The sequence below is a fragment of the Collinsella sp. TF11-5AC genome (assembly GCF_003436775.1).
Taxonomy (GTDB): Bacteria; Actinomycetota; Coriobacteriia; order Coriobacteriales; family Coriobacteriaceae; genus Collinsella.
Genome location: NZ_QSQO01000015.1, coordinates 356 through 46,329, shown reverse-complemented (window position 1 = coordinate 46,329; position 45,974 = coordinate 356). Strand labels below are relative to the sequence as shown.

Sequence of the window (45,974 nt, the reverse complement as noted above, 5' to 3'; positions counted from 1 at the left end):
CGTTAGGGTGCCACCCTTACACCAACATTTTCGACGCGATCACGGAAGACTTACTCCCCGGCCACGACAGCGAGCGGGCTCCGGGTGCCCCAGGTTGCCGCGAAAGAGGAGGGAAGCGTACTTTATGTACGCGACCGACGATTGAGGGGCAAGATGGGGTGCCCGGGGCCCGCGCAGCGTCAACAAAAAACGCGGTTCGTTAGAACCGCGTAAGATAGTTGGAGCGGACAACGGGGCTCGAACCCGCGACCCCAACCTTGGCAAGGTTGTGCTCTACCAACTGAGCCATGTCCGCATATGTAAAACAAAACGGGCGCCGGAGCGCCCGGATGTTGCCTGGAGGCGAAGCCCGGATTCGAACCGGGGGTAAAGGCTTTGCAGGCCTCTGCCTTACCACTTGGCCACTTCGCCGAAAAAGGACCGCCTAAACGGTCCGGAAATGCAATGGAGCGGACAACGGGGCTCGAACCCGCGACCCCAACCTTGGCAAGGTTGTGCTCTACCAACTGAGCCATGTCCGCTTGCGGGTTATTAATTTACGCGAGTTGTCCAAAAGACGCAAGTACTTTTTTCAAAAAACTTGTCTGCCGCATGTTCTTAGTAGCTAAACGCGCTAAAGCGATTGGCTAGGCACACGATTCCAGCGCTCCGCTAAACAGCTTCACCATCTGCACGCGCGTGCCGGCGCCGTCCGTACGATGAGCAACCTCCACGTTATCGACGAGCATACGCATAAGCTTGATACCACGGCCGCGCTCCTCAGATGCGACCGGTTCGCTCGTTTCATCGATAGAATAGCCGGCACCTCGATCAAGCACCTCAACCACAACGCGATCGCCATAGGCCTGAACCGTCAGGACGCACCCGATACCGCCCGCATGGTCATAGGCATTACCCAGCGCCTCCCCCGACGCCAATGCGACATCGTAGCGCTCGTCACGGCGCAACGGAAGCGATTCAAGGAGTTCGGCGATGCGATGTCGGTAGTATGGAAGATTCTCGATACCCTGACGGACCTCGACGCTCTTACTCCAGCGAGGCAGCTCCCCCACCGGAATGGCGGGAACAGACTCCCGTGCCGGCCCCGCGACATGAAGGATATCGACAAGCCGAGCAATCTCCAAAAAGCGAACAACTTCACCCGATGCATTGACGAGCGAAAGCAGGCCTTCTCGCCTCATGAGCTCACGAGCGCGCGTAAGCAGGAATGCCAAGCCCGTCGAATCGATAAAGCTAACAGCCTGACAGTTGATGACGACACGACGCACGCCGCGGCCAATCAAAGCATCCAACCGCCGACGCAGCGCAGGCACCGTGGCGATGTCGATATCGCCTGGTGGCGTCAAAACCGCTATGTCATTCCACTCATTCATACGACCATGATTCCCCAAAAAAGCCCACTCGATGCATTCGTTTCCCCAACCGTACGGATTCAGCCCGCCCAGCGTCGTCTATGAACGACCCCGTAAAAACTCAAGGGACACCAATGCAATGTCATCGTCCAGCGCCGATTCGGTAAATCGGTCAAGCTCGCCCAAGACCTTGCCGCAAATGCCCGACACGCCCTCACCCGAGACAGAGAGCAGAAGGTCGCGAAGGCGCTGCTCGCCAAAGAAAGCACCCGAGCGGTCACGCGCTTCGATTGTTCCGTCGGTGTACATAAATAGCATGTCACCAGGAGCGAACGTAAACACGCCTGTCTCGTATACCATGCTCTCAAAGGCACCGATTACCCCCGATTGGCATCCAAGCAGCTCGACCTCCCCCCCACGGGCCTCGCCGCCACCCAGCGGCATCGACTCTGGCCTGATGACCATGGTCGGAGGATGGCCCGCCGAACAATACGTTGCGCGTCCGGCTTTAAGGTCAATCTTGGCGATAAAGGCCGTCACGAACGTCTCGACCCTCGAAAAGCCCATGAGCATGCTGTTAAGGGAGCGTGCCATGCGGGCCGGTCCAGCGCCCTCCCAGGCATATGCCGTCAGGGCCGTCTTGACGAGCGCGGACATCGATGCAGCCTCAATGCCTTTGCCAGACACATCGCCCAGAATCATGACGGCGCAATCGTCGGGAAGACGGATGAGCGTATAGAAATCGCCGCCGACCAACGCCGAGTTCGTGGCCGACAGGTACACCGAATCGGCGGCGATTCCCGGAACATCCCCCAGTGAATTTCTCATGCCAATCTGGAGGGTCTGAGCGATATGGCGCTCCTCACGCTTTTGAGATTCGCCTTCATAGATCAGTTCAAAGTCATGAGCCAAGTGCACCAAGTAATCATATTCAAGGTCATCAATCGGCTCTTGGCTACCATCACGAAGCAGCAGCGCGCGCGTCGTCGGGCCCTTCGCAACAGAAGCAGGAACGATCGCGTCGTTACTGTGCTTGCCATCGCCCTCAGAGCGCGGGCGCCCCGCCTCGATGCCGGCGTCGACGTAGAGACCCTGGCAAGGCAGGCCATGCGCTCTAAGCCAGCCTCCCATAGGCATCGATTCGTCAACGCGAGTTATACGGACGTGTTTAAGGTCCTCGGCACTCGTGCCGCCCAAAACAGATGCCTCAAAGCCATCAGGGGCAGCCCCCAAACGTGCCGCTGGCGCCGTCGTGGAAAAGAAAAGCTTCTCGGGATCGTCCGGCAAAGCAACGCGACTGCCGCCTTCAAAATCTATGACGTAGGAATCCAGACTGGCGTCATACTCAATAGGGCAAAAATGGCAGTTGAGCATATTGCAGATCTCGGACGATACCGCCTGGGTAGCCGCGGCGGAATCGTCTAGAAAGGTAAACAACTCATCCCGCAAGACATTGAGCGAGCGGCCAAGCTCGGCCGTGCGACGGGAGCGAAGGCTCGATGCCATGCCGACCAGCTGGATAGACAGGTAATCGCAAATGACCTCGAGCACATTAACGTCATAGGCGAGCGGTGCCTGGGGGCGTTTCCAACCAACTTCCAGCACGCCAAGGATCTGCGTACCGTAAAAAACGGGAAGACAGATTTCACTGCGGTACGGAGGCATATCCTGCATGCGCAACAGGTGCTTAGAACGATTATCCAGGTCCATGAACATACCGGAGGCGGCCTTATCGCCCTCAAGGTCCTGTTGAATCGACAAGCGACAAGCACGCGACTCGCGAAGAACATACGTCGGAATGCCAGCGCCATACGGCAAAAACTCGGGCAGGTAGCTGTCGAGCAGCTCCTTGGAAACACCGCGAAGCTTAAAGCCGCCGCTCTCAGAAAAATAGATAGCGGCACCCGAAGCATCGAGCGTTCCTACAAGCTGGTTCAAAACGGTATCAAGCAGGCTGGGTAACTCATCGGAGCCCACAGTGCTCATAATGACCGAGAGCGTGCCAGAGAGACGCTTGTTCGCCACTCTAAGCTCCGATAACGCACGCTTGAGTTGCCGGTCGTGAGAATACTGTTCCTCGATACTGTGAAGCGCCACCAGGACACGTGGTGCGCGGCGCCCAAAGATGCGTGGAGGCGTTACGGAGCCCGCACGAACCAAGACGGGAATAAAAGAGCCGTCACTCAGTTTGAGCATCAGTTCGTTCTCGGAGCCATCAGTTTCAAATGGCAGACGATGTTCCGTCGCACGTTCAAAAGAGGACGAGTACAGGACGTCTTTAACATCTCCACCGATGACGTCGGCGCGTTCCTCGCACATCAAACCAAGTAAGCGATTATTCACATGCAGAATGGTTCCGTCGAGCTCGCAGATGATGACAGCATCGCTCGTGATCTCGACTAGTTGGGCAACGTCTGCCCACTCGTTGCGTTCAAGCGTTTCCATCGTGGACCCCACCGTCTATCGGTAACAAAAAAGCCTCCGAAGAGGCTTCTTAAATGCGATGGTGTCGGAGGCGGGACTTGAACCCGCATGACCAAAAAGCGGTCACTAGCACCTCAAGCTAGCGCGTCTGCCAATTCCGCCACTCCGACATGCTATGTTGTTGATTCGCGGTTCGTTTTTGTTGGACCCGCGCGTTCAACGAGGAAGATAATAACCTATGATTCGAGAACTGTGCAAGCACTTTTTTCAAAAAAGTTTACGAATTTGTAATTGCGCAGGTAGATCCGCATGTCCGGCCCCGAATCGGTGCTGCCTCCCGGCGCGTCCTCGGGCATGAGCGATATTTTGCTGCGCACTTCGTGCTGCAAAATATCGCTCCCCCTGCGGAATGCGCCGGGAGGCAGCACCGATTCGGGGCCTACCAACACATACTCCAAGCACAGTTCTCAAACATGTTCTGGGGCTGATGCAAATTTGGTGGCTCGGCAAAGCCGAGCCCTTATATGGGGAGGCCGGAGCTAAAGCTCCGGCCTCGCTCAATTTCCTATTAGATTAAGTGAGCGATCAAGGAATCTCACCCCTCTACAGTGGTAACACAGGGCCCGTGCTGGACTTAGTTTTCAGAACATTCCGCAGACCAGGAAACCCCCTTATCCACAGCTCCGAAGGAGCAGGATAAGGGGGTTTCCATGGTCGAGGACGTTCTGAAAACTAAGTCCAGCACGGGCCCGGACAAACAGCCGACTACAGGTCGATGTGCGATTCCTTGATCGGGAACGGCTCGGCGAAGTGGCAGGCACAGCAGTGGCCCGGGGCAACTTCCTTAAACTCAGGAAGCTTCTCTGAGCAGATGCCCTGCGCGATCGGGCAACGCGTGTGGAAACGGCAGCCGGTCGGCGGATCCAGCGGCGACGGCGGATCGCCGGCGAGGATGATACGCTTGCGGGTCTTCTGGATATCCGGATCGGGCACCGGCACAGCAGATAGCAGCGACTGCGTGTACGGATGGTGAGGCTCGCTATAGAGCGTCTTCCAGTCCGAAACCTCGACCATCTTGCCCAGATACATAACGGCAACGCGATCGGAGATGTGCTGCACGACGGACAGGTCGTGGGCGATAAACAGATACGCCGTACCAAACTTGTCCTGAAGTTCCTTGAGCAGGTTCAGAACCTGGGCCTGAATGGAAACATCCAGAGCGGAAACGGGCTCGTCGCAGATGATCAGCTTGGGCTTCAAAGCGAAGGCGCGGGCGATGCCGACACGCTGACGCTGACCGCCCGAGAACTCGTGCGGATAGCGGTTGATGTGCTCGGGGTTCAGTCCAACGACGTCGAGAAGCTCGCGAACACGCTCGATACGCTCCTCCTTGGTGCCCACGCCGTGAATAGTCATGGGCTCGGAGACGATCTCGCCGATGGTCATACGGGGGTTCAGCGAAGCATAGGGGTCCTGGAAGATGAATTGCATCTCGCGACGCATGTCCTTGATCTCATGCTTGCTCATCTCGGCAACATCTTTGCCCTGGAAGAACACCTTGCCGGCAGTCGGCTGGGTCAGGCGCATAATCGTGCGGCCCGTGGTGGACTTACCGCAACCAGACTCGCCAACCAGACCAAAGGTCTCGCCAGGATAAATCTCAAACGAGATGTCGTTCACAGCAGAGACGACGCGCTTGGAAAAGCGCTTGGCGAACATGCCGGACTCGGCGGGGAATTCCTTAGAGAGGTGCTCGACCTTCAGCAGCGGAGTGCGCTCGTTCTTATCTGCCATTTACGCCTCGCCTCCCTTCTCGGAATCCTTGCGCGTACGGGACGTCGCAGGAGCATTCTTGAGGAACTCGGGGTCGCCGGAGTAGTGGCACGCGGAATAATGGCCAGACTCAGTGACAACACGCTCAGGACGCTGCTTGCGGCACTTATCGGTTGCATAGGGGCAACGAGGCGAGAACACGCAACCCTCGGGCAGGTTCATGAGCGAGGGCGGGTTGCCGTGAATCGGCGTCAGCGGCTTCTTCTCATCGATAGCCTGCTCCGGGATGGAGCGGATAAGGCCCCAGGTGTAGGGATGACGGCTCTCGTAGAAGATCTCTTCGGCAGTACCGAACTCGACGGGACGGCCGGCGTACATAACCATGATCTTATCGGCCATATCGGCGACAACGCCAAGGTCGTGGGTGATCATGATAATGGCGTTGCCGTTCTTCTCCTGCATTTCCTGCATCAGCTCAATAATCTGAGCCTGGATGGTAACGTCCAGAGCAGTCGTGGGCTCATCGGCAATCAGGATATCGGGATCGCAGGCAAGCGCCATGGCAATCATGACGCGCTGACGCATACCGCCGGAGAACTGGTGCGGATACTCGTTGACGCGCTTCTCAGGCTCGGGAATGCCAACGAGGTCCAAAAGCTCGGTGGCGCGCTTGAGCGCCTCCTGCTTGGAGTAGCCACGGTGCAGACGAAGTCCCTCGCCCACCTGCTTGCCGATCTTATAGACCGGGTTCAGGGAGGTCATAGGATCCTGGAAGATCATCGCGATATCGTTGCCGCGAATATGCTGCATTTCTTCCTCGGTCATCTCGAGGATCGAACGACCGCGGTAGCGAACGTCGCCGCCCTCAATCTTTCCCGGAGGCATCGAGATGAGGCCCATGATGGTCATGGCGGTCACGGACTTACCAGAGCCGGACTCACCGACGACACCCAGGGTCTCACCGCGATCGAGCGTGTAGGACACGCCATCGACAGCGCGAACGACGCCATCCTCGGTGTGGAAATACATCTTAAGGTCATCGACCTCGAGCAGATGCTGGCCCTCGGGAACCGGCTGGTCCTTCAGGTCCACATAGTTCTTGTTCTTCTTCATCCTTATGCGTCCTTCATCTTGACGTCGAGGGCGTCGCGCAGACCGTCACCCAGCAGGGTGAAGGCGAGCACCGTCGAGAGAATTGCCAAACCGGGCATGATCATCATCCAGGGAGCAGTCAGAAGATACTGCTGACCGTCCTGAATCATGGAGCCCCACGAAGGCGTAGGCGGAATAACGCCCATGCCGAGGAAGGACAGAGCGGACTCGGTCAGAATGGCGCCACCGATGTTCATGGTCGCGTAGACCACGATAGAAGCAACGGAGTTCGGGAAGATATGGCGCATCACGATACGCGCATCGGATGCACCCATAGCGCGAGCGGCGTCAACATAGTCGTTCTCTTTGACCGTCAGGATCGCAGATCGGAAGACACGCGCAATCGAGGGCCAGCCGAGAATGCCGATGGCGATAAAGACATTCTGAAGACCACGACCGATAACGGCAATCATGGCGACAACGAACAGCACGTACGGGAACGCCAGGAAGATATCCGCACAGCGCATGATGATCGTATCCCAGATGCCGCCATAGAAACCGGCGAGGGCGCCCATGACCAGACCGATCACCGTGGAGATGGCGGTGGCCATAATACCGACGGAAAGCGAAACGCGTGCACCGTAGATAACACGGACGAGAATGTCACGACCAAGAGAGTCGGTGCCAAACGGGTGCTCGGCACACGGAGCCAGCAGCGAAGTCTCGGCCATGGTAGTCGAGTCGGAAGCCGTAGGAGAGCCGAGCCAGGGCTTAGCCCACAGATCGGCGGTCAGGGCGACCACAACAACGATGATGATCCAGCAGACACCGATAACGGCGAGCTTGTTCTTACGAAGACGCTTAAAAGCGTCGCCCCACAGCGTGCGGGACTTGGCGGGAGCAGATGCGGCCTTGGTGGCGGTAGCCTGCTCCTGAGACTGAGAATCAGTTTCCTGCATGAGACGTACCTCCCTTAGGCCTTATCCGACGGACCGCCAAGGCGGATGCGCGGGTCGAGGAATGCATAGCTAATGTCGACGAGCAGGTTGATCACCATAACGACGACAACAATGAGCGTAACGCCGCCCATAACGATGGGCCAGTCGCGCATGCTAATGGCGCGGTAGACCTCGAAGCCGATGCCGGGCCAGTTAAAGACCGTCTCGGTCAGGATGGCGCCCGAAAGCATGCCGCCGAAGTCGACACCAATATAGGTAACGACGGGGATGAGTGCATTCTTAAGCGCATGCTTGATGATGATCGCGCGATTGGAGAGACCCTTGGCCTTTGCCGTGCGGATGTAATCCTGGTTCATGACGTCGAGCAGCTGCGAGCGCATGATGCGGGCAGCATAGGCGGTCGAAACCGAAGCCAGCGTAATGGTCGGAAGCACATAGTGCATCCAATCCTGATACTGGGAGCTGGAGCCGCCGGCACCCGAGATCGGCATGGAGAATGCGCCGCCGGTGGCATCCTTAAGGATGACGCCAAAGAACAGCTGCAGCAGCATACCGAGCCAGAAGGCAGGAACAGCAACGAGGATCGACGTGGTCAGCGTTACCAAAATATCCCAGAAGGAATAACGCTTGACCGCCGAAATAATACCCGCACCGATACCCATGATTGCCTCGAGCACGATAGCGCACGCGGCAAGTTTGACCGTATACGGATACTTCTGGGCAAAGATTTCCGTAACCGGCAGCTTGCGCTGGTACGAATTGCCCAGATCGCCATGAAGCAGACCGTTCATGTAATACAAATAACGGTCCACGAGCGACGTTTGAACGGGATCGCCGTTCTCGTCAAGGATCGCGTTGCCGTCCTCGTCCGACTGGACCAGGTGATAGCGCACGCGAAGCTGAAGCTCCACCTCGGGGGACAGAGCCTTGTCTCCACCGATCAGCTTGATCGGGTCTCCCGGCACGATATTCTGGAGGGCGAACAGAATCAGCGTAACGCCCAAAAATACCGGGATGAACTGAAGCACACGTTTAACGATGTACTTACCCATACCACTCCCCTATCTAGGGATTAACCTAAATGGGATGCCGATCGCCAGACCGGCATCCCAAAATTACCATCAGCCAGTTTACCCCAGGTTAGGGAGAACTGTATGTTTCCCATGAGGTCTACGTAAATACTTGACCCTCACGGAAGCTGCAAAACCCTTAGGCGAGCTCGGCGGTGCCCAGATCGGCGTGCTTCTGCGGATCGACATAGAGATGCTTGACGCGGTCAGAGCCAGCGATGGTGTGCGTGTAGAACATCACCGGGATAACCGGGCAGTCAGCAGCGACCATGGCGTCGGCCTCCCGCATCTTGGCGATGCGCTCCTCGTCATCAACCGTGGTGCGGGCCTCGTCGACCTTGGCATCGAACTCGGGGTTGTTGTAACCAGAGCGGTTGTCGCCACCGAGGGAGTCGGAGTGGAACAGCGGGTACAGGAAGTTGTCCATAATCGGGTAATCGGCGATCCAGCCCAGACGGCCGAACTGATAGTTGAAGTTCTGATACTGCTCGAGCAGGGCAGACCACTCGGGAGTATCGGAGACGGCGGTGACGCCCACCTTGGCGAGGTCGCCGATGATGGACTCCATGATCTCCTTGTGGCCACCGTCCTGGTTGTAGGACAGGGTCACATTGATGCCACGATCGCCGTTAGCGCCAGCGGGAGCGACCTTGTCGAGGTACTCGTTAGCCTTGTCGACGTCATAGGCGCAGAACTCCCATGCGCCCTCCTTGTAGCCGGCGATTCCCGGAGGAACAATACCGTCGGCGGGGGTACGGGTACCCTTGAAGATGGTCTTGCAGATGGCCTCACGGTTGATGGCCAGGGAGATGCCCCTGCGCAGGTCGGCGTTATTGAACGGCTCGGCCGTATTGTTGCAGGTCAGATAGTACGTGGAAGGCTCGGCACCGAGCAGCATATGCTCGCCGTCACCCATGGTGTAGCCGTCCTTGGACTCGCCGCGGTCCTTCTTGGCGGCGTCGATCTGAGCAACGGGAACGTCGCAGACATCAAGGTTACCGGCCTGGAACTCCTTGTAAGCGGTCTCCATGTCCTTGATGACCTGGAAGTGGATGGCGTCGATCTTGGCCTTGTCGCCATAGTAATCATCGAACTTCTTGAGGTTGATCTCCTGGCCATCCTCCCACTTGCCGTCCATCATGAACGGGCCGTTACCGACCGGGGCAAGGTAGAAGCTCTTGACATCGGACTCGGCGCACTCGGGAACCGGGGACAGAGCCGGGTGAGAGGCGACGAAGGGGAAGTCGGCGTAAGCGGAAGACAGCTTGACGACGAGGGTCTCATCGTCGGGGCAAGTAACACCGCTGAGCTCGGTAGCGTTGCCGGCAAGCAGATCGTCATAGCCCTCAACCATGGAAAGGTGATAGGAGACCTCGGAAGGACCATACTCGGTGGCGATGGCCGACTTGGTGTTGACCAGGCGCTCCCAACCGAGCTTGAAGGACTTGGAGGTAACGTCGTCACCGTTGTGGAACTTAGCCTTCTTGATCTTGAAGGTGAACTCGGTGGCGTCGTCGTTAGCCTTAAAGGACTCGCAAGCCAGCGGAACGATCTCGCCCTTCTCGGGGTCGTACTCCGTCAGAGCGTCGAAGAGCTGGTACTCGACCTGAGTGCCCTGATCCTCCTGGACGTTGTAGGGGTCGATGCAGACCGGGTTGTTGATGTAGAAGTTCAGCGTCGAACCGGACTCAGAACCGGAAGCGTCGCCGCCCTTCTTGCCGCATGCGGCAAGAAAAGCCATGGAGCTCGCAGCGAGGGTGCCGCCAACAAAGGCGCGACGACCCATAACGGGCTGGTGGAACATAGAATCAGCCATGCCATCCTCCTTATGAGATAGGACAAAGTGAATTCGGCCGGGCAACGTCGAGGCAGCCCAATCGAACCAATCAAACGCGGTCCGCTGTTATGGCTGGTTATGCAATGCGGGCCAACGTTTTGCAATACAGTAGCGCATTTTATGCACAATTTGGCGCTGATTCCGGTTAACGGTCGAGAATTTCTTTAGTTGGGCGAAGTATGTGGGGATATTTTGGCTCTGTTACAAGTCTGTAAACAAAAAGGGCCCCGCACATGCGGGACCCTTTACAAACGTATATACGCCGATGCTTAGTAGCCGACGATGCCCTGCGGGAAGAAGAACATGCACAGAACGACACACACGGCAAAAACGACGGCCATAATTACCGTCAGGCGATCGAGGTTCTGCTCCATGACGCCCGTGGCAGAGCTGGAGTTATACAGCGAGCTAGCGATCATATCCGAAACGCCGGTGCCCTTACCGGAATGCATCAGAACGAGAATCGTCAGCGCCACGGCAGAAACAGCCCAAACGACAAACAGAAGAATCTGAAACGGACCCATAGATAAGCTCCTTAATAGAACAATTCAAACTCCAGTACTGTACCACAACCTCCAACACTCCCCCACCTGCCATTTAGGGACGGGGTAGAAATGGCAGAAATACCAAAAAGGGGGTCGTCCGGTTGTGGACAACCCCCTTACTAGAAAACGGTATTTGTTTTCTATTAGGCCTCGGTGGCGAGCACGCGACCCGTCATCTCGGCGGAAGGCTCAAGACCAGCCATGGTGAGCATAGTCGGAGCGATATCGGAGAGACGACCGTCCTCGATACCGGTAAGCTGTGCCTTCTCATCAACGATGATAAACGGCACACGGTTGGTGGTGTGAGCCGTAAACGGATGCTTGGAACCGTCGGAAGCAACGTCAAACATGTGATCGGCGTTGCCGTGGTCGGCGGTAATCAGCGCAAAGCCGCCCTTAGCGAGAATCGCCGGGACAACCTTGGACAGGGCATCGTCAACAGCCTCGACGGCCTTAACGGCGGCGTCGAAGACACCGGTGTGACCAACCATGTCGCAATTTGCGAAGTTCACGATGTAGAAATCAGCGCGATCCTCGTTGATAGCGGCGACAAGCTTCTCGGTAACCTCGGGAGCGCTCATCTCGGGCTGCAGATCGTAGGTAGCGACCTTGGGGGAAGCGACGAGCACGCGCTCCTCGCCCTCCTTGGGCTCCTCGATGCCGCCGTTGAGGAAGAACGTCACGTGAGCGTACTTCTCGGTCTCGGCGGTGTGCAGCTGCTTCAGGCCATTGGCGGCGATAACGTCGGCCAGAACGTTCTCGGGGAACGTCTTGGGGAAGGCGACCTCGACGTCAAACGTCGGATCGTACTCGGTCATCGTCACAAAGTGCGAAAGCTTAATCTGCTCGCGCTCAAAGCCGTCGAACTCCTTGTCCGTGAACACGCGAGTCATCTGACGAGCGCGGTCGGGACGGAAGTTGAAGAAGATGGCCGCGTCGCCCTCGTGAATGCCCTCGTTGTGGGCAGCGAAGGGCTCGACGAACTCGTCGCCGCGCGGATCCTTCTCGTAGTAGGCCTTGATACCGGCAACGGGGTCGGTATCGGCATCGGACGCGTTGACCATGACGTCGTAGGCACGCTGGATGCGCTCCCAGCGGTTGTCGCGGTCCATGGCCCAATAGCGGCCCGAAACGGTGGCAACGCGAGCGTCGCAACCGGTCTCCTCGGAGATCTTAGCCAGGAAAGCGCAGAACTCGCTCATGTAGCCGGCACCGGACTGCGGGTCGACGTCGCGGCCATCCATGAAGGCGTGGACGCGAACGGTCTTGACGCCATGCTGGGCAGCCATCTTGACCAGAGCCTCGACGTGGTTCATGTGAGAATGAACACCGCCAGGGCTCATAAGGCCCATGAGATGCAGGGTCTTGCCTTCGGCCTTGACGTCGTCCATAGCCTTGACGAAGACCTCGTTCTTGGCGATGGAGCCGTCCTTGATGGCGTTGTTGATGCGCGAAAGCTCCTGGAACACGATGCGGCCGGCACCGATGTTGAGGTGGCCTACCTCGGAGTTGCCCATCTGACCGTCGGGAAGGCCCACGTCCTCGCCCGAAGCACCGAGCGTGGTGTGAGGATACTTCTCGTACAGGCTATCAAGGAAGGGCGTCTTGGCAGCGGCGACGGCGTTCTCGCCATCGGCCGGAGCAAGGCCGCAGCCATCCATGATGATCAGGAGTGCAGGAAGATGACGCTGTGCCATATGTCCTACTCGCCTGCCTTGACGACCATAGAGGCGAAGTCGGCAGCCTTGAGCGAAGCGCCGCCCACGAGGGCGCCGTCAACGTCGGGCTTGGCGACGAGCTCGGCGATGTTGCCGGGCTTGGCAGAGCCACCATAGAGAACGCGGATGCCGTTAGCGAGCTCCTCGCCAAACATCTCCTTGAGGGTCTCACGGATAGCGCCGCAGACCTCCTGGGCGTCCTCAGCGGTAGCGGTCTTGCCGGTGCCGATGGCCCAGATGGGCTCGTAGGCGACGACGACCTGCTTGGGGCAGGTGATCTCAAGACCGGCAAGGCCAGCCTTGACCTGGTTCACGACGTGCTCGACATAGGTGCCAGCCTCGCGGACCTCGAGGGACTCGCCGCAGCAGAAGACGGGAACAAGACCGGCGGCAACGAGGGCCTTGGCCTTCTTGTTCTGATCCTCGTCGGTCTCGTGGAAGTAGTCGCGACGCTCGGAGTGACCGATGATGCAGTAGGTGCAGCCAGCGGACTTGAGCATGTCGCAAGAGGACTCACCGGTGAAGGCACCCTTGGCCTCCCAGTACACGTTCTGTGCACCGAGGGCGATGGGGGCAGCCTGAATGCGGTCATGAACCGTGGTGATGTCAATGGTCGGAGGGCAGACGAGCACCTCGACGCCAGCCGGAACCTCGGGCAGAGCCTGAGCCAGCTCGTCGGCGAGCTTGGCGGCCTCGGCGACGTCGTTGTTCATCTTCCAGTTACCAGCGATAAGAAGGGTGCGATTAGGCATCGAGAAGCGCCTCCACTCCGGGCAGGGCCTTACCCTCGACGAGCTCCATGGAAGCGCCACCACCGGTGGAGATCCAGCTCATCTTGTCGGCCAGGTTGAACTTGTTGACAGCCGCGACAGAGTCACCACCGCCGATGATCGAGGTGCAGTCGGCCTCGGCGACGGCCTCGGCGATAGCCTGGGTGCCGTGAGCGAAGTTGTCGAACTCGAAGACGCCCATGGGGCCGTTCCAGAACACGGTCTTGGCGCCCTTGACGGCCTCGGCGTAGAGCTCCTCGGTCTTGGGGCCGATGTCCATGCCCTCACGATCGTCGGGGATAGCGTCGGAAGCGACAACCTCGGGGACAGCGTCCTCGCCAAAGTGATCGGCAACGCGGTTGTCGATGGGGAGCAGGATCTTGACGCCCTTCTCCTCGGCCTTCTTGAGCATCTCGCCGGCGCGCTCGACCCAGTCCTCTTCCTTGAGGGACTGACCGACGGTCAGGCCCTGAGCCAGGAAGAAGGTGTAGGCCATGCCGCCACCGATGATCAGGGTATCAGCGGAGTCGATGAGGTGATCGAGAACGCCGATCTTGGAGGAAACCTTGGAACCGCCGACGATAGCGACGAAGGGGCGCTCGGGCTCGGCGAAGATGCCGGTCAGCGTGTCGACCTCCTTCTCGAGCAGGAAGCCGGCGACGGCAGGCAGGTAAGCGGCGGGGCCCACGACGGAACCCTGGGCGCGGTGAGCGGTACCGAAGGCATCGAGAACGAAGACGTCACCATAGGAAGCGAGCTTCTTGGCGATCTCGGGATCGTTCTTCTTCTCACGCTTGTCAAAACGGACGTTCTCGAGAACGAGGACCTTGCCCGGCTCGACGGCGGCAACAGCCTCAGCAGCCTTCTCGCCGTAGGTGTCGGCGACAAAGGCAACATCGAGACCAGAGAGCTCAGCGAGCTTCTTGGCGACAGGCTCAAGGGAGAGCTCGGGCTGGAAGCCGGTGCCATCGGGACGGCCGAGGTGGCTCATGAGGATGACGCGAGCGTTGTGCTCAACGAGGTAGTTGATGGTGGGCAGGGCAGCCTTGATGCGGGTGGTGTCGCCAACGACGCCATCCTTGATAGGCACGTTGAAGTCAACGCGGACGAGAACGCGCTTGCCGTCGACATCGATGTCGCGGACGGTCTTCTTGGTAAAGGCCATGTTTGCTTCTACCTTTCGTACGTGTCTGCCTCCCATTACGGCAGACGATTTCCTATAAAAAGGGCGCGACCCTAGGGTGTAAGCCCTATGAGGCCGCGCCCTTCTTTAGACGCTCAACGAGCTATTCGCTAAAAGCTAAATTAAGCAACGAACTTCTCGAAGTACTTGATGGTGCGGACCATCTGAGAGGTGTAGGAGTTCTCGTTGTCGTACCAAGAGGTGACCTGAACGAGGGTCTGGCCGTTGCCGAGGTCAGAGCACATGGTCTGAGTGGCGTCGAAGATGGAGCCGTGGGTCTCGCCGATGATGTCGGTGGAGACGATATCGTCCTCGTTGTAACCGAAGGTCTCGGAGATGGTGGAAGCGTAGGCCTTCATAGCGGCGTTGACCTCGTCGACGGTGACCTTCTTGTCAACGACAGCGTAGAGGTTGGTGATGGAGCCGGTCGGCGTCGGGACGCGCTGGGCGGCACCGATGAGCTTACCGTTGAGCTCGGGGAGAACCAGGCCGATAGCCTTGGCAGCACCGGTGGTGTTGGGGACGATGTTGACGGCGCAGGCGCGGCTACGACGCTTGTTGCCCTTGCGCTGCGGGCCGTCGAGCGGCATCTGGTCGCCGGTCCAGGCGTGAATGGTGGTCATGATGCCGGACACGATGGGAGCGAAGTCGTTCAGACCCTTGGCCATCGGGGCGAGGCAGTTGGTGGTGCAGGAAGCAGCGGAGATGATGTTGTCCTCAGCGGTCAGCGTCTCGTGGTTGACGTTGTACACGATGGTGGGCAGATCGCTGCCGGCCGGAGCGGAGATGACGACCTTCTTGGCGCCAGCGTTGATGTGGGCCTGAGCCTTAGCCTTGCTGGTGTAGAAGCCGGTGCACTCGAGAACGACGTCGACGTCGAGGTCGCCCCAAGGCAGGTTGTTGGCGTCGGCCTCCTTGTAGATCTTGATCTCCTTGCCGTCAACGGTGATGGAATCCTCGCCAGCAACGACCTCGTGATCGCGAGCGTAGTTGCCCTGCGTGGAGTCGTACTTCAGCAGGTAAGCGAGCATATCGGGAGAGGTGAGGTCGTTGATAGCGACGATCTCGGAGCCCTCATGACCGAACATCTGACGGAAAGCCAGACGACCGATGCGACCGAAGCCGTTAATAGCAACCTTTACTGCCATTGTGTCTCCTTTCGTAAGGCCCCCGCAAGCTACAGCGCCCGCCGTTGAGGCCCACAAACTAACCACTCGCCTAATATACCTTTTTTTTGACTTGAATTTCACGAGAATAGTCGAAATTGAAAATCAAATTTACGTTAAAACGTTTTAAAGAATAAAATAGCAGCTAAATCCGTATATAAGTCGATACTATAAACTACCTGTTTGCTTCAATGAGCTTTTCAAGCCTCAAAACTCGATGGTAGAGGGCCGACTTCGACAAGGGAGGGTCAGCCATCTCCCCTAAATCACGCAGCGACAGATCGGGATAGCGCTCGCGCAGGTCGCAAAAGACCGCCAAGGCATCCGGAAGCGCATCGCGAAGGCCGCGCTGCTCGAGCTCATCGATAAGCGCAAGCTGATGCTGGGCAGCACCGGCGCTTCTGGTCTGGTTGGCGAGCTCGGCGTTCACGCGACGGTTCACATCGTTCTTAACCAACTTGACCGCGCGCGCCTCCTCAATCTCGGCAACGCTGCGCTTGGCACCAATCAGCTTTAATAGATGCTCGATTTCCTCGGCGCTCTTAATGTACACGGCATATGACCCCCGCCGCGCATTAACACGAGCATGGACCCCAATCTGCCCCAACAGGTCGCAAAGCCCCTTGGCATATTGCTCACCCTGCACCGCGATCTCCAAATGGAAATCGCCGCGTGGATCGGCCACGAAGCCGCCCGCGATGAGCGCGCCGCGGATGTAGGCAAGCCTGCAGCAGGGACGGGCAACGATGTGTCGGGGAACACCAGCGACGAGCCCTCCTCTGCGGTCTAGAATGCCCAGCAGCACCAGAGCCTTGTCCAAGTCGGGTTGATCGGGCAGGGTAATGAGATAGTTACGGACCTTATGCAAGACCGATTTACGAACGGTGAATTCCGTTTTGAGCTTAAGGATGCGATGCGTCAGCGTGATCATCGTGCGCGCGACGGCTCCCGTCTCGGTCGCGACCGTCAAACGATACCGCCCGGAGCCGGCCAACGAAAGCGTACCGCTCACACGCGTCAGGGCGGCAAGCGTCGACAAATCGCAGTATTCACATTCGGGTTCGCAGCGCGCAAGCTCGTCGCGCACCTCAGCGGTAAACGACATGCAGGCCTATGCCTTCGTGTTGGCGCGCGACAGGTCGCGGTGGGAGATGCTCACGTGATACTGGGCGCCTTCCAGGTAACGGGCCGTGGCCTCGGCAATGGCGACGCTACGGTGCTGTCCGCCCGTGCAGCCGATGGCGATAGAAAGCTGCGGCTTACCCTCCGCGATATAGCCCGGCATCACCGTATCGAGCAGCTGTGTCCAAGCCTTCCAAAACTCCTGCGTCTTGGGGTGGTCCAGAACAAAATCGGAGACCTTTTTATCGAGACCGGTCATCGTGCGCATCTCGGGATCGTAAAACGGATTGGGCAGGAAGCGGACGTCGATCATAATGTCCGCCTCGACGGGCATGCCGTGCTTAAAGCCAAACGAGAACACATGGACGTCCATGAGCTGTTGGTCGGACAGCTCGGAAAATGCCATACGTAGCTTGTTGCGCAGCGCAGAGGTGCGCAGACGACTCGTGTCGATAATCATATCGGCTCGATCGCGCACGCCCTGCAGCTGAAGGCGCTCGCGCTGAATGGCATCGGCCGTAGTCTCCCCCGGCTTGGCAATGGGATGACGGCGGCGATTTTCGCTGTAGCGACGAATCAGCACCTCGTCAGAAGCCTCCAGGAACACGATGTCGCAGCTCATCTCGCGCTCTTCGAGCGCGGCGACCGCATCGAGCAACTCGTCAAACAGTCCCTGGCTACGCAAATCGCAGGTGACGGCGAGATGCCTGCCCACGCCCGTATTGATGCCGACGAGCTCGGCAAGCTGGGCGATGAGACGCGGAGGCAGGTTATCAATGCAAAAATAGCCCATGTCCTCGAACACGTGCATGGCCTGTGTGCGGCCCGATCCGGACATTCCGGTGATGATGACGATATCGGGGATGCGCTCCGAGCGCTCCGCCGCATCCATGGCATCTCCCTTTTGCATGTGCTGCCTCCCAAAAACAAGCGCGGGACCCAGCAACCCGGATCCCGCGCGGTCAATTGCCTATATTGAGTATACCGCCCCGAGCGGATACGAGGCCTGTCTTACGCCTCAAGCGCAGCCTTGAACCAACTCGTAATACTCGTGGGGTGCGTGATGGCGGTGCCGACGACAACGGCCCAGGCGCCAGCATCGATCGCAGCGCGAGCCTCCTCGGGCGTGTGCACGCGGCCCTCGCAGATGATGGGAAGACCGGGGAATTCCTCGGTCGCCTGACGCAGGAGTGGCAGGTCGGGGCCATCGGCCATGGTGCAGTCGATGGCGGCGACGCCGTGAGAAAGCGTGGTGGATACCAGGTCAAAGCCCATATCAACCGCACGGCGAATGTCCTCGATGGTGGCACAATCCGCCATCAGGAGCACACCCTCCTCGTGCAGCGGGCGGAAGGTATCCTCGACGGTCTTGCCATCGGGACGCGGACGATCGGTGGCGTCGATCGCCACGATATCGGCACCGGCAGCAACGCAGGCGCGAGCGTGACGCAGCGTCGGCGTGATGTAAACGCCCTCGTGTCCATCCTTCCACAGGCCGATGACGGGAACCTCACAGCGACCCTTAATAGCGGCAATGTCGGCAAGGCCCTGACAGCGAATGGCGGCGGCGCCGCCAAGCTCGCAAGCGCGAGACATTTGAGCCATGGTCTCGGGCGTACGAAGCGGCTCGCCCATATACGCCTGAACGCTCACGACGAGCTTACCCTTCAGGGATTGAATCAAAGGATCAACGGTCATGTGCGACTCAACCTTTCTCAAAACAGCCTTCTGAGACACCGCACCTTGACGTTCAAACCGTCGCTCGCGTACCGAAGTACGCTTCGCTCCTCTTTCACGTCAATCTGCGGCACCTCAGAAGGCGCACTTGGTAGTTATGTTTACTTCAACGACGCAAGAAGGTGTTCGGCGGCACCGATGAGCGGAGCATCGCCCTCCAGAGACCCGATGAGAATCGGCGTGTCCTGGAGCGGATCGAGCGCCTGGCTGGCATAGCCCTCGTGCACCGAATCCTTCCACGTCTGCGAACGCCAATCGGGACCCTGATGAATCACGCCGCCCGAAAGCACGATGACCTCTGGATCCAGAATGTTGGCGAGCGAGCCTAAGCTAGCGCCCAGTGCAAAGCCGGCGTCATGGATGACCTCGGTCGCCTTTGCGTCGCCCGCGTGGCACAGGTCGTTCACATCGCGACCGACCGAAGGACGGCTGGGGTCGACGCGGCCAAAGCGCTCATCGTACATACGACCAATGGAAGTGCCCGAAGCAACAGACTCAAGATGGCCGGAACGCCCGCAGGCGCAGGGAATGCCGGCGGCAGCCGAGCACTCGATGTGGCCCATATGACCGGCAGCACCATGGAAGCCCTGCATCACGCGGCCGTTCTCGACATATGCGCCGCCGATGCCCGTACCGATTCCCAGGCACAAGACGGAGAACTTGCCCTTGCCGACGCCCCAGTGGGCCTCGCCCAGAGCATGAGCCTGCACGTCGCCCACAACGGCAACGGGAAGACCAAGGTCCTCGCGCAGACGCGGCCCCAACTGAACGCCAGACCAGCCGGGCATAATCTCGTTGGCATACGCGATGGCGCCCGTCTTGGGGTCGACGACGCCTGCGGCGCCAATGCCGACACCAAGAACCTCGACATCGGGGTTCGCTTCGATGGCGGCCTTAATAGACGCCTCGATGCGCTGGAAAACTGCCTCGCCGCCTTCTTGGGCCTCGGTGGGAACCTCGGCTTCAAAGACCGGATGGGGCACGCTGCCATCAGCCGGGTACTCCATGATGGCAGTCGCAATTTTAGTTCCGCCGATATCGACAGAGCAGACGTACTTGTTCTCCATGTCGCTCTCCTTCGGAGATAAAAACAACTACAGGAAATGCGCCGTCAGGCTAGCCGTCACAGCGCAGTAAAGGTTATCCAGGTGCCCGAGATCGCCGAGAAACCGTGTGGCCATTGACCTAACGGGTCATGGCCACACGGTTGAACGGCGAGGTCGGGTGCCTGGGAAAGCTTTACAGGAGACCGTTGTCCTGGAGGACCTTCTTAATAGCCTCGACGTTCTCGCCAGTCATGGCCTTCACCGGGCGCGGCATGGTCGGGCTGTCGAAGATGCCCATGAGGTTCATAGCGGTCTTGAAGGCGCCGACGCCACCGGCATAGCCCTGGACGCCCGAGGTGACATCCCAGATGTGGGAGATCTCGTTGAGGCGATCCTGCTCGGCCTTGACGGTAGCCCAGTCACCGGCCTGAGCGGCCTTCCACTGGCGCACGTAGCCCTCGGGCTCAACGTTGGCAAGGCCCGGGACAGAACCGTCGGCGCCACCGAGGTAAGCGCCGTCGACGACAACCTCGTGACCGGTGAGGATACTCATCGGATGACCGTTCTTCTCGTTCTCCTGAACGAGGTAGCGGAACGAGATGTCATCACCCGAGGAATCCTTGACGCCAGCAAGGACGCCCTCGGCGCCGAGCTTGGCAAGGAGCTTCCAGGGGAGCTTGGTGTGAACGCAGACGGGAATGTCATAGGCAAAGATGGGCAGGTCGAGCTCCTCGTGCAGGATGCGGAAGTGCTCCTCGACCTCGGTCATGCCCTGCAGGGCATAGAACGGGCAGGTGGCGACAAGCGCATCGGCGCCCAGCTCCTGAGCGACCTTACCGTGCTCGATCATGCGCTCGGTCTCGGTATCGATGATGCCGACCAGGACGGGCACGCGGTGGTCGACGATACGAACGGCCTCGGCAATGATCTGGCGACGACGCTCATCGGTGGAGAAAACGACCTCGCCCGAAGAGCCCAGGAAGAACAGGCCATCGACGCCGGCATCGATCATGCGGTTGATGCTGCGCTCAAAGGAGGCAACGTCGAGCTGGTGGTCTTCGGTATCGGGAACAACGACGGGAGGGATAACGCCGGTGAATTTCTGAGTTGCCACAAGAATCTCCTTAGTTGTCTGGCGGGCGGCCCTATGCCACCCACTCTTGTTGGCAGTGTCCAGGCCGTCTAGGCCAAAGAACACGGGTAGAACGTTTGGTTAAAAAAGTCGATGACTTCGTTTTCGAACGCATTGATGCGCTCATGAGCGTATTTGGCATAGATGATATGCCTCCGGTCACACTCAAGACCGTTGAATACGGCAAACTGGCCCTTGGGATCGCACACGGCATCCATGAGCGATGTGCCCATGAGCACCGATCCACGCACCCGAGACGACAACGCCTCGAGGCCACCGGGAATTGGATTGGCAACCGCCGTGCAGGCGAGGCCCCGCTCGTCCAGAGCAGAAACCGCCAGCGCGACTCCGCCGCCAAGGCCCTCGCCCCATGCAAAGATGCGGTCGGGGTCCACGCCATCAAGATTGCGCGCCACCTTCGCCATCGCGCAACCCCAACGGACGCGCTTGACAAAAGCAGGAGAGGCAATCCCCTGCTGCAGCTCGCTGGATCCAATCGCCTCATCGTCCAGCGCAAGCACGGCATATCCCATGGCCGCAAACCTCGTCATGTGATGCCATCCCCGCACGGGTCGGTCGATGTCGTGAAACATCAGACATAGCGGCACAAGCTCGGATGCTCGGGCGCGACCGGCAGGCTCGATCAAACGTGCGTGGACCACATCGCCACCAAGCTCAAAGGAAACCTCGGAGTAGCGGGCATACGGATTGGCGAAATCGATCGCCGTAATACTCGGCCCGCAAACCTCAAGGTCCGAAGCGGCTATCTCTAATTCGGAAACATCCGCAGAAGCATCACCGCGCCAATCCCGGAAATCAGCGAGCCTTGACGAGACCGTTCCGGGAATCCCCACAAGGTCGGAGACAATCAGCTCATTGACATTGCTCTCGCACTTAGACATGAGCCTCCCCTCCCTTGCAGAAAAACGGAATGATCAGATCGTCAAAATCCTGAATCTCCTCGTGGCCAAAGCCTTCAAAGAACTCATGACGCTTTTCACAGGTCAGGTTGTTATAGACCGCAAACTGCGTCGCTGGCGGACAGACGGTATCGGCTGTGCCGGTGCCAAACAGCACGGGGCATTTGACCATAGGGGCAAAGTTCTTGGAATCGAAGTACGCCAGCTTGGCATAGGCTTCGTCGATACGAGTCGAGTCCTCGTCAAACCAGCGAGACCAATAGCGCAGGCCCTCGTAGGCAATGTCGTCGGCATCCAAATCCCAGACCAGGCGGAAATCCGACAGGAAGGGATAGAGGATGGCGGCGCGATTGATAAGCTCGCTGTTAAGTGCACAGGTCGCAATGCCCAAACCGCCGCCCTGCGACGCGCCGTTCACAAACACACGGGCAAGATCGATGCCCTCGAGCTCGCGAACGATGCGGCACAGGATGCGAATATCTTGGTGCAAGCGGACATAGTAGAGGTTGGCCGGATCGCCGTCGATACCGGCGACGATATGGCCCGCGACCGTTGTGCCCTCAAATCCACCAATGTCCTCGGAGGGACCTCCTTGGCCGGGGCAGTCGAGGGCGATGAGTGCCATGCCCATGCCCGCAAACGACGCCTGCTCAAACCAGCTGCGGCTTGCACCCGGATACCCATGGAACTGAAGTACCAATGGCACGGGCTCGTCCGAGACGGGTTTAAGGTACTTGGCATGCAGGCGAGCGCCACACATGCCGGTATACCAGAGGTCGAAAAGCTGGCAGGTCACGGCATCGGTGACCGATGCCGTCTCGATCGCATAGTCAAGCCCGACGGCGTCGGCCTCGGCCATGCGGTCCTTCCAAAAGAGATCGAAATCTGATGGACGGGGCATGGCGCCCCGATACCCACCAAATTGCTGTTGTAGCTCCTGAGCACTTGGCATGGCTCGTGAACCCAACCTTTCGAAATCGCAACGGAGGTGCGCCCGGCAAGGGAACCGGGCGCACGGGAGGGAAAGCGAGGCTACTCGCCGAGCTTGGGATGCAGCAGCGACGGCGCAGCACCGAGCAGCATCTTGGTGTAGGGGTCCTGAGGGTGCTGGAAGACCTGCTTGGCCTCGCCCTGCTCGACGATCTTGCCGCCATTCATAACGATGATGTCGTCAGAGATATAGCGGACCGTCTGGATGTCATGGCTGATGAACACCATGGCCAGGCCGAGCTCCTTCTTAAGGTCGGTCAGCAGGTTCAGAATCTGCGCGCGGACCGAAACGTCCAGAGCCGAGGTGGGCTCGTCGGCGATGATGGCATCGGGGTTCAACGACAGGGCACGGGCAATTGCGACGCGCTGGCGCTGGCCGCCCGAAAGCTGGCCGGGAAGAACCTCGGCGGCAGAGCTGGGCAGACCGGTGAGCTCCAGGAGCTCCTTGACGCGCTTCTCCTGCTCGGCCTCGGTACCCAGGTTGTGGACGCGCATGGGGTCGAGCAGCTGCTCGCGAACGACCATGCGGGGATTGAGCGCCGTAGCCGGATTCTGGAACACGACCGAGATGACACGGCCCATGTGACGACGGTCCTCGGCGGTACGCTTAGTAACGTCCTTGCCCTTAAAGTAGACCTTGCCGCTCGTTGGGGCCTGCAGGCCGCACATGACGTTAGCGGTGGTGGACTTTCCGCAACCGGACTCGCCGACGATGCCGATCGTCTGACCGGGCATGAGCTTAATCGTTACACCCTGGACGGCGTGAACCAGGTTGGGGTGCAGAATCGAGCCGGTACGGGTCCTAAAGGTGACGTGGACGTCATCAAGGAAGATGATCGGCTCGACGCCGTTGACTGCGGTCTCGCTCATCTACATCACCTCCGCGTGAGGGGTCAAACCATTTGCCTTGAGCACCTCGTCGGGGAGCTCGGAATAGAAGTGCTCGGTGCCGGGCACGCGCTTGAAGACCGGACGGGTGTCCAGGCCAATGCGCGGATGGCTCGAGCGGGGCGCGAAGCGATCGCCCTTGGGGAAATCGCGCGGGCTCGGAACGGCGCCGGGTACCTGGTGCAGACGGCCCGAACCGCTCTCGATGGACAGAACGGAGCCCAGAAGACCGCGGGTGTACTCGTGGATCGGGTTAGTGAGCAGCTCCTTGGTGGGCGCCTGCTCGATAACCTGACCGGCGTACATAACCGTGATGTTATGGGCGACCTCGGCGACCAGCGCCAAGTCATGCGAGACGAAGATCATGGCAAAGCCGAGCTTGGCCTGAAGGTCGTTGAGCAGCTTGATGACCTGCTTCTGGACGGTAACGTCCAGAGCGGTCGTGGGCTCGTCGCAGATGACCAGTTTGGGGTCGCGGGTAAGGGCCATAGCGATCAGGACACGCTGACGCTGGCCACCGGAAAGCTCATGCGGGTAGCTCTCGAGCGTACGCTTGGGGTCGAGGCCCACGAGCTCCAGGAGTTCCTCGGCGCTGCGGGTGCCGCCGCGCTTGGTGAGCTGCTTCATCTGGGCAGAGATGAGCATGGAGGGGTTGAGCGAGGACAGGGCGTCCTGATAGACCATAGCGATATCGGTACCGCGCAGGCCGAACCACTCCTTCTTGCTCATCTTGAGCAGGTCGCGGCCCTCCCAGAGGACCTCGCCGGAAAGGTGCTCGTCATCGTCGGTCAGGCCCATGATGGCCAGCGTGGTGATGGACTTACCGCAACCGGACTCGCCCACCAGGCCCATGGTCTGACCAGGACGGACGTCAAAGTTGACATGGTCGACGACGTTGATATCGCCGTGATGCTCAAACTGAATGCAGAAGTCACGGACCGAGAGAATCGGTTCGACAGACTCGTCGGGCACATGGCGATCGTCACGCTTGAGCTCGACATCGCGCAGGGCGCCAAGGCGAGCGGAGAGGGACTGGGCCTGCTCCTTGTAGGCGCGAACGGGGTCGGAGACCAGCAGGTCGGCCTCGCGACGCTTGGAGGAATCGGTCGGATCCAGGGCGGCGGAGGGAGCAGCGGCCATGGCGTCGGTAATGCCCTCGGAGAGGATGTTGAGCGCCAGGCAGGTGATCATGATGGCCAGGCCCGGGAACAGCGCCTGCCACCAACGGCCGGCGAGCACGCCGCCGCGGGCGTCGGCGAGGATGTTGCCCCAGGTAGCGGTGGGCTCCTGGATACCAGCGCCGATGAAGGTCAGCGAGGCCTCGAAGATGATGGCGTCGGCGACCAGGGTAACGGTGAAGACCATGATCGGGGCGATGCAGTTACGCAGAACATGCTTGATCAAAATCCACGGAGCCTTGGCGCCGGAAACGATGACCGCGCGGACATAGTCCTCGCCGTACTCGGACACGATGTTGGCGCGCACGATACGGGCAATCTGCGGAGTGTACATAAAGCCGATGGCGAAGATGATCGACGGCACGGAGTTGCCCAGGATGGAGACGAAGACGGCCGCGAGGGCGATGCCCGGGATGGACATGATGATGTCCAGGATACGCATGATCGTCTCGGAAACGGCCTTGCGCGAAACCGCCGCAAGGGCGCCCACGACCGAGCCGCAGACCAGAGCCATGGCAGTGGCGCCAAAGCCGATAATCAGCGAGTAACGACCACCGTAGAGCATGCGCGACAGAATGTCGCGACCCTTATCGTCGGTACCGAAGATAAATCCGTTGCCGGGAGCCTGGCGAGCCGTAAAAATCTCGACCGGGCTATAGGGGGCAAGAAGGGGCGCCAGAATCGCAGTCAGGGCGACCAGCACCAACACGACGGCGGCAATCTTAGAAGACAGCGTCATCTTCTTCCAGCCACCGAGCTTGAGCCCCTTGGAGGCAGCCTTCTCGAGCTGCTCGGTTTGCTTCTCTCGAATCTTTACCATAATCTACACCGTCCTGATGCGCGGGTTGATGAGCAGGTAGAGCATGTCAACCACGATGTTGATGATGATGAAGGCAAGAGCAACGACGATAACGACGCCCTGAACCAGGTTCGCCTCGTTGCCCTGAACGCCCTGCAGAATCGCGGTGCCCATGCCGGGGAGGTTGAAGATAACCTCGATGACGACGGCGCCGCCCATGAGGTAACCGATCTTAAGACCGAGGGTGGTGACCGGGGTGATCAGCGCATTGCGAAGAACGTTGATGCCGACGACGACCTTCTCGGGAACGCCGGCGCCGCGAGCCATACGGACATAATCCTTATCGAGCTCCTCGACCATGGCGGTACGCACGATACGAGTCATCTGGCCCGTCAGCGGAAATGCCAAGGCGATAGCGGGCATGATCATACGTCCCAGATAGCCAGCCGGATTCGTGGTGAAGTGAGGCAGAGCACCCGATGCCGGAAGCACCTTAAGGTAGGAAGAGAACAGCAGGATCAACAGAACGGCAAGCCAGAACGACGGGGTTGCCAAGCCGGCGATGGAAAAGACGCGGATCACTTGGTCCGGCCATTTGTCGCGATACAGTGCCGCGATGACGCCGAGTAAAAACGAAACGACCGCACCGATGGCAAGGCCGATGAAGGTCAGCTGCATCGTGACGGGCAGGGCCGTGGAGATGCGCTTGGCAACGGAGTTGCGAGCAGCACCATAGGTGCCCATGTCGCCATGGATCAAATCGCCCATATAGCGCACGTAGCGCACAGGCCAGGGGTCGTCCAGACCATACTTCTCATGGTACTCGGCAACCGCCTCGGGCGAGGCACCGTCACCCAACGCCGTGTAGGCGGGGTCGGTCTTGGAGAACGACATAAGGAAGAACACCAGGACGGTGACGCCCAATGCCATGATCGGCAGCGCCACAAGACGCCTTCCAATCAAACGTAGCAAGTTGTTCACGTTCTCTCCCCTTTCTTTTGTCGGTAGGACCAACTGGTATATGAGTACGGATACTCATTACAAGACCCGAGCGACATCGAGGTCGCCCGGGTCTTTGTTTCAACTATGAGGATACGGTCCCAACGACCGACATCCTGCATACAGACTCAAGCGAGTCTTACGCCTTGACGGTCGCAACGCCCCTGAAGGACATGCTCGTCGTGCCGATGCCCTTGAAGCCATCGAGGGCCTCGCCGTTGGGCGCAGTGGACGGATCGTCCCAGGAAGCGGAGACGGTCTTGACGTGGACAACGGGGTACAGAACGGCGTTGTCGGCAATGATGTCGAAGCACTCGTTCCACTTCTTCTGCTGCTCATCGCCCTCAGCGGCAAGAGCCTCGTCCATGAGACCGTGGAGCTTCTGCCACTCAGCGGACTCCTTCCACGGGCAACGGGTCTGCATCCAGACGTTGTCGCCGTACCACCAGTTGAGCAGCAGGTCGGGGTCGGCGCCGAAGCAGGAAGGATCGCCAGGGGCAAGGAGGATATCGTAGGCCTCGCCGCCGTCGATGGCAGCGTAGGTGGCCGGCGAGGTATCGGTCTGGATGGTCACATCGAAGCCGAGAGCGTCGAGGTCATTCTTGACCTGGGCGGCCATGCCCTTAATCTGCTCGTTGTCGGTGGTGCGCAGGGTAATGGCACCCGGGGTGATGCCAGACTCCTCGATGAGCTTCTTAGCCTTCTTGGCGTCGGTCTTGTACACCGTGGAAGCCTCATGATAGTTGGTGAAGCTCTTGGGCAGGTAGCAGCTGGCAGCGGTGGCAAGGCCGGCGAAGGTGTTGCTGACCATCTTCTCGGTGTCGAGCGCATACATGACAGCCTGACGGACCTTGACGTTGTTCCAAGGCTCCTTGGCGACGTTGAACATGATGAAGCGGGTGCCGAAACCCTGAACGTTATCGATCTTGCAGCCGGCGCTCTCGAGCTGGTCGACGGCGTCAGCGGTAACGAGCTCCATAACGAGCGTGGAGCCCTCCTGCTGAGCGGTAACGCGAGCGGTGGGGTCGGTCAGGATGCTGTACTGGATCTTCTTATCCTCGGCAGCATACTCACCGTTGTACTCGGGGTTGGGAACCAGGGTGATCTCGGTATCGGAGATAGAGTCGTACATCCAGGGGCCGGAGCCGATCGGCTGCTTGGCGCGATCCTCCTCGGTCTGGGTGGCCGGGGTAACGCGGACGATGGCCAGACGATCCTTGAGCAGGGAGAAGTTGGGGACCTTGGTCTTGACCGTCACGGTGCTGGCGTCCTTGGCCTCGATGGACTCGAAGGGCTGGAAGAACGGGGCATAGGTAGCGGAAGCGGCGCAAGCGGTGTAGGAGGCAACGACATCGTCAGCGGTGACCTCGGTGCCATCGGAGAACTTGGCGCCCTTGCGGATGGTGACCTCGAAAGTGGTGTCGTCCACAGACTTGGGATCGTCGGTGGCGAGCTCTTTGAAGGTGCTGTAGTCGTGGTAATCGATGCCGTAGAGGCCCTCGACGACGTGCCAGTTAGCACCCAGGCCCACAGCGGAGCCGGTGCTGGCGGGATCGAAGCTGGACGGAGCGTAAGCGGAACCAGCGGTGATCACGCCGCCGCCACGGTTGGCGGAATCGGTGGAACCGGAAGCGGAACCCTCGTCGCTAGAGCTGCCACCGCAGCCGGTGAGACCAAGCCCTGCGACAGCAGCGACGCTGCCGGTGAGGCCGAGGAACGAACGCCTGGACATACCCTTGTTGATGATGGCCATGTCTTCTCCTATCAATAGAGAATCTTACCCGGGAGCGCCTAGACGTGCCCCCGCGCAACTTGCGGACGATATATACCTTACCTACCGACGAACCCAACTGAGGTGCCGCGCTCGGCGACCGATACATACATACGCTTGAACGGTATTTGCTACCGTTCACCGAATTCATTGACAAACGATTCGCCAGACAGTATGTATCGACGAGGTGAGATATCAGTCTTCGTCAACCCGCAGGATAGCAGGGTTGTTCACCATGGCTAGTCAAACGTTTTAGCGTTAATTAAACCCGAAATCGGCTGGTAATCGCCGTGAAATAAATGATTGAAAATCACGCAATCATGTATATCAGTTGTTTAGAGGCGTGTTTAGTTTTCGGATTGCTTTGCCGCCGCCTCGGCGCGCTCGGCATTCCATGCAACGAGCGCCTCGTGAACCGCTTTGGCGACATCGGCAGGAATGCCTCGAACTTCCGCGATCTCTTGCTCGCTCGCCGCGCGCAAACGCTTCATCGAGCCAAAATGGCGCATAAGGGCACGTTTTCTGGTGGGTCCCACGCCTGGAACGTCATCGAGTACCGAAACCGTCATGGCTTTATCGCGCAATTCGCGATGGAACGTGATGGCAAAACGGTGCGATTCATCGCGCACCTGTTTAATTAGATAGAGCGACGCGGACCCGGTCGGCAGCACGACGGGAGTCTCGTCCCAAGGCACGAAAACCTCCTCATCGGCCTTTGCCAAGCCACAAACTGGTATATCGAGCCCAAGAGCCTCAAGTTGCTTGATCGCAGCGGTCAATTGCGGCTTACCGCCATCGACAACGAGCAAATCGGGGCGCGAGCCAAAGCGCTCGTCGGCCATGCGCTCGGGAGCATAACGTCGTCCCAAAACCTCGGACATCGACACGAAGTCGTTTGCCTCGTCCAATTCGGCCTGAATTTTAAAACGACGATACTGACTCTTGTCGGCGCGCCCGTTGGTAAACACCACCATCGAGGCGACCGTAAAGGTGCCATGCAGTGTAGAGATATCGAAGCACTCGATACGCAACGGCGGCGATGGCAGCGCCAACGCACTTTCGAGCTCCAGGAGCGCTTGATTGGTGCGGTCGTCAGCGTACCCCGTTCGCATCATGTAGCGCATGAGGGCATGGCGCGCATTTTTGGATGCCATATCGAGCAGACGGTGCTTTTCGCCACGCTGCGGCCTATGGAGATGGCAGGAACGCTCACGCTTGCCCGCAAGCCACTCCCCCAGCGCTTCCGCATCCTCAAGCTCGACGGAAAGGTTGACCTCAGCTGGAATATCAGCCGTCTCGTCGTAATAGCGCTTAAGAAAGCCCGACTGGAGCTCTTCCTCGTCAACATCAAGACCCTTGTCGAGAATGAACTCGCAGGTGCGAACTGTTCGGCCCTCGCGAACGACGAAGACGCAAGCGGCGGAGATGGTCTCCTCGCGATAGAAACCGATGACATCTATATCGACACTGGAGGGAAAAACGACTTGCTGACGATCGTCCAGACCCCTGATGACCTCCAAACGACGTTTGACGCGTGCCGCGCGCTCAAAGTCGAGCGCCTCAGCGGCATCCGTCATCTCGGAGGTCAGCTCATCGACGACATCCTTGCGATGGCCCGACAAAAAGCGCTCGACACGCTTGACGTTCTTGGCATAGTCTGCCGGGGAAATCACGCCGACACACGCACCCGGGCCGCGCCCGACATGGTAGTCAAAGCAGGGGCGCCCGTTTTGCGCGCAAATCATATTGACGATGTCTTCCTCGCCCTTGTGGGACTCGACGATACGGCGACAACGACGCCACTCCGCACAGGATGCGGAGCAGATGGGGATAACCTTGCGCAGCGTATCTATCGTCTCACGTGCCGCGCGGCTATCGGTATAAGGTCCAAAATAGCGCGTTCCCGGCTTATGACGCTCACGCGTGTATTTGATAGCGGGATACAGGTCGCCCTTTGTAATGGCGATAAAGGGGTAGCTCTTGTCATCCTTGAGGTCGACGTTAAAGTACGGATGGTACTGACCAATCAAATTGCGCTCGAGCACCAACGCCTCGTGCTCGGTCTCCACCACGATATAGTCAAAGCTCGCCACCAGCTGCATCATCAGCGGGATCTTCTGGCGCTCGTCCTGCAGCGTCACGTACTGACGCATACGGGCGCGCAGGTTTTTCGCCTTGCCCACGTAGATGACATCGCCCTTGGCGTCTTTCCAAAGGTAGCAGCCGGGCTGCGTGGGAACGCGCGAAACCTGCTCGGCAAGCGTTGGAATGTTGTCGTGACCGGCCACGCGCACCTACTTGCGACGAATCAGCGCCGAGACCTCGGGCATCTTAAGGACGACGGCAAGGCCAAAGGTAACAGCAAGCGAGACGACACCCGCAACGCAAACGTAGCCAAGAGTAATCAGAATCGAGCCGCCAAGTGCCCCGACAAAGTGCTCAAGCGCCCACATGACGCCGGCGCCTGCGGCAGCACCCAGGCCACCGAGCAAAAGGCCAAAGAAACCGCCATGCAGGATAGATTTAACCTGAAGACCACGCAGACGACGACGCAGCCACCACAGCGAGCAACCGACCAAGATCACGTAGTCGACGACATACGAAAGCGCGATTGCCGGCATACCGAAGCCCAGCACAACGCCAAACAGCAGAACCGAGCCGGCCTGGCCGATGGCGGAATACAGGCAATAGCGGCTATAGGGCTTCATGTCGAGCAAGGCAGAGAAGCTCTTCTGCATCAGCACGACCACGCCGTAGAGCGGCAGCGAGAACGCCAAGTAGACAAGGAACTCGGACACCAGCGCCACGCCGGACTCATCGAACTTGCCAGCGCAGTAGATCATGTTGAGCGGACGCGCGAAGACAATCAGGTACAGCGCGAACGGAACCAGGAAGAACAGCATCTGGGCGACGCCACGCGAAATGCCCGTGCGAACGCTGTCGTAATCCTTCTCCTGTGCGTCGTGAGAGAGCTCGGTATAGAGCGCCGTCGAAAGCGAGGCGGCAATCAGCGCGTAGGGCAGCGTGTACCACAGGCGCGCATAGGCGATGACGGAAGGACCGGTCTCGGGCTGGACCACCAGCGCGGCAGCGTTCGTGATAGAAGTCGAGACAAACATGCACACCGTAGCGAGCAGCGTCGGGATACCGAGCGCAATCGTCTGGCGCAGTGCGGGGTCCTTAAAGTCGATATGGATATGGGGATGCACGCCGTGCTTGCCAAGCGCGGGGATCTGACAAGCCATCTGAACAAAGACACCGAGGGTCGTACCGGCCGCAATCAAGATGATGCCGGCACGTTCGCCAAACTGTGCGGACACGGGCGCAAAGCCCATAAAGCTCGCAATGACGATCACATTGTTGAGGACCGGGGCAAACGTCGACCAGAAGTAGTCGCGGTGTGCGTTGAGAACGCCCGAGAACACCGAGCCCAAACCATAAAACAGAATCTGGATGGCGAAGAAACGGAACATGAACGCAGCGGTATCCATGCTGCCGCCGTCACCCGAAAGGAACGATTGCGTCCAAATAAAGCCCGGAGCGAACACGGTCCCCAGCAACGAAATGCCACCCAGCACCAATAGCAGAATACCGAGCAGGTTGCCCACGTACTCGTTCGAGGCCTCGCGACCCTGCTCACGCCTCACGCCCATGTACACGGGCAAAAACGCCGTCACGAGCATGCCGCCCATCACGAGTTCGTAGAGCATATTGGGCAGGTTGTTGGCGACCTGATAGGAGGACGAGAGCAGCGACATGCCGATAGCGGCCGCCATTGCCCATGTGCGGATAAAGCCGGTGACGCGAGACACGATGGTCAGGATGGTCATAAGCCCGGCGGAACGACCAACCGTGGAGTAGTCCGACGAGCCCATATCATCAGTGCCATCTCGCGACGAAGAAGCTTCGGATGAGGGTGTCTGAGGCGCAGATTCTTTTGCAAAATGAGCTCCGCACTTCAATTCTTCCTGCGGCATCGCTCAGTCCTCTCTCGTAATCGGGGCGACCGTCGCCCCGCAAAATGCAATTAAATCATCGGGTGCAAGCTCAAGCTGATAACCACGCTTGCCTCCCGAAATAAAAATGGTATCCCAAAGGACACATGTCTCATCAATGAGCGTCCGGTAGCGTTTTTTCATACCGACCGGACTGCAGCCGCCGCGAACGTAGCCAGTCGCCGCAAGCAAATCCTTCACATGCATCATGGCCAAGGACTTCTCCCCCGCGGCACGCGCGGCGGACTTTAGATCGAGCTCGTCGGCAACAGGGATGCAGCACACGACATGGTCGTTGGACGGCGTCACGCAGACCAAGGTCTTAAATCCTTGTCCGGGCTCCTCGCCAAGCTGCTCCGAAATCGCGACCCCCAGGCCCGCCGACTCATCACCATCGTCTTCGTACGTATGTAGAACATAGGAAATGCCGGCGCTTTCCAGCTCGCGCATCGCATTGGTTTTTGGCGTCTTTACAGCCTTTGCCATGGCATATCCTTTCCCTCGCATTCGGACGCAAGGATTAAGTATATGTCCAATTCGGCTGCATACGTCACTTCGACACAGCAAGCGCCATCGAATCACAAGGAGTCGATGGCGCCCATAAACTGAATCGCCTATTTATTGAGCATCAAGTTGAGCCTGACGCTCCCGGTCACGCCTGAGCAACGGCGCCAAAAACTTGCCCGTATAACTTTGCGGACAGTCCGCAACCTGCTCCGGTGTGCCCGAAACCACGACGGTTCCGCCGCCGTTACCGCCCTCGGGGCCCATATCGATCAGGCGGTCGGCAACCTTGATGACATCAAGGTTGTGTTCAATCACCAGCACCGTGTTGCCCGCATCGACCAAGCGCTGCAGCACATCGAGCAGCTGGCGGACGTCCTCAAAATGAAGGCCGGTCGTCGGCTCATCCAAAATATAGAACGTCTTGCCCGTCTGGCGTCGATGAAGCTCCTTGGCGAGCTTCACACGCTGCGCCTCGCCGCCCGAGAGCGTCGTGGCGGGCTGGCCCAGGCTCACGTAGCCCAAGCCTACATCGTACAGCGTCTGGAGCTTGCGCTTAATCTGCGGGATATTCCCAAAGAAGGCCAGTGCCTCGGTGACGCTCATGTCGAGCACGTCCGAGATGGTCTTACCACGGTAGGTGACCTCAAGCGTCTCGCGGTTATAGCGTTTGCCGCCGCAGACCTCACAGGGGACATAGATATCGGGAAGGAAGTGCATCTCGATCTTAATTTGTCCGTCGCCCTTGCATGCTTCGCAGCGACCGCCGCTCACGTTAAAGGAGAAACGTCCCGGCGAGTAGCCACGCGCCTTCGACTCCGGCGTACTCGCAAACAGCGCGCGAAGATCATCCCACAGGCCAATGTACGTAGCAGGGTTGGAACGCGGCGTGCGACCAATCGGCGACTGGTCGATATCGATAACCTTATCGATACACTCGATGCCCTCGATTTTCTTATACGGACCCACAGGGCGCGTCGAACGGTGAATGGCATTCGTAAGGGCAGGCGCGATGGTGTCGGTAACCAGGGAGCTCTTACCCGATCCCGACACGCCGGTAACGACCGTAAGCGTACCAAACTCGATCTTGGCGGTAACGTTTTTGAGGTTGTTGGCGCGGGCGCCCGTGATCTTAAGGCAGCCGCGACCGGGCTTGCGGCGTTCATCGGGAACCCGAATCATTCGCTTGCCGGTCAGGTAGGCACCCGTCATCGAATCGGGGCACGCCATGATATCGGCAGGCGTTCCCGCGGCGACCACGTGTCCGCCGTTCACGCCCGCGCCGGGGCCCATGTCGATCACATAGTCGGCAGCACGAATCGTATCCTCATCATGCTCGACGACGATGACGGTATTGCCGATATCGCGTAGGCGCTCAAGCGTCTTGATCAGGCGCTCGTTATCACGCTGATGGAGGCCAATCGATGGCTCGTCCAAAATGTACAGGACACCCATGAGGCCGGCGCCGATCTGCGTTGCCAGGCGAATGCGCTGGGCCTCGCCTCCGGAAAGCGTCGCCGAGGCACGATCGAGGGTCAGATAGTCGAGTCCGACATCGACCAGAAAACGCAAGCGCTCCAGGATTTCCTTGACGATGCGCCCGCCGATAAACTGTTGGCGCTCGGTGAGTTCCAGGCCCTCAAAAAACTCGAGCGACTCACGGCACGACAGACAACAAACCTCGTAAATGGACTTGCCGCCCACGGTGACGGCGAGCATCTCGGGGCGCAAACGAGCGCCGTGGCAGCTCGAGCACGGCTCCTCGCGGATGTACTTCTCCAAGCGCGCCTTGGTGTTCTCATTCGTCGTCTCGGTATAGCGCTCGTACAGGATATTGCGCACACCCGAGAACTTGGTGTCCCACTGGCTGCGGCGCCCATCGAGCTTTTGATAGTCGACCGAAATCTTCTGGTCGCCCATGCCGTCTAAAAACGCACGACACACCCGCGGAGGCAGATCCTCCCACGGCGTATCGACGCTCACCTTAAAGTGTTTGCAGACCGCAGCGAAAATCTGCGGATAGTAGTTAGAGTTGCCAAACAGGCTGCCAAAGACCCCGTCGGCGATCGACTTCGAGGGGTCTTCGATTAGGGCCTCGGCATCGACCGTCTTCTTAAAGCCCAGGCCATCGCACTCGGGGCACGCGCCATAGGGCGCGTTGAACGAGAAATCACGCGGCTGCAGGTCATCGATGGAGTGTCCATGCTCCGGGCACGCTAACGCCAGCGAATACTCCAGCAACTCGCCTTCGGTCCCCTCGGGAGCGTCGCGGTCGGGCAGCAAGTATACGTTCACATTGCCGTGCGCCAGCGCAGTCGCCTGTTCAACGGACTCGGCAATACGGCCCAGCGAGTTCTCGCGAATCACGATGCGGTCGACCACGACCTCGATATCGTGCTTGAATTTCTTATCCAAATCGATAGGGTCATCAAGCGAGCGAACCTCGCCGTCGACACGCACGCGGCTAAAGCCCTCGGCGCGAAGGTCCTCAAACAGCTTGGTGTACTCGCCTTTTCGCCCGCGCACCACCGGTGCCAGCACAAACGCGCGGCGGCCCTCCCCCGCCGCCAGGACCTTATCGGCGACCTGGTCGGTCGTCTGGCGCTCAATGACGCGGCCGCATTCGGGACAGTGCGGGGTGCCCACACGGGCGAACAGCAGACGCAGATAGTCATAAATCTCGGTTACGGTGCCAACCGTCGAGCGAGGGTTTTTAGATGTCGTCTTTTGGTCGATCGACACCGCCGGCGAAAGGCCGTCGATTGAATCCAAGTCGGGTTTGTCCATCTGGCCCAAGAACTGGCGCGCATAACTCGAAAGGCTCTCGACGTATCGACGCTGGCCCTCGGCATAGATAGTGTCGAATGCCAGCGAACTCTTGCCCGAGCCAGAAAGACCGGTAATGACCACGAGTTGGTCACGCGGAATGGAAACATCGATATCACGGAGGTTGTGCTCACGAGCGCCGCGAATAACGATAGAGGAATCAGACATGGAAGCTCCTTGCCTCCTATTGCATCGGATCATACTGCCGATGAGTTTAGCGCACTCGACGCGCACAGATGTTCGTAATACAAGATTCGCAGACCTTTAGCTTTGCGTATCGGGCGCTTTGTTTCTCGAAATGCCGTGGAAAGGTTACAGTAATCTAATACTGAACTTAATTTGCTGTACCAGAGGAACGTCCATGACCGAAGATATCCCCCTTGAAATCACTTCGAGCGACATGGCCAATCTGCCCATATTCATCGCCGTCCTTATCGTGGCCGCCGTCGTCGTGCGCGTGTATTTTTCAATCAAACGCAACGAAAAGCCACCCATTGCCCGCGTCTTTTGGTGCGCGACGCTCCTCATCCCGCTCGGCGTGGTAGCTGCATGGATTACGAATCAATCGCTCGTAAATGAGGGCAGCTCCCTATGGGTCCTTTCTTATTCGGCGCTCGGTGCTGCCGCCGTCATGCTTCTTGTCGAGCCCTTGGTTTCGGGACTTATCGACCAAACCGACCTTGCGACGGGAACGGTTGCCTGTATTTGCCGCGACATCCTTGTCATCGCCGCTGTTTCAGCGCTCTCGTTCGTTTCAATCGAAATTGCCTGCAACGAAACGTTCTATCGCATTCCCGCCAACTCATTCGGGTTTTCCGTCGGGTTGCTCGCGACGGTTCTGCTCTCCCTTTATTTGCTGGGACAGCGTCATGGAGGCGTCATGGTCCTCGTGCCCGTCGTCTGTTGCGTCCTTGGCATTGCCGAGCACTTCGTCATAACGTTTAAAGGCGAAGCCATCCTGCCAAGCGATATCTTGGCCCTTGGCACCGCAATGGAAGTGAGCGAGGGATACGAGTTTACCTTTACCGCCGGAATCGTAACCTCTCTCGCCCTGCTGGAGATTTCCCTGGGGCTTCTTTCGCTCATCCGACCGCGAAAGCTCCGTACGCCCACCCATGTCTTCCCCGCTATCGCCGCTAACCTCTGTGCTTTTCTGCTAGTGACCGTTGTGGGGCTCTCAGGCTTTTCCAACATCGACTTGGAGCAGGCGCTGGATTTTGGATTTGACCGTTGGCAGCCCATCACCACGTATGCGTCTCAGGGTTTTATCACTTCGTTCACCGAAATGGTCAACGAGTTGCCCATTGAGAAGCCCGAAGACTATACGCCCGATGAGGCGCAGAGCATCGAGCAGGAGCTCGCCGCCGTCTACGACAGCACATATGGCTCGAGCGAACAGCGCGCGGCGGCCGTTGCCCAGTTCAATGAAATCAAGCCGACGATTGTTGCCATCATGAACGAGAGTTTTAGCGACCTTTCGTGCTTTGAGCAGCTCCAGGCGGCCGGGTACTCCGGCCCCGCATTCTACAACTCGCTTCCCGACACACTTGTTCGCGGCACCATGCTCGCTTCGGTCGCCGGTGGCGGAACGGCGAACTCCGAATTCGAATTTTTGACCGGAGCGACAACGGCCTTTGTCGGATTAGGCAAGATCCCCTATCAGCTGTATCAGATGAATGGCGTAAACAGCCTGGCAAAGGACCTTAAAGAGCTTGGGTATACCACTACCGCTATGCACCCGCAAAACCCCGTCAACTACCATCGAGATAAAATCTATCAGCAGCTGGGCTTTGGAGACTTTCTTTCAATCGGCGATTTCGAAGGTGCGCCCTATTACCATGCCGGCGTATGCGACTACGCCACCTACGACAAGATACTCGACCTGCTTAGAACCGACGAAGCGCCGCAGTTCATCTTTGACGTCACGATGCAAAATCACGGCGGCTACGACTATGGCACCGTTCCCGCCGAAGAGCTGACAAACTATTGGGTCGAGGGAGCCAGCGAAGGCGCCAACAGCGCGCTCAACACCTATCTCACCTGCATCAACGCATCCGACCGGGACCTCGAGTACTTTATCAACGAGCTCCGCAACATCGGCAGACCGGTTGTTCTTGTCTTTTTTGGCGACCATCAGCCGAGCGCCGCAACGACTCTCAACGACGAGCTGTACCCTCAGGAAGATACGGCAAGCCACGCTTTCCGTATCTATCAGTCGACATATCTCGTCTGGGCTAACTATGAGATCGCCGGCAATACCGAGCTCAACGTCTACGACACCGTCGGGGCAAACGAGATTGCAGCCATTACCCTTAATAAGATCGGCGCCCCGCTCACCAATCACCAAAAGGCCCTGCTTGCGACAAGGTCAGATGTGCCCACCATCAATGTCGCCGGCTATCTCGGTGCCGACGGGCTGCGCTACGACTTGGAATCGGAAGACAGCCCCTACGCCTCGACGATCGACAAGCTGCAGCGCATGCAATACCTCGAGTTCGCCAGCAAAGTTCAGTAAGCCCGCCCATTCGCTTGGGCCCATCGTATTGCAAGCACGCTCGGCCCAAACGCATCGCAAATGACTCCCGCTCGCAAACGAGGGTACAATGACGCTCGTGTCACATCGCGGGGCCCCGGCCCCAGCATATACAAAGGAGTCATACATGGGTTGCGAACACGCACAGGCCGCCGGCGGACAAACGTCGCCGTCGCAATTTGAGGAGAACACGCTGTCCGAGGTCAAGCGCGTCATCGCCGTGCTTTCCGGCAAGGGCGGTGTCGGCAAGTCATTTGTCACCGGTGCCATCGCCACCGAGCTTGCCCGTCACGGCCACAAGGTCGGCGTCCTCGATGCCGACATCACCGGTCCCTCTATCCCCAAGATGTTCGGTATGAGTGGACGCCACGTCCATGCCCTTGGCAACCTTATGCTGCCCGAAATCTCCGAGCACGGCGTCAAGGTCATGAGCTCCAACCTGCTGCTCCAAAACGAGACCGACCCCGTCCTTTGGCGCGGTCCGGTCATCGCAGGCGCCATTAGGCAGTTCTGGAGCGAGACCTCGTGGGGCCCCATCGACTACCTGCTGGTCGACATGCCTCCGGGAACAGGCGACGTCGCGCTCACCGTCTTCCAGTCGCTGCCCGTCGACGGCATCGTCATCGTCACGAGCCCGCAGGATCTGGTCTCGATGATCGTCGCCAAGGCGGTCAACATGGCCGAGAAGATGAACGTCCCCATTCTGGGCATTGTCGAGAACATGAGCTATATTGAGTGCCCCGACTGCGGCAAGAAGATCGAGGTCTTTGGCAAGAGCAAGCTCCCCGAGGTCGCAGAGCGCTATAACCTCGACATCTTGGGGCAGCTTCCCATTAATCCGGCACTCGCCGAGGCCTGCGATAAGGGCGAGGTCGAGACCGCGCTGCCCGATGGCATGTTGCCCAAGGCAGTCTCTGCCGTCGAGGCTATTACCCCGCACGAGACCGACGAGGCCTAAGTGAACGCGAGCGCCTTCTATGACGTCCTGGTAATCGGCGGCGGGGCTTCAGGCCTCGCCGCCGCCATTACGGCCGCACGCGTTGGCAAAAGCGTCTGCATCGTTGAGCGCGATGTCGCCTGCGGCCTTAAGCTCCTTGCGACCGGTAACGGCCGCTGCAACCTCTCCAACGAATCGATCGATCCTCAGCGGTATAACCACCCAGCATTCGTCACATCCGTCATGGGCCCCCAGCCCGAACAAGAGCTTATGGGTTTCTTCTCCTCGCTGGGTATCATGACAACCTCCGAGGAAGGCCGGCTGTACCCGCGCTCCCTTCGCGCCGAATCGGTGCGCGACGCGCTTCTCAACGTTTGCGACCGCCTAGGTATCACCTTAATCTGCGGAGCCTACGTTGCCTCGGCGCACAAAGCTTCCGAAGGCTGGGCACTCCAAATAGACCGTCCAGCGCGGGCGCTCAAGGCAAAAAAGCACGACGACCGAAAATCGGAGCTCCGCTCGCTTCGGAAAGCGCTCGCTGATGTCCCTCGCAAGAACGTGGCCCTGCAGGCACATGCCGTAATTATCGCCACGGGCGGCAACCCCACCGGTATCGCCGATACGTTTCGCCTCCCCCTCACTTCGCTGCGCCCCATCCTCTGCCCCGTATCGGCAACGGTCTTTGGCGATCGGGCGGCGCTCAAGACGTTGGATGGCCTGCGCGTCCGCGCCCGCTTGACGCTCGCCCGCAATCATAATGAGCTCTGGCACGAAGACGGTGAAGTGCTGTTTCGAACCTTCGGTATCTCGGGCGTCGCTGTCTTCAACCTCTCTCGTCGTATCCAGCACGGCGATACGATCCTGCTCGACGTTTTCCCCGACCTCTCCAAAGACGAGTTGCTCGATACGCTCAACCGGCGCGTTGAGCTGCTCGGCGGCTTTTCGCCCCGCGATCCCCGTTGGCTCGACGGCATGCTCGCCCCGCAACTCTCCCGCGTCGTCTGCACAGCGTTCGAGCAGTGCCATCCAGGCTCCAACGATGTCATCCACCTGGTCTCGATCCTCAAGCACTTTAAGTTGCTCGTCAAGGGAACAGCCGAGGAGCGCTCAGCGCAGGTCACGCGTGGTGGCGTATCTGTCGAGAGCATCTCAACACCCAGCCTACGCGCGCGCAGCGTTGTCGACGCCCCGCTTTACGTCTGCGGTGAAGCGCTCGACATCGACGCCGATTGCGGAGGCTTTAACCTTGCGTGGGCCTGGATCTCGGGCATTCGCGCTGCAAGCAGCCTGTAGCCGCGCAGTCTATAATCAAAAACGCATTCGGGCCGTCTGGGATACCGGACGGCCTCTTTCTTGCCTCTAAGGAGACCTCGATGATCGAAATCACCCAAGTCAACGCGTCGCTCGATGAAGCCGACGATGAAAATGCCTGTCTCATTGTTGGCAAGCGAGTCGCCAAGCGCGTCCTACGTTGCAAGGACTCCGAGATCAAGTCCATCGAGCTCCACCGCAAGTCAATCGACGCTCGCAAAAAACGAGACGTCCATTTTATCCTGAGCTTTCGTGTTGAGCTGACTAGTCCCCACCTCGAGCGAGAAGCGGTCGACAGCGTTGCCGAGCGTGACCGCTCGCGCGTACGCGCGATAGAAGACGATGAGCCTTCATTCCCCTCCCCCGCCTCCGACGTACCTCAAGAACGCCCTGTCGTTGTCGGCGCCGGATGCGCCGGCCTTTTCGCTGCGCTTACGCTCGCCGAAGCAGGTCTTAAGCCCTTGCTCATCGAGCGCGGCGACCCGGCATTTCGCCGCTCGCAGGCGATCGACCTCTTTCTAAAGGAGCGCATCCTCGACCCCGAGAGCAATATCCAGTTTGGCCTGGGCGGCGCGGGGACCTTCTCGGACGGCAAGCTCAATACGGGAACCAAAAATCCCGCCCATCGCCTTATCCTCGAAACCTTCGTCGAGGCGGGTGCGCCCCGCGATATTCTGTGGGATGCCAAGCCGCACATTGGCTCCGACATCCTTCCCACGGTCGTCACCGCTATATCCCAGCGCATCGAGCAGCTCGGAGGTGTCGTCCGTTATCGAACGAAGCTCGTCGACATTCGCATCGACGCGTCTGGCGCCATCACCGGTATTGATGTCCAATCGTCCCAAGACACCGCTTGCGAGCCAATCGAGACAAAGCACCTCATCCTCGCCTGCGGGCATTCTGCTCGCGATATTTTTGAGCTCCTTAAGGACCACAACGTGGTCCTCGCACAAAAGACCTTTGCCATGGGCGTTCGCATCGAGCATCCGCAGCGCGACATCGACCGAGCCCAATTCGGAGCCTCGGCGGGACATCCTGCCCTCGGAGCAGCCCCCTACAAGCTCGTCGCCCATCTTCCCAACGGCCGCAGCGTGTTCTCGTTTTGCATGTGTCCCGGCGGGCAGGTTGTCGCCGCCTCTTCCGAGCAGGGCCACTTGTGCGTCAACGGCGCCAGTCTCAATGCCCGCGACGGACGCAACGCAAATGCCGCCCTGCTCGTTAACGTCACGCCTGAGGACCTTCCCAACGATGACCCACTCGCCGGCATCGAGCTCCAGCGCGCCTGCGAGGCGGCCGCCTACCGCCTGGGCGGTTCCAACTGGAACGCACCGGCACAGCTCGTCGGAGATTTCCTCGCAGGACGCGCCAGCAAGGCGCCCGGAAAGGTAAAGCCCACCTATCCGCTCGGTGTGACCTGGACGGCAATTGACGAAGCCCTGCCGCAGCATATCGTCGAGTCGCTCCGCCTGGGACTTCCCCTACTTGGAAAAAAGCTACGAGGCTACGACCGCTCCGATGCTGTCCTTACCGGCGTGGAGACTCGCTCGAGCTCACCGGTCACCGTCACCCGAGACCGAACATGCCATGCCGTGTCGACCCCGGGCCTCTACCCTTGCGGTGAGGGAGCTGGATATGCCGGCGGCATCATGAGCGCCGCCACCGACGGCATCCGTTGTGCCGAAGCCCTGATCGCAGACCTCTAACGCACGAATTCCAGCGCGCAAAAGACGCATGCCCCGAGCTCCGCAGGGAACTCGGGGCATGTTCGCTATTTCTTAAACCGTGCACCCTGGCGTTTTCTGCCCGATGCGAACGTGGAACCCTTGCGAGCCTGCGAACGTAAGCGCTCGATCGTCTCGTCCTCAGACGCACCCTCGAGCATCGCCCGAATCTGAACGACGGCATCGCGCAGGCGCGCCGCCTCCTCAAAGTCCATGGCGGCAGAAGCGTTACGCATATCCTCTTCCATGGTTTCGACGATCCGCACGAGCTCGTCATGCGGCAGTTCTTCCAACTGCTCCGCAAGTGTCTGCTCGGGCGCCACCGTTTCCGGCACGCCACCCTCGCCCGACTCATCGGGCGTATAGAATGCGCCATGGCCAAGAGAGTCGCCCTTCGAGCGTCCCTTGGAACCCACGGTTTTTTCGGCCTCGGCAATAAAACTTGAGATGTCGTTGATGGCCTTGCGCACCGTCTTGGGCACAATGCCATGCTCTTCGTTATATGCCATCTGAATCTCGCGACGGCGCTGCGTCTCCTCGATGGCCTCTTTCATCGAATCGGTCACAACGTCAGCATACATGATGACTTCGCCATCGGCGTTACGGGCCGCGCGGCCAATCGTCTGAATCAGCGAACGGCGGTTGCGCAAGAAGCCTTCCTTATCGGCATCGAGAATTGCCACCAGTGAGACCTCGGGAAGATCCAAGCCCTCGCGAAGCAGGTTGATGCCAACGAGAACATCGATCTTGCCCTCGCGCAGCGTTCGCAGGATCTCGACACGATCCATTGTCGCCGTATCAGAATGCATGTAATTGACCTTAATGCCCGCATCAAGCAGATGGTCGGTCAGGTCCTCGGCCATGCGCTTGGTCAACGTGGTCACCAGCACGCGCTCCTTGCGGGCAACGCGCTCGCGAATCTCGTCCTCAAGATCGTCAATCTGACCGCGAACCGGACGCACATCGATCTTGGGATCGAGCAGGCCGGTCGGACGAATAATCTGCTCAACATCGTTCTGGCTCACCCGCAGCTCGTAGTCGCCCGGCGTGGCCGAAACGTAGATGAACTGGGGGATCCTTGCCTCAAACTCATCGAAACGAAGCGGGCGGTTATCGAGTGCCGAAGGAAGGCGAAAACCGTGTTCCACCAGCGTCACCTTACGCGAGCGGTCACCTTCGTGCATGCCGCGAATCTGCGGCACCGTCACATGGCTCTCATCGATGATGCAGAGCATGTCCTTAGGGAAGTAATCGATCAGGGTAAACGGCGGCTCGCCCGGTTTTCGACCGTCCAGATGACGCGAGTAGTTCTCGATGCCGTTGCAAAAACCCATCGTCTCGAGCATCTCAAGATCATAATCGGTGCGCTGCTGCAGACGCTGCGCCTCGAGCAACTTATCAGTCGCCTTGAGCTCCGCCACGCGCTTCTCGCACTCTTCGCTGATCGATTTCAGAGCCGCCTTGACCTTCGGCTTCTCGGTCACGTAGTGCGATGCCGGCCATACGGGGATGGCCTCGTACTCACGAAGCATCTCACCGGTAACCTCATCGATCTCGGCAATCAGCTCGACCTCGTCGCCAAAGAACTCAAACCGCAACGGATGCTCGGCATAAGGCGGATACACGTCGACAACATCGCCGCGCACGCGGAACGTGCCGCGCGCCAGGTCATAGTCATTGCGATCATATTGAATGTCGATAAGTGCATGGATAAAGTCATCGCGCTCGAGCGGCACCTTCTTGTCGACGTTTGGAGCCAGACCCGCATAGTCCTCAGGAGAGCCAATGCCATAGATACACGAGACCGATGCGACAACGATCACATCGCGTCGAGAGAGCAGTGACGCGGTCGCCTGATGGCGCAGCATCTCGACCTCTTCGTTAATCGAGGAGTCTTTCTCGATATATGTATCGCTTTGCGGCACATACGCCTCGGGCTGATAGTAGTCGTAGTACGAGACAAAGTAGACCACAGCGTTGTTGGGAAAGAACTCTTTGAGCTCGCTCGCAAGCTGAGCGGCGAGCGTTTTATTGGGAGCCATGACCAGCGTCGGCTTCCCCAGGGCCTCAATAGTCTTAGCCATCGTGAAGGTCTTGCCCGAACCAGTCACGCCCAGCAAAACCTGATAGCGATCTCCGTCCCTCACACCCTGCACAAGCGACTCAATGGCCTTAGGCTGAGAACCTGCAGGCTCATAGGGAGACACGACCTCAAACGGCACCTCAGAGCCCTCAACGCCAAAACGTTTGAGCTCTCCTCCAACACGCTCAACTTCAAATTCCGCCATGGATACTCCTAACTCATATATCTGCAGTATACGCAGGCGGCAGGCATAGTCCTATACGAACCGATCGGGATAGAGGGTCTTGTAGCGAACCCAGGCATTATTGACACGAATCAGATACGCCTGCGTCTCGGGAAAGGTGATTGCATTATGAAGCGACGTGCTCTGCTGCGCCCATCCGTCGACATTGCCCATGCCGGCGTTATAGGCGGCAATGGCGCTGTCAGTCGACCCGTTAAAATACGTTAGAAGATACGAAAGATACGCACAGCCAAACTCGATGTTCGTAGCGGGATCGTTAAGGTTGTCGGCGGAATACTCGCTACCATCGACAAGACCCTTGGCAATCATATCCTGGGCAGTCTCGGGCATCAGCTGCATCAATCCCCGAGCGCCTTGATTCGACTCAGCCTCGGGATCCCAATTCGATTCCGACTTTATGACAGCACACACCAGATATGGATCAAGATTGTGCGAAATGCTCGATTGCTTTACATACGCCTCGTAGTCAATTGGATACAAAGGCTTAAAGAAGGCGGCAGGAGCATACGAGTAGACGAGCGAAATAAAGCCGAAGACGAGCACAACGGCAAGTGGCGCAACGCGATACCACGTAAAGAAACGTGTCTTAGGCATCGGCCTCCTCCTTATCCGTTACATCCCCGAAGCCATGGCGCACAAGCCATGCGTCCAGTTGTTCAAAGAGCGAATTATCGCCTCCCGCATTATCGATTACCGTCGTAGCGAGATTGCAAAGCGAAGCCTCATCAGGTTGGCATGCAGAGCGAGCATCAAAATCAGAGGACTCCATACCACGATGAATGGCACGCTCGCGACGAACTGCCAAAGGAGCACTGATAACCAGAATTTCATCAGCCAGGCCAAAAGCATCCTCAAAACCAGTCGGGGCAGAAACCTCGACAACCGCAAAGGGATAACGGGGGGACGAAACCGTACAACAAACCGGATCGAGAATCCTAAGCGAAAGCTGTTCAATGAGAACGGGGTGCACAAGGCCATTGAGCCGTGCGACCGAATCAGGAGAAGCGAAAGCTCGAGAAGCGAGGATGCTGCGGCGAATGCCGCCCTCCTCATCCAAAATATCCCAGCCAAATTCTTCCGCGAGGGCATTGACGATATCGGAGCCTGGCACATACAGCGATTTGGCAAGCTCGTCCAGATCGATAAGCATGGCGCCATGAGATTCGAGATAGCGGCAGGCAGTCGACTTACCCGAAGCAATATTGCCCAAGACAAAAACGGTAAACATCAAGTCCTCCCTAACGCCAATGGGAGTTATTATCGCGCAAATACAAAAGAAGGACTCAAAATACAGCCAAACAGTAAGACAAGCTAAAAGAAGGCGAGTTCTTGTATTACAGCTCTTTATA

35 protein-coding genes and 4 tRNA genes are annotated in these 45,974 nt (G+C 58.8%); 4 read left to right on the top strand and 35 right to left on the bottom strand.

Features of this window, described 5'->3' with window-relative positions; translation table 11 throughout:
- Positions 1-219: 219 nt before the first annotated feature.
- The 32 genes from DXD16_RS07440 to uvrA form a co-directional block, all read right to left on the bottom strand.
- Positions 220-295 (bottom strand) — tRNA-Gly (locus tag DXD16_RS07440).
- A gap of 42 nt (positions 296-337) precedes the next feature.
- Positions 338-411, bottom strand: a tRNA-Cys gene (locus tag DXD16_RS07435).
- A 34-nt stretch (positions 412-445) separates the two neighbouring features.
- Positions 446-521: transfer RNA gene (locus DXD16_RS07430), tRNA-Gly, on the bottom strand.
- A 105-nt stretch (positions 522-626) separates the two neighbouring features.
- On the bottom strand, positions 627-1,373 hold the full coding sequence (locus DXD16_RS07425) for an anti-sigma factor antagonist (protein WP_117655657.1): 747 nt from the start codon (positions 1,371-1,373) through the stop codon (positions 627-629).
- 78 nt (positions 1,374-1,451) lie between these two features.
- Positions 1,452-3,797 (bottom strand): GAF domain-containing SpoIIE family protein phosphatase, encoded by a 2,346-nt coding sequence (locus tag DXD16_RS07420; RefSeq protein ID WP_117655656.1) that lies wholly within the window; start codon positions 3,795-3,797, stop codon positions 1,452-1,454.
- A gap of 59 nt (positions 3,798-3,856) precedes the next feature.
- Positions 3,857-3,946: transfer RNA gene (locus DXD16_RS07415), tRNA-Leu, on the bottom strand.
- Positions 3,947-4,012: 66 nt separating this feature from the next.
- On the bottom strand, positions 4,013-4,234 hold the full coding sequence (locus tag DXD16_RS10385) for a hypothetical protein (RefSeq protein ID WP_147326468.1): 222 nt from the start codon (positions 4,232-4,234) through the stop codon (positions 4,013-4,015).
- Between the two features lie 307 nt (positions 4,235-4,541).
- Complete coding sequence (locus tag DXD16_RS07410; protein WP_117655655.1) at positions 4,542-5,570, bottom strand: ABC transporter ATP-binding protein; 1,029 nt, start codon at positions 5,568-5,570, stop codon at positions 4,542-4,544.
- Positions 5,571-6,662: an ABC transporter ATP-binding protein gene (locus DXD16_RS07405; RefSeq protein WP_117655654.1), complete on the bottom strand. Its 1,092-nt coding sequence runs from the start codon at positions 6,660-6,662 to the stop codon at positions 5,571-5,573.
- Between the two features lie 2 nt (positions 6,663-6,664).
- On the bottom strand, positions 6,665-7,600 hold the full coding sequence (locus DXD16_RS07400; RefSeq protein WP_117640785.1) for an ABC transporter permease: 936 nt from the start codon (positions 7,598-7,600) through the stop codon (positions 6,665-6,667).
- A gap of 14 nt (positions 7,601-7,614) precedes the next feature.
- Positions 7,615-8,652, bottom strand: a complete 1,038-nt coding sequence (locus tag DXD16_RS07395) for an ABC transporter permease (RefSeq protein WP_117655653.1) — start codon at positions 8,650-8,652, stop codon at positions 7,615-7,617.
- 157 nt (positions 8,653-8,809) lie between these two features.
- Entirely contained in the window at positions 8,810-10,486 is a 1,677-nt protein-coding gene (locus DXD16_RS07390; protein WP_117655652.1) for an ABC transporter substrate-binding protein, read from the bottom strand.
- Positions 10,487-10,776: 290 nt separating this feature from the next.
- The gene (gene secG / locus DXD16_RS07385) at positions 10,777-11,031 is read right to left on the bottom strand and encodes a preprotein translocase subunit SecG (RefSeq protein ID WP_006236144.1); all 255 of its coding nucleotides are present in this window, start codon (positions 11,029-11,031) and stop codon (positions 10,777-10,779) included.
- 164 nt (positions 11,032-11,195) lie between these two features.
- The gene (gpmI, locus tag DXD16_RS07380; protein WP_117655651.1) at positions 11,196-12,749 is read right to left on the bottom strand and encodes a 2,3-bisphosphoglycerate-independent phosphoglycerate mutase; all 1,554 of its coding nucleotides are present in this window, start codon (positions 12,747-12,749) and stop codon (positions 11,196-11,198) included.
- Between the two features lie 5 nt (positions 12,750-12,754).
- Positions 12,755-13,522 (bottom strand): triose-phosphate isomerase, encoded by a 768-nt coding sequence (tpiA, locus tag DXD16_RS07375; protein ID WP_022094882.1) that lies wholly within the window; start codon positions 13,520-13,522, stop codon positions 12,755-12,757.
- A complete protein-coding gene (gene pgk, locus DXD16_RS07370) occupies positions 13,515-14,705 on the bottom strand; it encodes a phosphoglycerate kinase (protein WP_117564871.1) in 1,191 nt (396 codons plus the stop codon). The genes tpiA and pgk overlap by 8 nt, the downstream gene beginning before the upstream one ends.
- A gap of 140 nt (positions 14,706-14,845) precedes the next feature.
- Positions 14,846-15,871, bottom strand: coding sequence for a type I glyceraldehyde-3-phosphate dehydrogenase (gap, locus tag DXD16_RS07365; protein WP_099431436.1), 1,026 nt, complete (start codon positions 15,869-15,871; stop codon positions 14,846-14,848).
- A gap of 193 nt (positions 15,872-16,064) precedes the next feature.
- Positions 16,065-16,994 carry a DNA-binding protein WhiA gene (gene whiA, locus DXD16_RS07360; protein WP_099431435.1) on the bottom strand — a complete coding sequence of 310 codons (930 nt, stop codon included), beginning with the start codon at positions 16,992-16,994 and terminating at the stop codon, positions 16,065-16,067.
- A gap of 6 nt (positions 16,995-17,000) precedes the next feature.
- The gene (gene rapZ / locus DXD16_RS07355; RefSeq protein ID WP_022094878.1) at positions 17,001-17,921 is read right to left on the bottom strand and encodes an RNase adapter RapZ; all 921 of its coding nucleotides are present in this window, start codon (positions 17,919-17,921) and stop codon (positions 17,001-17,003) included.
- Between the two features lie 101 nt (positions 17,922-18,022).
- A complete protein-coding gene (locus DXD16_RS07350) occupies positions 18,023-18,709 on the bottom strand; it encodes an N-acetylmannosamine-6-phosphate 2-epimerase (RefSeq protein ID WP_022094877.1) in 687 nt (228 codons plus the stop codon).
- Positions 18,710-18,849: 140 nt separating this feature from the next.
- A complete protein-coding gene (locus DXD16_RS07345; RefSeq protein ID WP_117655650.1) occupies positions 18,850-19,815 on the bottom strand; it encodes an ROK family protein in 966 nt (321 codons plus the stop codon).
- A 172-nt stretch (positions 19,816-19,987) separates the two neighbouring features.
- Positions 19,988-20,908 (bottom strand): dihydrodipicolinate synthase family protein, encoded by a 921-nt coding sequence (locus DXD16_RS07340; protein ID WP_035138887.1) that lies wholly within the window; start codon positions 20,906-20,908, stop codon positions 19,988-19,990.
- 68 nt (positions 20,909-20,976) lie between these two features.
- Positions 20,977-21,828 (bottom strand): acetylxylan esterase, encoded by an 852-nt coding sequence (locus DXD16_RS07335; protein WP_117655649.1) that lies wholly within the window; start codon positions 21,826-21,828, stop codon positions 20,977-20,979.
- Complete coding sequence (locus DXD16_RS07330) at positions 21,821-22,798, bottom strand: acetylxylan esterase (protein ID WP_117647499.1); 978 nt, start codon at positions 22,796-22,798, stop codon at positions 21,821-21,823. Before DXD16_RS07330 ends, DXD16_RS07335 begins: the two co-directional genes overlap by 8 nt.
- A gap of 80 nt (positions 22,799-22,878) precedes the next feature.
- Positions 22,879-23,706 carry an ABC transporter ATP-binding protein gene (locus DXD16_RS07325; RefSeq protein WP_006236159.1) on the bottom strand — a complete coding sequence of 276 codons (828 nt, stop codon included), beginning with the start codon at positions 23,704-23,706 and terminating at the stop codon, positions 22,879-22,881.
- Positions 23,707-25,722 carry a dipeptide/oligopeptide/nickel ABC transporter permease/ATP-binding protein gene (locus DXD16_RS07320; RefSeq protein WP_035138893.1) on the bottom strand — a complete coding sequence of 672 codons (2,016 nt, stop codon included), beginning with the start codon at positions 25,720-25,722 and terminating at the stop codon, positions 23,707-23,709. It lies immediately after the preceding gene.
- A gap of 3 nt (positions 25,723-25,725) precedes the next feature.
- Complete coding sequence (locus tag DXD16_RS07315) at positions 25,726-26,682, bottom strand: ABC transporter permease (RefSeq protein ID WP_055251823.1); 957 nt, start codon at positions 26,680-26,682, stop codon at positions 25,726-25,728.
- Positions 26,683-26,839: 157 nt separating this feature from the next.
- Positions 26,840-28,453 carry an ABC transporter substrate-binding protein gene (locus DXD16_RS07310; protein WP_117655648.1) on the bottom strand — a complete coding sequence of 538 codons (1,614 nt, stop codon included), beginning with the start codon at positions 28,451-28,453 and terminating at the stop codon, positions 26,840-26,842.
- A 365-nt stretch (positions 28,454-28,818) separates the two neighbouring features.
- The gene (gene uvrC, locus DXD16_RS07305; protein WP_311774759.1) at positions 28,819-30,759 is read right to left on the bottom strand and encodes an excinuclease ABC subunit UvrC; all 1,941 of its coding nucleotides are present in this window, start codon (positions 30,757-30,759) and stop codon (positions 28,819-28,821) included.
- A gap of 6 nt (positions 30,760-30,765) precedes the next feature.
- A complete protein-coding gene (gene murJ, locus DXD16_RS07300; protein ID WP_117655647.1) occupies positions 30,766-32,346 on the bottom strand; it encodes a murein biosynthesis integral membrane protein MurJ in 1,581 nt (526 codons plus the stop codon).
- A gap of 105 nt (positions 32,347-32,451) precedes the next feature.
- Positions 32,452-32,952: a Cys-tRNA(Pro) deacylase gene (gene ybaK / locus DXD16_RS07295; RefSeq protein WP_089573609.1), complete on the bottom strand. Its 501-nt coding sequence runs from the start codon at positions 32,950-32,952 to the stop codon at positions 32,452-32,454.
- 132 nt (positions 32,953-33,084) lie between these two features.
- Complete coding sequence (gene uvrA, locus DXD16_RS07290; RefSeq protein ID WP_117655646.1) at positions 33,085-35,964, bottom strand: excinuclease ABC subunit UvrA; 2,880 nt, start codon at positions 35,962-35,964, stop codon at positions 33,085-33,087.
- Between the two features lie 193 nt (positions 35,965-36,157).
- Between uvrA and DXD16_RS07285 the strand changes: the two genes are divergently transcribed.
- The 4 genes from DXD16_RS07285 (at position 36,158) to DXD16_RS07270 (ending at position 42,280) form a co-directional block, all read left to right on the top strand.
- Positions 36,158-38,311, top strand: coding sequence for an LTA synthase family protein (locus DXD16_RS07285; protein WP_158551646.1), 2,154 nt, complete (start codon positions 36,158-36,160; stop codon positions 38,309-38,311).
- 145 nt (positions 38,312-38,456) lie between these two features.
- Positions 38,457-39,287: an Mrp/NBP35 family ATP-binding protein gene (locus DXD16_RS07280; RefSeq protein WP_022094864.1), complete on the top strand. Its 831-nt coding sequence runs from the start codon at positions 38,457-38,459 to the stop codon at positions 39,285-39,287.
- Positions 39,288-40,559 (top strand): NAD(P)/FAD-dependent oxidoreductase, encoded by a 1,272-nt coding sequence (locus tag DXD16_RS07275; protein WP_117564881.1) that lies wholly within the window; start codon positions 39,288-39,290, stop codon positions 40,557-40,559.
- Between the two features lie 80 nt (positions 40,560-40,639).
- Positions 40,640-42,280 carry an NAD(P)/FAD-dependent oxidoreductase gene (locus DXD16_RS07270; RefSeq protein WP_117655644.1) on the top strand — a complete coding sequence of 547 codons (1,641 nt, stop codon included), beginning with the start codon at positions 40,640-40,642 and terminating at the stop codon, positions 42,278-42,280.
- Between the two features lie 65 nt (positions 42,281-42,345).
- Here DXD16_RS07270 and uvrB read toward each other — a convergent pair whose 3' ends face one another.
- Genes uvrB through coaE form a run of 3 tightly spaced genes read right to left on the bottom strand, consistent with a single transcriptional unit; the run spans position 42,346 to position 45,853 of the window.
- A complete protein-coding gene (gene uvrB / locus DXD16_RS07265; RefSeq protein WP_089573604.1) occupies positions 42,346-44,586 on the bottom strand; it encodes an excinuclease ABC subunit UvrB in 2,241 nt (746 codons plus the stop codon).
- Positions 44,587-44,637: 51 nt separating this feature from the next.
- Positions 44,638-45,219, bottom strand: coding sequence for a lytic transglycosylase domain-containing protein (locus DXD16_RS07260; protein ID WP_089573603.1), 582 nt, complete (start codon positions 45,217-45,219; stop codon positions 44,638-44,640).
- Positions 45,212-45,853 carry a dephospho-CoA kinase gene (coaE, locus tag DXD16_RS07255; RefSeq protein WP_117564883.1) on the bottom strand — a complete coding sequence of 214 codons (642 nt, stop codon included), beginning with the start codon at positions 45,851-45,853 and terminating at the stop codon, positions 45,212-45,214. The genes DXD16_RS07260 and coaE overlap by 8 nt, the downstream gene beginning before the upstream one ends.
- Between the last annotated feature and the right edge of the window lie 121 nt (positions 45,854-45,974).

Bases quoted from the DNA above. Each gene is read 5' to 3' on its own strand.
- DXD16_RS07425 (WP_117655657.1), bottom strand. From the start codon at position 1,373: ATGAATGAGTGGAATGACATAGCGGTTTTGACGCCACCAGGCGATATC.
- DXD16_RS07420 (WP_117655656.1), bottom strand. From the start codon at position 3,797: ATGGAAACGCTTGAACGCAACGAGTGGGCAGACGTTGCCCAACTAGTC.
- DXD16_RS07410 (WP_117655655.1), bottom strand. From the start codon at position 5,570: ATGGCAGATAAGAACGAGCGCACTCCGCTGCTGAAGGTCGAGCACCTC.
- DXD16_RS07405 (WP_117655654.1), bottom strand. From the start codon at position 6,662: ATGAAGAAGAACAAGAACTATGTGGACCTGAAGGACCAGCCGGTTCCC.
- DXD16_RS07400 (WP_117640785.1), bottom strand. From the start codon at position 7,600: ATGCAGGAAACTGATTCTCAGTCTCAGGAGCAGGCTACCGCCACCAAG.
- DXD16_RS07395 (WP_117655653.1), bottom strand. From the start codon at position 8,652: ATGGGTAAGTACATCGTTAAACGTGTGCTTCAGTTCATCCCGGTATTT.
- DXD16_RS07390 (WP_117655652.1), bottom strand. From the start codon at position 10,486: ATGGCTGATTCTATGTTCCACCAGCCCGTTATGGGTCGTCGCGCCTTT.
- secG (WP_006236144.1), bottom strand. From the start codon at position 11,031: ATGGGTCCGTTTCAGATTCTTCTGTTTGTCGTTTGGGCTGTTTCTGCC.
- gpmI (WP_117655651.1), bottom strand. From the start codon at position 12,749: ATGGCACAGCGTCATCTTCCTGCACTCCTGATCATCATGGATGGCTGC.
- tpiA (WP_022094882.1), bottom strand. From the start codon at position 13,522: ATGCCTAATCGCACCCTTCTTATCGCTGGTAACTGGAAGATGAACAAC.
- pgk (WP_117564871.1), bottom strand. From the start codon at position 14,705: ATGGCCTTTACCAAGAAGACCGTCCGCGACATCGATGTCGACGGCAAG.
- gap (WP_099431436.1), bottom strand. From the start codon at position 15,871: ATGGCAGTAAAGGTTGCTATTAACGGCTTCGGTCGCATCGGTCGTCTG.
- whiA (WP_099431435.1), bottom strand. From the start codon at position 16,994: ATGTCGTTTACCGCTGAGGTGCGCGACGAGCTTGCGCGCTGCGAACCC.
- rapZ (WP_022094878.1), bottom strand. From the start codon at position 17,921: ATGCAAAAGGGAGATGCCATGGATGCGGCGGAGCGCTCGGAGCGCATC.
- DXD16_RS07350 (WP_022094877.1), bottom strand. From the start codon at position 18,709: ATGACCGTTGATCCTTTGATTCAATCCCTGAAGGGTAAGCTCGTCGTG.
- DXD16_RS07345 (WP_117655650.1), bottom strand. From the start codon at position 19,815: ATGGAGAACAAGTACGTCTGCTCTGTCGATATCGGCGGAACTAAAATT.
- DXD16_RS07335 (WP_117655649.1), bottom strand. From the start codon at position 21,828: ATGTCTAAGTGCGAGAGCAATGTCAATGAGCTGATTGTCTCCGACCTT.
- DXD16_RS07330 (WP_117647499.1), bottom strand. From the start codon at position 22,798: ATGCCAAGTGCTCAGGAGCTACAACAGCAATTTGGTGGGTATCGGGGC.
- DXD16_RS07325 (WP_006236159.1), bottom strand. From the start codon at position 23,706: ATGAGCGAGACCGCAGTCAACGGCGTCGAGCCGATCATCTTCCTTGAT.
- DXD16_RS07320 (WP_035138893.1), bottom strand. From the start codon at position 25,722: ATGGTAAAGATTCGAGAGAAGCAAACCGAGCAGCTCGAGAAGGCTGCC.
- DXD16_RS07310 (WP_117655648.1), bottom strand. From the start codon at position 28,453: ATGGCCATCATCAACAAGGGTATGTCCAGGCGTTCGTTCCTCGGCCTC.
- murJ (WP_117655647.1), bottom strand. From the start codon at position 32,346: ATGGGCTCGTCGGACTACTCCACGGTTGGTCGTTCCGCCGGGCTTATG.
- ybaK (WP_089573609.1), bottom strand. From the start codon at position 32,952: ATGGCAAAGGCTGTAAAGACGCCAAAAACCAATGCGATGCGCGAGCTG.
- uvrA (WP_117655646.1), bottom strand. From the start codon at position 35,964: ATGTCTGATTCCTCTATCGTTATTCGCGGCGCTCGTGAGCACAACCTC.
- DXD16_RS07285 (WP_158551646.1), top strand. From the start codon at position 36,158: ATGACCGAAGATATCCCCCTTGAAATCACTTCGAGCGACATGGCCAAT.
- DXD16_RS07280 (WP_022094864.1), top strand. From the start codon at position 38,457: ATGGGTTGCGAACACGCACAGGCCGCCGGCGGACAAACGTCGCCGTCG.
- DXD16_RS07270 (WP_117655644.1), top strand. From the start codon at position 40,640: ATGATCGAAATCACCCAAGTCAACGCGTCGCTCGATGAAGCCGACGAT.
- uvrB (WP_089573604.1), bottom strand. From the start codon at position 44,586: ATGGCGGAATTTGAAGTTGAGCGTGTTGGAGGAGAGCTCAAACGTTTT.
- DXD16_RS07260 (WP_089573603.1), bottom strand. From the start codon at position 45,219: ATGCCTAAGACACGTTTCTTTACGTGGTATCGCGTTGCGCCACTTGCC.
- coaE (WP_117564883.1), bottom strand. From the start codon at position 45,853: ATGTTTACCGTTTTTGTCTTGGGCAATATTGCTTCGGGTAAGTCGACT.